This is a genomic window from Nonomuraea bangladeshensis (assembly GCF_039529455.1).
Taxonomy (GTDB): domain Bacteria; phylum Actinomycetota; class Actinomycetes; order Streptosporangiales; family Streptosporangiaceae; genus Nonomuraea; species Nonomuraea bangladeshensis.
This window is the reverse complement of the sequence record NZ_BAAAMV010000016.1, coordinates 106995-160018: the sequence shown is the minus strand read 5'-3', so window position 1 is coordinate 160018 and position 53024 is coordinate 106995. Positions and strand designations below refer to the sequence as shown.

The window sequence follows — 53024 nt, the reverse complement described above, 5'->3', positions numbered from 1 at the left end:
CGCCGGCGGCGCGGCGTACATCGCCACGCACATGAAGGCACTGACCGACAAGAACACGATCGCCGTGGCCCAGGGCGACCTCATCGGCGCCTCGCCGCTGCTGTCGGCGGCCTACCACGACGAGCCGTCCGTCGAGTTCCTGGGCAAGCTCGGGCTCAAGGTGGCCGCGGTCGGCAACCACGAGTTCGACGAGGGCTACACCGAGCTGCGCCGCATCATGAAGGGCGGCTGCCACCCGGTCGACGGCTGTTCGCCGGCCGGCAAGTGGAAGGGCGCCTCGTTCGACTACGTGGGCGCGAACGTGCTGTTCAAGAACCCGAACGAGCGCACCGACGCGCTCGCCGCGCTCGGCGCCCAGCAGGCGCAGGCGAAGAAGCTCATGGCCGACTGGGGCGTGCCCGCCCTGCCGCCGGTCAGCGTCAAGTGGGTCAACGGCGTGCCGATCGGCTTCATCGGCCTGGTCACCCAGACCACCCCGAACATCGTCACCGCCGAGGGCATCAAGAACCTCAAGTTCATCGACGAGGTCAAGGCCGCGAACGTGGCCTCGAAGATCCTCAAGCTCGTCGGCGTCAGGGCGCAGGTCGTGCTGGTGCACGAGGGCGACCAGGTCAACGCGGGGCAGTCGCCGGACGCCTGCTCGGCCGTCGCGGGCGCGGGCGCGCGCATCGCCACGCAGGTGGACCCGGAGATCGACGTCGTGCTCACCGGGCACTCGCACCAGGCGTACCTCTGCAAGATCAAGGACCCGGCGGGCAACGACCGGCTCTACTCGCAGGGCGGCTCGTTCGGGCGGGTCATCACGCAGGTGGACCTCAAGGTCAACCTGAAGAACCTGGACATCGACCGCTCCTCGGTCGTCGCGGACAACCACGTCGTGACCCGGACGGTCGACCCCGATCCGGAGATCTCCACCTTCGTCCAGACGTGGAAGGACCGGGTGGCCCCGGTCGCGAACAAGGCGATCGGCTCCATCACGGCCGAGCTCAGCAACACCGCCGGCCCCTCCGGTGAGTCCCCGCTCGGCGACGTCATCGCCGACGCCCAGCTCGCCGCCACCCGGACCGGCGGCAACGCGCAGATCGCGCTCATGAACCCGGGCGGCGTGCGGACCTCGCTCAACTACCCCTCCTCCCCGGCCGGCGAGGGCGACGGGGTCGTGACCTACGGCGAGGCGTTCACCGTGCAGCCGTTCAACAACCTCATGCAGGTCGTGACGCTGACCGGCGCCCAGCTCAAGACAGTGCTGGAGCAGCAGTTCACCGGCGGGCCCAACAACCAGGCGTTCACCAAGATCCTCCAGCCCTCCGCGAACTTCACCTACACCTACAGCACCAGCGCCCCCTGGGGCTCCAAGGTGTCGGACATGAAGATCGACGGCGTGCCGGTGACGGACACCCAGACCATCCGGGTCGCCGCGAACAACTTCCTGGTCGGCGGCGGCGACGCCTTCGCCGCCTTCACCGAGGGCACCGACCTGTGGAGCGGGCCGCTGGACATCGACGCCTTCGTCGACTACCTCGGCGCGAACAGCCCGATCACCCCGCCGGCCACGAACCGCATCACCGTGACCGGCTGAGCTCGACCAACGGGCCTGCCGCACGGCGGGCCCGTGAAAATCAGTTGCCAGGGGCCCGGCCCGGTGGCCATCGTCGGGCGGATGCGCATCGAGTTCACGAGGTTCGCGGCGGCCGACGCCGCCGCCCTGGCCGACTTCCTGACCGGCGAGGAGTGGCCCTACCACGCCGGCGTCCAGGAGCGGGAGGCCGTCCTGCGGCGGGCCGCCGAGGGCGGCTACGACGACGACGGCAACCGCACGTTCTGGATCGTGACCGGCGGCGAGCGCGTGGGGCTGGTCAGGCTCCAGGACCTCGACGACGACACGCCGATGTTCGACCTGCGCGTACGGGCCGCCTGGCGCGGCAAGGGCCTCGGCACGGCGGCCGTCGCCTGGCTGACCCGCTACCTGTTCACGGAGTTCCCGGGAATCGAGCGGATCGAGGGCAACACCCGCCAGGACAACCGCGCCATGCGCGCGGCCTTCCGCCGCAACGGCTACGCCAAGGAGGCGCACTACCGGCGGGCCTGGCCCGCCCCCGACGGGACGCGCCACGACACGATCGGCTACGGCATCCTGCGCGCCGACTGGGAGTCGGGCGAGGTCACCCCGCCCGACTGGGGCGACGAGCTCACCTGAGCTCGGAGCTGAGCAGCCCCATCATGAGGAAGTCGTGCCGCTTGCCCCGCGTGCGGAAAGCCTCCCGCCTGCGGCCCTCCTCCACGAACCCGACCTTCGTGTACGCCTGCACCGCCGCCGCGTTGTCGGCCACCACCCACAACGTGATGCGGTGCAGGCCCATCTCCTCGAAGGCGTAGCGGCAGACGACCCGCAGGGCGTCGGTGGCGTAGCCGCCGCCCCAGCGGTCGCGGTCGCCGATGGCGATGCTCTGCAGCTCGGCCTCGCCGTGCCGGAAGTCGGTGTCGCCGAGGGCGACGTAGCCGATGAGCTTGCCGTCGTCGAGCGCCTCGATGCCGAGGACCATCTGCTCGAAGGTGTTGCGTGGGCGGTTCTGGCCCTTCTCGATGTTCTGGGCGAGGGAGATGGGCGGGGTGCCGTCCATCCACCGGCCCACCTCGGGGTCGTGGTACCAGCGCCACAGCTGCTCGCTGTCGGCGGGTTCGAGGGCTCTCAGTCGTACGCGTCGTCCGGTCAGCACGCCGGCCAGATCTACCAGGCCGGCGCTCGCGCCCGCAAAGGGATTTCCGGGGTCAGGCGTACAGGAAGTAGAAGTTGTACTGGGACTCGCAGTGCCAGAAGCCCCACCAGCCCTGGCTGTAGCCGTACTGGCCTATCCGCTGGCACTCGGAGTAGTCGTAGTAGACGCCTCGCAGGCTCTCGGCGTGCGCCGGGGCGGCGGTGAACGTCGTCAGCGCGCCCCCCACCAGCAGAGCCGAGACGAGCAGAGCACGTGCTTTGCGCATCGATACCTCCCGCGGAACGGTTCCTGCCGGGATTGTCAGGGAAAAAGGCGCTCAACCCTCGCTCGGACAGCGGGTAAAGCGCAATGGAAGGGCCTGATCAGGAGAAACAGGGCATAAGGCCACTGAAAGTTTCACCCGCGCTCATGGCGGTTTCAAGCGCGACCACGCCGGGTAAGGCCGTCGGTAATTTCTGCGCTACCTGTTGTTCAGGAGCCACAAATGTCCGCTGTCACGCTCACTCCCGCGGCTCGTGAAGCTCTGCGTGACGACGAAGTGGTGTTCTTCGACTGGCACGTCACCGGCCTCTGCTGCGCGGACGCCGGCGAGTTCTCCGTCCGGCCGCTGCGCCGCTCCCGCCTGCCGAAGCGGGCGCGCGGCCTGCTGCCCGGCGTCGTGTACGCGCACCCCACCGCCTGGGTGCACCTGGCCGGGGCCCCGGTCGCGATCGACTGCCGCCCGCTGTGGCGCTGGCGGCGCTTCACCACCGATCTGCCGCCGGACGCCGGCCTCCGCTGCTGCCTGGGGCGTCCGCTGTATGGCTCTTCCCATGGGAGGTAACCGGTGAAGCTGCGTTCCGTCATCATCTGGACGGCGGTCGCCGTCGTGGGCGCCACCGGCTGGGCGGTGCTCGCCCTGTCCCGGGGCGAGAACGTCAACGCGGTCTGGCTGCTGTGCGCCGCGCTCGGCTCGTACGCCATCGCCTACCGGTTCTACGCCCGCTTCATCGTGCGCAGGGTGCTGCGGGCCGACGACCGCCGGGCCACCCCGGCCGAGCGGCTCGACAACGGCATCGACTACCAGCCGACGGACCGGCGCATCCTGTTCGGCCACCACTTCGCGGCCATCGCCGGCGCCGGGCCGCTGGTCGGGCCGGTGCTGGCCGCCCAGATGGGTTACCTGCCCGGCACCATCTGGATCATCGCGGGCGTCATCTTCGCCGGGGCCGTCCAGGACATGGTGGTGCTGTTCTTCTCCATGCGCCGCAACGGCCGCAGCCTCGGCCAGATGGCCCGCGAGGAGATCGGCCCGGTCGGCGGGGTGGCCGCGCTCGTCGCCGTGTTCGCCATCATGATCATCCTGCTCGCGGTGCTGGCGCTGGTCGTGGTCAACGCGCTCGCGCGCTCGCCGTGGGGTGTCTTCTCGATCGCGATGACCATCCCGATCGCCCTGTTCATGGGCTTCTACCTGCGGGTGCTGCGGCCGGGCCGGGTCGTCGAGACGACCGTGATCGGGGTCGCGCTGCTGGTCCTCGCCATCGTGGCGGGCGGCTGGGTGCAGGGGTCGAGCTGGGCGCCGTTCTTCACGCTGAGCCCGTCGGCGCTCGCGCTCTGGCTCATCGCGTACGGGTTCGTCGCCGCGGTGCTGCCGGTGTGGATGCTGCTCGCGCCGCGCGACTACCTCTCGACGTTCATGAAGATCGGCACCATCGTGCTGATCGCGATCGGCATCGCGGTCACCATGCCGCCGCTGCGCACCACCGCCTTCACCGACTTCGCCTTCAACGGCAAGGGGCCGGTCTTCGCGGGCTCGCTGTTCCCGTTCGTGTTCATCATCATCGCCTGCGGGGCGCTGTCCGGGTTCCACGCGCTGATCTCCTCCGGCACCACGCCGAAGCTGATCCAGAAGGAGACCCAGGTCCGGATGATCGGCTACGGCTCCATGCTCATGGAGTCGTTCGTGGCGGTCATGGCCATCACGGCGGCCTGCGTGCTGTCGCCCGGCCTCTACTTCGCGATGAACGCCCCGGCCGGCGTGCTCGGCGCCACCGTGCAGTCGGCCTCCGAGGCCGTCGCGAACATGGGCTTCACGATCACGCCGGAGCAGCTCCAGGCCGCGGCGGCGGCCGTGCAGGAGGAGACGCTGATCGCCCGCACCGGCGGGGCGCCGACGCTGGCCGTCGGCATCTCGCAGATCTTCTCCGGCTTCCTCGGCGGGGCCGCGCTCCAGGCGTTCTGGTACCACTTCGCGATCATGTTCGAGGCGCTGTTCATCCTCACGACCGTGGACGCCGGCACCCGGGTGGGCCGGTTCATGCTCCAGGACACCCTCGGCAACCTGTGGAAGCCGATGGCGCGGGTGAGCTGGTGGCCGGGCCTCGTGGGATCGAGCGCGGTGGTCGTGGCGGCCTGGGGCTACTTCCTCTACCAGGGCGTCAACGACCCGCTCGGCGGGATCAACCAGCTCTTCCCGCTGTTCGGCATCGCCAACCAGCTCCTCGCGGCGGTGGCGCTCACCGTCGCCACCACGCTGCTGATCAAGAGCGGGCGGCTCAAGTGGGCCTGGGTGACGGGCGTGCCGCTGGCCTGGGACGCCGCGGTCACCCTGACCGCGAGCTACCAGAAGGTCTTCTCCGCCGACCCGACCCTCGGCTTCTTCGCCCAGCGCGACCGCTACCAGAGCGCGATCGACCAGGGGCAGGTGCTCGCGCCCGCCAAGTCGATGGACGCGATGCGGCAGATCGTCATCAACTCCACCGTGGACGGCGTGCTGGCCGCGCTGTTCGCCGTCATGATCATCATCGTGATCCTCGACGCGGTCCGCGTGTGGGTGACGGCGATCCGGGCGCGCGAGCCGCTGCCGACCACGGAGGAGCCGTTCGAGGAGTCGAAGCTGCTCGCGCCGTCCGGCCTCATCGCCACCCGCGAGGAGAAGGAGGCGATGGCCGCCCGCGGCCCCGCCGGCCCCTAGCGGAGCCAGCGGTCCGTGGGCCAGCCCTCGCGCCGCCAGGCGCTGTCCCAGAACATCCACTCGTACGCCGCCGCCGTCAGGTAGGCCTGCTCCATCGCCGCCCGCGTGCCGGCGTCCGCGCCTTCGGCGAGCCGGTCGGCGATGGCCTTGGCCCGGGTCACCGACGCCGCGAACTCCGGGTCGGAGTAGGTGGAGATCCACTTGCCGTACGGGTGGCCGCCGAGGTCGCCCGCGCGGCCCAGCAGCGCCGTGCCCACGTCCTGGTAGATCCAGAAGCACGGCAGCACCGCCGCCACCAGCACCGGGTACGGCGCCGCCAGCGCCGTCGCCTGGAGGTAGGACGCGTACGCCAGGCACGTCGGCGACGTGGCGATCCCGGCCGCGTCCGCGCCCAGCTCGGCCACGTAACCGGCGTGCAGCAGGCGCTCGGCGGCCAGCGCCGTGTGCGCGCTGCTCGCGAAGAACGCCGCCTCCTCCAGGTCGGTGGCCCGCGCCGAGGCGGTGGCGAGCGCCTTGGAGAACGCCTCCAGGTAGCGGGCGTCCTGCACGATGTAGAACGCGAACCGGTCGGCGTCGAGGGTGCCGTCGCCGAGCGCGACGTTGAACGGGTGGCCGTGGATCGCGGTCATCAGGTCGGCCGTGCGCAGCCACATGTCATCGCAGAACATGACGTCCCTTCGCTAGTGCGAGCTAGATCAGGTTCGACGGGTGTGATCTCAGCCCGGATCGCCGGGCACCCCGCGTCAGTCGATCACTGTAACAGGTGTTCGGATATCGTGGACGGGGTGACCGGCGAGGAGACCCGCGAGGGCGTGACGCTGACCAATCTCGACCAGCCGTTGTTCGACGGGGCTGAGGCCACCAAACGCGACCTGGTCGACTATCTCGACGCGGTCGCGGACCGCCTGGTGCCGGTGCTGCGCGACCGGGCGCTCTCGGTCGTCCGGGTGCGCCCCGGGCAGGAGCCCTTCATGCAGAAGAACCTGCCGAAGTACGCCCCTCCGTGGATCGAGCGCGTCTCGGTGTGGGCGGACTCCTCGCGGCGGCAGGTGACGTACGCGCTGGGCAACGACCGGCGGACGCTGATCTGGTTCGGCAACCAGCGGGCGGTGGAGTACCACCCGGCGCTGATCGCCGGCGACCACTTCACCCACCTGGTGCTGGACCTCGATCCGCCGGAGGGCGCGGAGTCGTTCGGGCTGGCCGTGCGGGCGGCGTTCCTGGTGCGGCAGGCGCTGGCGGACGCGGGGCTGGCGGGCGCGGTGAAGACCAGCGGGGCCAAGGGCGTGCACGTCTTCGTGCCGGTCGAGCCGGGCGTCCCGATGGAGGACCTGGCCGCCGCCACCCGCGCGATCGGGGCCCGCGCCGAGCGGCTGGACCCGGGGCTCGCGACGACGGCGTTCATCAGGGAGGACCGCGCGGGCAAGGTCTTCATCGACTCCACGCGGGCGGGCGGCGCGACGGTCGTGGCCGCCTACAGCCCGCGGATCCGGCCCGGCGTGCCGGTGTCGTTCCCCGTGCCGTGGCCGGACCTCGACCGGGTCACGCCGCGCGACTTCACCATCAGGACGGCGGCGGCGCTGGTCGACAAGAGCGATCCGTGGGCGGGGGAGATGCCCGGGCCGCAGCGCCTGCCCGCCGACCTGGTGGAAGAGGGGCACACGATCCCGGTGGCGCGGGTGCAGGCGATGCACGAGGGGAAGCGGCGTGCCCGTGCCCGCCGCGAGGCGACCTGAGACGGCGTGAATCCGCCGCGACAGTGGGTCTTCTCAGCGGCCCGGTGGCGGGTTACGTTCGCGTTCGGCGCGGCTCGGGGGGACTGCGCGCGCCGTAACCGATCCCGGCACAGGGAGATCCGTCGCATGCGTATGCGTAGAATCGCCGTCGCGCTCGGCCTGCTCCTCACCACGGTCCCCGCCGCGGTCCTCGCCGCGCCACCCGCGCAGGCGCGGACCGGCGGCCTCGACGACGTCTTCGCCAAACTGCTCGTCCAGCAGGTCAAGGGCACGAACGTGGCCAAGCACCTCAAGGCGTTCCAGGCCATCGCCGACGCGAACGGCGGCACCCGCGCCGTCGGCACCCCCGGCTACCGGGCCTCCCGGGACTACGTGGCCGGCAAGCTGCGCAGGGCCGGCTACAAGGTCACCCTGCAGCCGGTCACGTTCGTAAAGAGCTGGAGCGAGAACGCCCCGCCGACGCTCGCCGTGCAGGGCGGCGCGACGTACGCGCCGAACGAGGACTTCTTCACCTTCGCGCCGTCACCGTCCGGCGACGTGACCGCGCAGGTCCAGGGCGTGGACCTGACCCTGCCGCCCGCGCCGTCGCCCTCCTCGACCAGCGGCTGCGAGGCGGCCGACTTCGCCGGGTTCGTCGCCGGCCGGATCGCGCTCGTCCAGCGCGGCACCTGCCCGTTCGTCACCAAGGTCGAGAACGCGCTCGCCGCCGGCGCGAGCGCGATCATCATCTTCAACGAGGGCCAGCCGGGACGGACCGACGCCTACCCGCTGGACATCGGCGGCCTGCAGGGCCTGCCGATGGTGTTCGCCGACTTCGCGGTCGGCCAGGCGCTGGCCGCCACGCCCGGCGCGACCGTGCACCTCAAGGTCGACGCCAACCTGGTGCTCGGCACCGAGGACAACGTCATCGCCGAGTCCCGGCTCGGCGACCCGCGCCAGGTCGTCATGGTCGGCGCGCACCTCGACAGCGTGACCGAGGGCCCCGGCATCAACGACAACGGCTCGGGCAGCGCCGCCATCCTGGAGGTCGCCGAGCAGATGGCGCTCTACCCGGTCAAGCACAAGGTCCGTTTCGCGTTCTGGGCCGCGGAGGAGATCGGGCTGCTCGGCTCCACGCAGTACGTCGCCTCCCTGTCGCAGCAGCAGCGCGACCGCGTCCGGCTCTACCTGAACTTCGACATGATCGCCTCCCCGAACTACGCGTACAAGCTGTACGACGGTGACGACTCCGACGCCACCGGCTCCCCGGCAGGACCGCCCGGATCGGCCCAGATCGAGCAGCGGCTCGCCACGTTCTTCGGCTCGCGCGGCCTGGCCACGGTCGGCACCGACTTCGACGGCCGCTCCGACTACGGGCCGTTCATCGCGGTCGGCATCCCGTCCGGCGGCATCTTCACCGGCGCCGAGGGCGTCAAGACCCCCGAGGAGGCCGCGCTGTTCGGCGGCACGGCGGGGGCCGCGTACGACGGCTGCTACCACCAGGCGTGCGACACGCTCGCCAACGTGAACGCGACGGCGCTGGACGTCGACTCGGACGCCATCGCGGACTCCGTCGCCCGCTACGCCTTCGACCTGCGCCCCATCCCGCCGAGAACGGCCACCGCCGCCCGCGCCGCCCTCAGCGCGGCGGCCGGCTGAGTCCATCCGGCAGGGGGTCAGAGGTCGCCCATCAGGTCGAGGAAGGCGGTGGCGGCGGGGGAGGGGCGCTCGGCCCAGATCAGGTGCTCGACGCGGGCCGGGGCGTCGCGGAGGCGGATGACGCGCAGGTCGCGGAGCCGGGGCGCGTACGCGGCGGGGAGCAGGCCCACGCCGAGCCCGTGACGGACGAGGTCGGCCATGAACTCGGCGGACGACACCTCGAAGGCGACGTCCCTGAGCACGCCCGCGGCGGCGAACGCCTCGTCGGACTGGGCGCGGCCGGCGTGCCCGGCGCGGAAGTCGACGAACGGCTCGTCGGCGAGGCCCGCCAGGTCCGTCTCCTCGTCCGTCAGGTGGTGGTCGGGCGCGACCACGGCGACCAGCTCGTCCCTGGCCAGCGCGCGGCCGCGCACGCCCCTCGGCTCGGCGCGCGTGGTCAGGCCGAGGAAGGCCACGTCCACGTCGGCCCGCCGGACCCGCTCGATCAGGTCCTCGCTGCCGGCAGCCGCGAGCGTGACGCGCACCCGCGGATGCCGGCGGCGGAACTCCTTCAGCAGGGCCGGCAGGTCCACCGCCGCGACCGTGGTGATCGCGCCGATGGCCAGCCGCCCGCGCAGCTCGCCGCTCGCCGCGGCCACCTCGGCCCTGGCCCGGTCGGCGGCCTCCAGGCACTCGCGGGCCGCAGGCAGGAACGCCTCCCCGGCCGGCGTCAGGCGGACGCGCCGGCTGGTGCGCTCGAACAGGCGGGCGCCGAGCTCGCGCTCCAGGGCGGCGATCTGGTGGCTGAGCGCCGACTGCACGACCCGGCAGTGTTCGGCGGCCCGGGTGAAGTTGCTGGTCTCGGCGACCGCGACGACGTACCGCAGTTGTTGCAGCTCCATGACATCAATCGTGCAGCACGATCGAACTCGATGAAAACTATGTGTTGGACTCATTGATCGGTGGGGGCCCACTCTTGGATGTATGACTGTGCATGGAGATCGCCCGCTGTCAGCCACGCGGGCCTGGCTGGGGGTCGCCGCGATCACGGCGAGCCTGTTCGTCTTTCTCACCACCGAGCTGATGCCGGTTGGCCTGCTCACCCCCTTGAGCGAGAGCCTGGGGGTGTCGGTGGGCGCCGCCGGGCTCATGGTCACGCTCCAGGGCGTCTCCGCCGGGCTGGGGGTGCCGTTCATCGTGGCCTGGACCAGGCGGGTCAACCGGCGGGCGCTGCTGTCCGCGCTGCTCGCCGTGCTGGCCCTCGGCAACCTGGTGACCGCCCTGTCGCCGAGCTACGCGCTGATCCTGACCACGCGGCTGTTCATGGGGTTCGCCAGCGGGGTGTTCTGGGCCATCGGCGTGGGCATGGCGATGCGCCTGGTGCCCGAGCGGCAGGCGAACAGGGCGTCGGCGACGGTGATGTCCGGCATCTCGATCGCCACGGTGGCGGGCATACCGCTGGGGACGTTCCTGGAGAGCCGTACGGACTGGCGGACCACGTTCCTCATCTGGGCCGGGCTCAGCGTGCTGGTGTTCGTCGCGGTCACGGCGCTGATCCCGTCGCTGCCGTCGCGCAACGCCGTGCCGGTCAGGGAGGTCTTCGGGCTGCCGGTCAGCAACGTGCCGCTGCGGCTCGTGCTGGTCACCGTCGTGCTGTTCGTGCTCGGGCACTTCGGGGCGTACACGTTCGTCCGGCCGATCCTGGAGGGCCACACGGGCGCGACGCCCGCCTTCGTCACCGTCGTGCTCATGGTCTTCGGCGCCGCGGGGGCCGTCGGGAACTTCGTCGCCGGGCACACGGTGAGCAGGAGCCTGCGGGGGACGTTCGCCGTCGGCTGCGCGGGGCTCGTGCTGTCGTTGCTGGCGCTGCTCGCGATCGGCGGCGGGGAGGCGGGCGCGGTGGCCGCGCTGGTGGTGTGGGGGCTCTCCTTCGGGGCCGTGCAGCTGTGCCAGGTCAACCTGACGCTGGCCGCCGCGCCCGACACCTTCGAGGCCGCGATGTCGCTCAACACGATGGCGTACAACACCTCCATCGCGCTCGGCGCGCTCTTCGGCGGGCTGTTCGCCGACCACCTCGGGGTGACCAGCGTGATCTGGTTCGGGGTGGCGCTGACCGCCGGCTCGCTGGTGGTCAACCTCGCCACCGGACGGAGGGCGGCGCGCGGGCGGGACGCCGTGGCGACGAGCGCGTCCTGAGCCGGAACAAGTCGGCATGGCGTTGAACCGGGGGTCGCCGCGGGGCGTACCACGTGGCGGACGACGGCGTCTGACCTGCGCTGATCACCTGTGACGGGGATGCGATGGCGATGGACTTCCACGGATGGAGCGGCGGCCTCGCGCTGCAGCCGCGTGACTACCTCGCGAGCGGCCGGCCGCTCCTCGACGTCGTACGGGCCGCCGGCCCCTTCCGGGGCGAGACGCTCCACGAGCTCGCGCTCGGCACCGCCGCCACCATGGCCAGGCTGCACCTGGCCGGCATCGCGGGGCTGCGGCTCGGCCCGGACAACGTGCTGATCGGCCGGTACGGGCAGGCGCTCTTCGCCCCCGGGCCGCGCGACAGCGAGTTCCCTTCGAGCGACGTGCGGGCGTGGGCCGAAGTGATGATCTTCGCGGCCACCGGGGCGGAGGCGGGGCAGGGCGGGGAGGCCGGCCTCGACCGGCTGCCGCCGGCGCTGCGCACGCTGATCGACGAGTGCCGCAGGTCCGACCCGGACTCCCGGCCCACGGCGGCCGAACTGGTCGCCGTGCTGCTCGGCCGGCCCGTCCCTGGTGGCCGCGCCCAGGTCGAGCGGCTGCTGCGCGAGGCGGAGAGCCGGACCGTCCCGTACCGGCCGCCCGCGTACGAGGAGACGCTGATCAGCACGCCGCTCTGGCGGCGGCCCGCCTTCCTCGCGGGCGTCGCGCTCGGCCTGGCCGTCGTCGCGCTGCTCGCGGGCGCGGTCGTGCTGGTCTCCTCGCTGGCCGCGGGAGGCGTGTGATGAGGGATCTCGGGCTCGGCGTGCTCGTCGGCATCCTGATCGGCACCGTGGTGGCGTCGCTGGCGCTCGCGCTGTCCGACCTGCCGTCGGCCCGCGCGGCGGGGACGACCCGATCGGCGGGGAGTGTGGGTTTCACGGCCGCGATCTCGGCTCCGGAGGCCGGCCAGCTTAACCTGATTTATCAATTGAATCTGGCTTTCGGGCGAATAGGGCGAAGCGCCTGACCGGGCTCTCGCCCCTGGCTAAAGTGATAAATCCCATATCAGCGCGGTATGCATTGATATCGCGTAGTGCGCGAGGAGCCCGCCCCCCAGTGAGGAATCGCCGCGTAACCGAAGACGCCATGGTCCGAGCCCTTTACCGCGAATACGGCACCCCCCTGTTGGCCTTCGCGGTCCGGCTGACGGGCGGCGACCGGCGCTGGGCCGAGGACGTCGTCCAGGAGACCCTGGTCCGCGCCTGGCGCAACCTCCCCGACCTGCGTACGGACTCCGGCTCGCTCATGCCGTGGCTCGCCACCGTCGCCCGCCGCGTCGTCATCGACGACCGCCGCCGCTCCGGCACCCGCCCCCTGGACACCGTCGAGCAGATCCCCGAACGCGCCCAGCCCACCCCCGCCGACGACGACCGGCTGCTGCGCGAGATCGTCGTGACGGACGCCATGCTCTCGCTCTCCCCCGCGCACCGCCAGGTGCTCACCGAGACCTTCCTGCTCGACCGCTCGCTGGCCGAGGCGGCCGAGACGATCGGCGTGCCGATCGGAACGATCAAGTCCCGCGTGTACTACGCCATGCGGGCCTTGCGCGTCGCATTGGAAGAAAGGGGGGTGATGCTGCCATGAAAGCGCCGGCGCGTCACAGTATGGAGTGGGGGTGGTGACACCATGACCGAGGTTCAACACGAGGACGTGGCGGCGTACGCGCTGGGCCTGCTCGACGAGGGGGAGCGGGCGGCGTTCGAACGCCACCTGGCGGGCTGCCCGAGCTGCGCCGCCGAGGTCGGCATGTTCGCCGAGATGGGCGAGCTGATCAAGGGCGTGCATCCCGACGACCTGCTGCCCAGCCCGCCCGACCCGCAGGTCGAGTCGCTGCTGGTGCGGCGGGCCGCGGCCGAGCGCCGCCGCCGGGGGCTGCACCGTACGCTGACGGCCGCCGCCGCGTGCGTGCTGATCGCGACCGGTGTGCTGCTGGCCGTCCGGTCGTTCGCCGCGGGGCCCAACCCGGACAGCGTCCACAGCCCGGCCGCGGCGCTGCTGATGACCGGGAAGACCTACAGCGAGACCGACCCGGCCAGCGGCGTCACCGCCGTCGTCGGCCTGGAGGACAAGGGCTGGGGCACCCACGTCGCGCTGCAGCTCAAGGGCGTGAAGGGGCCGCTCCAGTGCCGGCTGCTCGCGGTGGGCGACGACGGCCGCTCCGAGGTCGTGGCGAGCTGGGGCGTCCCCGGCAAGGGCTACGGCGTGCCGGGCGCTCCCGACGCGCTGTTGCTGCACGGCGGCACGAGCCTCACCCAGGACCAGCTCAACCACTTCACGGTCGAGACCTTCGACGGCCGTACGCTCGCCTCGATCGCAGTATGATCCAGCCCTCATGCGCATCGACCTGCACAGCCACAGCAACGCCTCCGACGGCACGCAGCCGCCGGCCGACGTCGTGCGCCGGGCCCGCGAACGCGGCCTCGACGTGCTGGCGCTGACCGACCACGACACCGTCGCCGGGCACGGGGAGGCGGCCGCCGCGCTGCCCGGCGGGCTGACGCTGGTGCCCGGCATGGAGCTGTCCTGCCGCCGCGGCGAGCAGGGCATCCACCTGCTCGCCTACCTCTTCGACCCGGCCGAGCCCGAGCTGCGCGCCGAGTGCGTACGCCTCAGGGAGGCCCGCGAGACCCGCGCCCGGCTCACCGTCGAGCGGCTGGCCGAGCTGGGCGTGCCGGTGACCTGGGCCCAGGTGACCGAGCTGGCGGCGGGCGGCCCGGTCGGCCGGCCGCACATCGCCCGCGCCATGGTCGCCGCCGGGGCGATCGCCGCGCCCGACCTGGCGTTCACGCCGGAGTGGATCGGCACGGGCGGACGCGCGAACGTCAACCGCTACGCGCTCGACCCCGGGCAGGCGGTCCGGCTCGTCCGCGCCGCGGGCGGCGTCCCGGTGCTCGCGCATCCCAAGGCCGCCAGGCGCGGCCCCGCCGTGCCCGACGAGTGGATCGCCGAGCTGGCCGCCGACGGGCTGTTCGGGGTGGAGGCCGACCATCTCGACCACGACGAGCCCGCCCGCGCCCGGCTGCGCGGCCTGGCCGGCGAGCTGGGCCTGGCCGTGACCGGCTCCAGCGACGACCACGGCGAGCTGACCGGCCACCGGCTCGGCTGCGAGACCACCGACCCCGAGGTCTACGAACGCCTCGTCGCCGAGGCCACCGGCGCCGCCCCGATCAGCGCACGCTAGATGGGTGCCCGGCCCGTGCGCGGGGCCGCGAAGTGCGTGACGAACCAGCCGCGGGCCAGGTCCGCCACGGCGTCCAGAGCGCCGGGCTCCTCGAACAGGTGTGTGGCGCCGGGCACGATCGTGAGCCGGCACTCGCACGGCAGCCGCTGCTGGGCCTCCTGGTTCAGCTCGATCACGACCGGGTCCCTGCCGCCGACCACGAGCAGCGTGGGCGCGCGGACCGCCGCCAGGCGCGGCCCGGCCAGGTCGGGCCGGCCGCCCCGCGAGACGACGGCCGCGATGTCGTTGCCCGGCTGGGCCGCCGCCCAGAGCGCGGCCGCCGCGCCGGTGCTGGCCCCGAAGTAGCCGATCGGCAGGCCGGCCGAGTCCGGGTGCTCCCGCGCCTCGCGGGTGCGCTCCAGCAGGCGTTCGGCCAGCAGGCCGATGTCGAACACGTTCGCCCGGTCGGCCTCCTCCTCGGGCGTCAGCAGGTCGAACAGCAGCGTCGCCAGCCCGGCCTCGTTGAGCGCGCCGGCCACGTACCGGTTGCGCGGGCTGTGCCGGCTGCTGCCGCTGCCGTGCGCGAACAGCACCAGCCCCCGAGCGGCGTCAGGGACGACCAGATCACCCTCCCCGGACACACGCAACACCTCCCCCCGCCAGGCCCGCTACCCCGGCAGGCTCCCTCTATCCACCGGCCCCCGCCTGCTCCACGCTGGTGCCATGTCTGAGACTCCCGCCCCGCACTGCCTGCTGCATCCCGCCGTCGAGGTCCGGCCCTCGCCGATCGCCGGCGAGGGCCTGTTCGCCATGACCCCGCTGCCCGCGGGGACCGTCGTCTCCCGCCTCGGCGGCCGGCTGGTGACCTGGGACGCGCTGCGGGAGCTGCTCGCCGACCCCGCCGTCCCGTACGTCGACACGGTGGCCGTCGGCGACGACCTGCACCTGGTCCTGCCGCCGGGCAGCCCGAACGGCAAGGGCAACCACGGCTGTGACCCCAACCTGTGGTGGAGCGGCCCCTACGCCCTCGTCGCCCGCCGCGACGTGCGACGAGGGGAGGAGCTGACGCTGGACTACGCGACCTGCACGAAGGCGCCCGGATTCGTGCTGGAGTGCCGGTGCGGAGCCCCGCTGTGCCGGGGACGGGTGACGGGGGAGGACTGGAGACAGGCCGACCTGCGCGAGCGCTACGGCGACCACTGGTCGTTCCCGCTGCCCGTGGGGTGACCCGCCCCCGGTCAGCGCAGCAGCAGCAGCGCCGTCACGAACTGGAGGAGGTGCCAGGCCCCATACGCCCCCGCCGCCCAGAACGCCCACTCCTTGCCCCGCCGGATCCGGGACACCCAGCGCAGCTCCTCCACCGGGTCCCTGCGGGCGCGCAGGGTCCTGGTCACCAGGCAGGCGGCGTTCAGCCAGGCGAACCCGGAGACCAGGAGCAGCGCGACCGAGAGCCCGAGCAGCGGCTCGGCCCCGCCGGGCACCTCCCACGGCAGCTGTCTCACCCAGGCGGCGGCCACGCCCGCGAGCAGCGCGAGGGCGATCCGCCGGTCCGTACGGGCCTGCCGTTTCAGCCACTTCAGGTCGCCACGCCGGGTCCGGTTCTGCCGGAGCATCAGGATCACCTCCGCTGGTTCGGTCGAAGCCACCAGCGAACACGAGGCCCCCGTCGAAGATCTGCGACCTCAGCCCCCGGATTTCCCTACTTTCATCGGCGATTCACGGCAGATACCGAAGTTCTTCCGCCACCCGGCCGGCCTCCTGCACGTCCCCGACCTCCTCCAGCGTGCGTGCCGCCTCCGTCAGGCACGCGACGGCCGCGTCCCGGTCGCCGAGCCGCGCCGAGACCAGCCCGAGCGCCCGCAGCGCGCAGCCGAGGTCCCGCCGCGTGCCGCACTCCTGGTGCACGTCCCTGGCCTGCCTGGCCAGCTCCAGGGCCTCCCCGGGCCGGTCCAGGTCGAGCAGGACCAGCGCCAGGGCGGTGAGCGCCGCCGCCCACCGGTCGCGGCTGCCGGCCGCCCGCTGCAGCTCGACGGCCTCCGTCGCCGGGCCGAGCGCCTCCGCCGCCCGGCCGGCCGCGTGCCTGGCCTGCGCGACCGACAGCAGCGCGCTGGCCCGGTTGTCGCCCAGCTCCTCCCTGATCGCCAGCGCCGCCCGCAGCGCGGAGGCGTGCCGGCCGAGCGACAGGTACGTGTACGCCAGCGTCTCCTGCACGTCCGCCTCGGCCCGCCGGTTGCCGGTGCCCTGCACGATGTCCAGGGCCTCCAGCGCGTACACGAAGGCCACCTGCGGCTGCCCCTGCCGCCTGCGCACCCGGGCCAGCCGGTTGAGCGTGCGGGCCTCTCCCGGCGCGTCGTGGATCACCCGGCTGATCGCCAGCGCCTGGTTGAGGTAGTCGTCGGCGCGCAGGTAGTCGGCCAGCCGCCAGTACACGAGCCCGATGTCGGCCAGCGTCTCGGCCTTGCCCTGCTCGTGGTGGAGCTCCACCTGCACCGTGAGCGCCTGCTCGTAGCAGGCCAGGGCCTCGTCGTAGCGGGCGCCGTTGCGGGCGACGCGGCCGAGCGCGCACAGGGCCCGGCCGCTGCCGTGGTGGTCGCCGGCGGCGGTGTAGCCGGCCAGCGCGCGTTCGGCGTCTCGCTGGGCGTCGTGCGGCAGGCGCAGCAGGTCGTAGATCTCGGCCAGGCAGAGCAGGGTCTCGGCCTCGGCCTGCTCGTCGCCCAGCTCCTGGCAGATCGACAGCGCCTCCAGGCCCTCCGACAGCGCCGCCTCCGGCTCGCCGAGGTCGCGCTGGACGCGGGCCAGCAGGATCAGGCTCTGCGCGGTGCCGCGCCGGTCGCCCAGCTCCGTGCGCACGGCGAGGGCCTGGCGGGCGTACGTGAGCGCCGGCTCGTAGCGCTCCTGCGACAGGTGCAGCCGGGACAGCGTGTGCAGGCAGCTCGCCACGCCGGTCCGGTCGCCGATCTCGCCGTACAGGTCCAGGGCCTCGCCGGCGCGGCGGAGGGCGTCCTCGACCTTGCCCGCGATGCCGTACACCTCGGCCAGGTCGATGAGCGCGCGGGCCCGGCCGACGTCGTCGCCGAGCGAGGTGTGGTCGGCGAGCGCCTCGCCGATGAAGCGGGCGGCCAGCGTGGACGGACCGATGTCGCGGTGGATGGAGCCGAGGTTGCCGCGCATGAGCGCGATCGCCCGCCGGTTGCCGACCTGGAGCGCGGAGGACAGGCCGGCCTGCTGGACCTCCAGGTTGTTCTCGTAGAAGCGGAGCCGCCTGAACGGCGCGAACACCGCCTCGGCCAGCCGCCACGCCATCCCGTACGCGCCGCTCTCCTCGGCCAGCCGCACGGCCGACACCAGCGAGCGCCGCTCGGCCTCGAACCACTCGCGCGGCGTCGCCGGATCGCCGGCGACCGCCAGGTAGTGGTCGAGCAGCCGCGCCCGCGCCTCGCGCACGCCCGCCTCGGCGTGCCGGCCCAGCTCCCTGGCCAGCCGCTTGACCAGGTCGTGCACCCGGTAACGCGGCCCCGGCAGCGGCTCCACCAGGTAGGCCCGGTGCAGCCCCTCGACCGCCGCGACGGCCTCGGCCACCGGCACGCCCAGCGCGGCGGCCAGCACCTGCGGGGTGAAGTCGCGCCCCGGCAGCAGCCCGACGTGCCGGAAGGCCCGCCGCCGCGCCGGGGTCAGCGACTCGTACGCGAGGTCCAGCGCCGACCGGAACGCCTCCTCGGGATCGCCCACCAGCACCCGGCCGGGCCGGCGCAGCTCCTGGATCCGCTCCCCGACGCTCATGCCGGGGTTCTCGGCCAGCTTGGCGGCCGAGATGCGCAGCGCGAACGGATGGTAGGAGCACACCCGGGCCAGCTCGGCCAGCGCGTCCCGGTCGGCCGCCCGCGGCGAGCCCTTCCCGAGCACCCCGACCAGCAGCGCGACCGCGTTGCCCGGGTCGAGCACGGGCAGGTCCATGAGGTCGGCGTGGCCGGTCGCGCGCAGCGGCGCCATGCGGGTGCGGCTGGTCACCAGCACCACGCAGTCCTTGCCGCCCGGCAGCAGCGGGCGCACCTGGGCGGCGTCGGCGGCGTTGTCGAGGATGAGCAGCAGCCTGCGCCCGGCCGTCCTGCTGCGGTAGAGCAGCATCAGCTCGGCCTCGTCGGCGGCGGGCTCGCCGACGCCGAGCGAGCGCAGGATCTGGCCGAGCGCCTCGACCGCGCTCATCGGCGGCTGGCTGGGCGACTGCCCGCGCAGGTCGATGACGATCTGGCCGTCGGGGAAGCGGCCGGCGTGCAGGTGCCCCCAGTGCGTCACGAGCGCGGTCTTGCCGACGCCGGGCAGGCCCTGCACCACCATGGTGCCGGTGCGGCGGGGCCGGTCCAGCCAGGCGGTGAGCAGGTCGAGGCTCTGCTGGCGGCCGGTGAAGTCGGGCACGTCGGCGGGGAGCTGGCGGGGCTTCGGCAGCTCGCCGACCGGCAGCGGCTCCGCCGGCGCGCCCGGCCGGGTCAGGAACGGGGTCACGCGGCCGGTGAAGGGCGCCGACAGGTGCTCCCAGTCGCCGGCGGCGGCTCGCAGCGCGGGCGGGTCCGTCACGCGCAGCCGCCGGTAGCCGGGGCGGACCAGCCAGCCGCGCCGCGTCCACTGCTGGAGCCGGCGCTGCACCACGTCGGGGGAGCTGCCGACCAGGTCGGCCAGGGTCTCCATCGACAGCGGCGGCGCCGACTCGGAGGCGAGCCCGTAGCGCTCGTCGAGGTGCAGCAGCCACACCGCGAGCCGGGCGGCGACCGGGGCGCGGGACAGGGCCTCGTGCCTGCGGGCGGCGACGTTCCTGGCGAACAGCTCCTGCACCAGCGCCGTGGCCACGCCGGGGCTGGCGGCGGCGTGCTCGCGCAGCCGCCGCAGGTCGATCGGCCAGGCCCGCAGCTCGGTCAGCGCGTCCACCCTGACCCGCTCGGCGGGGCTCCAGAAGGCCAGCTCGCCGATCAGGTCGCCGTCGCCGCGGAGGTCGTGGAGGCATTCGCGGTCGCCGCCAGGGGTGTATTCGCGGGCGTAGCCGTAGTCGATGACGTAAACGTGATGAGGGGCGCGTAACGGGGAGCAGATGGTCTCGTTACGCCGGAACACGCGCGGCCGGGCGCCCTCGTCCACCAGTGACCTGAACGACTGCACCCCGACACCACCCATCGTCGGACGGCGGTGTCCTCGGCCTGACACTTGCTGAACGGATTGACCACCAATGTGTCACATCGGGCGGTCCCATTGTCAATGCCCGGCTGTCAGTGCCGGGCTGTCCATGCCGTTCAGACGGTCGCGGTGTCGGCCCGGTCGGGGACGAAACGGTAGCCGACGTTGCGGACCGTGCCGATCAGGGATTCGTACTCGGTGCCGAGCTTGGCGCGCAGCCGCCGGACGTGCACGTCCACCGTGCGGGTGCCGCCGAAGTAGTCGTAGCCCCAGACCTCCTGGAGGAGCTGGGCGCGGGTGAAGACCCTGCCCGGGTGCTGCGCGAGGTATTTCAGCAGCTCGAACTCCTTGAAGGTGAGGTCGAGCACCCGGCCGCGCAGCCGGGCGGTGTAGGTGGCCTCGTCGATGGACAGGTCGCCGCTGCGGATCTCGTCGGGCACGTCCTCGGCGGCGGCCTGGCTGATGCGGCCGGTCGCCATGCGCAGCCGCGCCTCGACCTCGGCCGGGCCCGCGCTGTCGAGGAGGACGTCGTCGACGCCCCATTCCGCGGTCATGGCGGCCAGGCCGCCCTCGGTGACGATCACCAGCAGCGGGCAGTCGATGCCCGTGGTGCGGATCAGCCGGCACAGGCTCTTGGCCTGCACGAGCTCCCTGCGCGCGTCGACGATGACGGCGTCGGCGGGCGGTGTGTCGATGAGCGCGGACGCCTCGGCGGGCGCCACGCGGACCGAGTGGAGCAGCAACCCCAGCGCCGGGAGCACCTCGGATGACGGCTCGAGGGCGTTGGTCAGCAGGAGCAGATTGCTCATTACGGCCTCCTCAAACACGCAAGGACCCGGGGGCTACGTCGCCCAGGTCCTGTGAGTGAGGATATCCCACGAGTAAGACCCGTCCATTGCGGGTCCACCAGGTGAACAGCGCGTCTCGTGAAACAACCTTGTTAAGGAAGACGCACAATGGTTCGGCAAGGATTGTGAGGATCAAATGGCCACAGGCAAAATACGGTATTGGGCGGCGGCCAAGGAAGCGGCTGGTGTCGCCGAGGAGTCGTTCGACGCGGTCACGCTGAGTGAGTTGATGACGAAAATCACAGCAGACCGGGCCGAGCTGGCGCGCGTCGTGCGGCGCTGCTCGTTCCTGGTCGACGGCGCGCCCGTGGGAAAGCGCCCGCACGACGAGGTCACGCTCGGCGACGGCGTCACCGTCGAGGTGCTGCCGCCTTTCGCCGGTGGGTGATCAACGGCTTCGCGGGGGAATGAGAGGTCTCGATCGATAGGCTCGTACCCCCGCCTGCACAGGGAGCCCCATGCGCAAGCTGATCGTTTTTCTGATCGTGCTGGTCATTCTCCTTGTCGCCGTCGACCGCGTCGCGGCCGCCGGGGTCGAACGCGACCTCGCCAACCGCATCGCGGCCGCCGCCGACCTCTCCGGCACGCCCACGGTCACCATTGAGGGCATCCCCTTTCTCACCCAGGCCGTCAGCGGGCATTATCCGGAGGTCCGGTTCGACCTCGGCACCCTCACCTACGGCGGCGTGCCGGTGAAGAACCTGCGGGGCGCCGCCTACGACGTGACCGCGCCGCTCGCCGACATCCTGCAGAACAGAGCCGACATCCGGGCCGGCCGCATGACCGTCAGCGGCACCCTCACCAGGGCCACGATCGACAAGTACGCCCCCCGCGGCGTCAAGATCGGCGGCAACGGGTCGCGGCTCACCGCGTCGGGCGAGCTGACGGTGGGGGCGAACAAGGTGAAGTTCGACGCCGAGCTGCGGGTCTCGGTGGTCGACGGGCAGATCAGGCTGCAGGCCGAGAAGATCGAGGGCGTGCCCGCGGCGCTCGCGCAGTTCGTCTCGATCCCGATCCCGTTCAAGGCCGACCTGCCCTTCGACGTCAAGGTCACCCGGGTCAGGAGCGTGGCCGACGGACTGGAGTTCACCGCCGAGGCGACCGACGTGCCGCTCCGTGGATAAGCCTCGTGGATGAGCCTGAACCGATCGGCGCCGCTGTACGTGATGAGGGCGTGAGCGCAGCCGGGACCGCCGACGAGGAACTCGTGAAGACCCTCTTCGACGAGCACGCGGGGCCGCTCTACGGCTACGTGCTGCGACTGACCGGCGACTCGGGAAGGGCGGAGGACGTGGTGCAGGAGACGCTGCTGCGGGCCTGGCGGCATCCCGACGCGCTCACCGACCGGCCGATCAGGGCGTGGCTGTTCACGGTGGCCCGTAACCTCGTGGTGGACCAGCACCGCGCCAGGAAGGCCAGGCCGCCCGAGATCAGCGACGAGGCGCTCACCGTCGTGCCGGCCGAGGACGAGCTGGAGCGCGCCGTCGAGTCGTGGGCGGTGGCCGAGGCACTGGCCGCGCTGCGGCCCGAGCACCGCGAGGTGCTGATGGAGGTCTACTACCGGGGGCGATCGGTGAAGGAGGCGTCGGACACGCTGGGCATTCCACCGGGGACGGTCAAGTCGCGCACCTACTACGCGTTGCGCGCGCTCAAGCTCGCGCTGGAGGAGCGGGGGCTGGCGCCGTGATGACCTGCGAGGAGGTCCGGATGTCCTTGGGGGTGCGGGCGCTCGGCGCGCTCGACCCCGAGGAGGCGCAGGAGGTCGACCGTCACCTGGCCGGCTGCGAGGCGTGCGCCGCCGAGCTGCTGGAGCTGGAGGACGTCACCTCGTTCCTGGGCAAGGTGTCGGAGCGGGACGTCGAGCTGGTCGCCAGCCCGCCGCGCCAGGTGCTGGACCGGCTGCTCGACGACCGCGCCCGGCGCACCAGGCGCGGCCGGATGCTGCTGCTGTCGGCGGCGTCCGTCGCGGCGCTGGTGGTGGGCGGCGCGGTCTGGACGGCCGTGACCGGCGGCGGGCCGGCCATGACCGCGGCGAGCGCGCCGGAGCGGGCGGCCTCCTCCGCCGCGTCCTCGTCGGGTGCGGCCGACTCGGCCGCCACCGCCGCCGAGCAGCCCGTGCCGCTCGCCGACCAGAACAGCGAGCTGCGCGCGACCGGCGACCCGCTCCCCAGCCCGTCCGCCATGCCCACGAAGCAGAAGAAGCAGGCGGTGGCGGGCCCCGAGTTCACCGGCGAGAACGCCGCCGACGGCTACCACGCCACGATCCTGGCCTGGCCCGCGGACGACGGCGCCGAGCTGGCCGTACGGCTGCGCGGCGTGCCGGCCGGCACCCCCTGCCGGGTCCGCGTCGTCGGCGAGGGCGGGCGGCGGGACGTCACCGACGGCTGGGTCGCCGGAGGCGCCGGCTTCGAGGAGCGCGACGCGTTCAAGACCACGACCGGGCTGCCGCTCGCCGACATCGTCCGCTTCGAGGTGATCGACGAGCGCACGGGCAAGGTGCTGGTCCGGGTCAAGGTGCCCGGCAGGTAGGCCGGGGGCGGGAAGCAATCGCCGGTCGCGCCGGTTGCATCCGACGTGACTTCGTTGTCCGAGGGGGACCTCGGCGCCGCCCTCGGTGAGCGGGCGACGCTGGTGCAGTTCTCCACCGCGTTCTGCCAGCCGTGCCGGGCGACCAGGCGGGTGCTCGCCGACGTGAGCGCGCTCGTGCCGGGCGTGCGGCACGTCGAGGTGGACGCGGAGTCCCGGCTCGACCTGGTGCGCAGGCTGGAGGTCACCGGCACGCCGACGGTGTTCGTGCTCGACGGCGCGGGACGCGTCGTCAAGCGGGCCGCCGGGCAGCCGCGCAAGGCCGACGTCCTGGTGGCGCTCGCAGGGGCGTTGAACCAGGAATCGTCTCATCAACCGGACGAGATGTGACAGATGGCGAGACGCCGAGTAGTGTCTTGGCTATGACCCCTTCGACAGAGCTGCTCACGAAGCGGCGCGCGGTTGATTTCTGCCGCGTGGCCACCGCGCTCTGTCGCGCTGCCTGAGGACGATCTAGCGCGGATCCTCGGATGATCCGCCCCAATCGACCCTTCAGGAGCATCCCGCGATGCGTGCCGACCTTCCATTGTCGCGCCTCCGCGCGCCGATCACGACCCTGACCACCGCCCTCGTCACTTCGACGGGGCGCTTCCGGGCGCCTGCGGCCGCGCGCATCCCGCCGGAGCTCCTCACGAAGATCCTCACCGCAGCCTCGGGATCCATCCTCGGCTGCGCCACGTACCCGCATATTCGCCGTCTACTGCCCGCCGCCAACATGGAGGTTTCCCAATGAGCCGCTCCGCCGCACTGGTGGACGCCGACTGGGTCGAGGCCAACCTCGACACGCCCGGAGTCGTCATCGTCGAGGTCGACGAGGACGTCAGCGCCTACGACAGCGGCCACATCCGTGGCGCTGTGAAGATCGACTGGCGGACGGACCTGCAGGACCCGGTCCGCCGCGACTTCGTGGACAAGACCGGCTTCGAGGCCCTGCTGTCCGACCGAGGCATCTCCAACGACGACACCGTGGTGCTGTACGGCGGCAACAACAACTGGTTCGCCGCCTACGCCTACTGGTACTTCAAGCTCTACGGCCACGACAACGTCAAGCTGCTCGACGGCGGGCGCAAGAAGTGGGAGCTCGACTCGCGCGAGCTGGTCAAGGACGTCACCGAGCGCCCCAAGACCCAGTACACCGCGCAGGAGCAGGACACCTCCATCCGCGCCTTCCGCGACGACGTGGTGAGCGCCATCGGCAAGCTCAACCTGGTCGACGTGCGCTCGCCCGACGAGTTCACCGGCAAGCTGCTGGCCCCGGCCCACCTTCCGCAGGAGGCGGCGCAGCGCGGCGGCCACGTGCCGACCGCCCGTAACATCCCGTGGTCCAAGGCGGCCAACGACGACGGCACCTTCAAGTCCGACGACGAGCTGCGCACCCTCTACCAGGACGCGGGCGTCGACTTCGGCAAGGACACCATCGCCTACTGCCGCATCGGCGAGCGGTCGGCGCACAGCTGGTTCGTGCTGCACGAGATCCTCGGGCAGGCGAACGTGAAGAACTACGACGGTTCGTGGACCGAGTACGGCTCGCTCGTGGGCGTGCCGATCGAGCTGGGGGAGGCCCGCTGATGACGGCACAGGGTTGCGGAGCGCCGGAGCAGACCGTGGCGCTGCCCGCAGGGATCGATCTGTCCAACCAGGCCGTGATCCAGGGCGTGGTGACCGGCACGGGCACCGCCTACGCCCGCCTGCTCGACCGCACCGGTGAGTTCACCGGCGAGGTCGTGGTGTCCGACGACGGCGTCTTCCGCTTCTTCGCCGCCCCCGGCGACTGGACCGTCCGCATCATCGCGGGCGGCGGCGTCACCAGGGACGTGCAGGTGGAGGCCAAGCTGGGCGAGGTCGCCCAGCTCGCGGTCGCCGTCTGACCTCTTCGTTGAAGGGCCCGCGCCGGTCTCCGGCGCGGGCCTTTTCGTGTGTCAGGGCTTGACCGGGTAGCGCATGAGCAGCGTGGCCCGGACGAGGTCGGGGCCGTGCGCGCGGTAGCCGTGGAGCACGTCGGAGCGCCAGGAGATGTGGTCGCCGGGGCCGGCGGTCAGCGGCTCCTTGATGGGCCCGGCGCTCAGCGTGCCGGTGAAGACCGTCACGTGCTCGGTGACGCCTTCGTGGTGGGCGGGGCTGGTCTGGGTGAGTCCGGGCGGGACGCGCACCCGGTAGAGCTCGTAGATGACGCGGTCGTCCTCGAAGACCTCCAGCAGTTCGGCCTCCATGGCCGTGCCGCGCATGATCCGCGGCTCGGGCGGCGGGTCGAGTATGGCCCCGATGGGCACGCCGAGCTGGGCGGTGATGGCCCAGAGCGTCGCGAGCGTCGGGCTGTGGGCGCCGGTCTCGACGCCCGCGAGCGCGTCCTTGCCGATGCCGGCCCGGCCGGCCAACTCGGAGAGCGAGACGCCGCGCTCCTGACGCAGCCGCCGCAGTCGATCCCCCACCGCGCGAGGGTCGGTGTCGAACGCGGGGAGCGGTTCCATGCGCTCATGCTCCCCCCGTGCCGCCGGGGTTCCTACGGGGGACTAGCGACTTGTCACCCCGGCCGCGTTTCCGAGGTTGCTGCTGCGACACCAGGGACAGGCCGCTACGATTCCACAGATGTCCGGTTCGACAGGCGTGATGGCACCACCCGCGTCCGGGCCTGCACCGGCTCGGCGGATGCCCTCGCCGTACTCACTGCCCCTGCACGCGCTGCGGCTGGCGGGGAAGTGCGCGCTGCCCCTGATCCTCTGGTTCGCCGCCGGCGAGGCGGCCCGCTACGCGCTCCTCTACGGGGCCAGCGAGGTCGCCTACGGCGAATGGCGCCAGGTCCGTCTGGTGCTGGTCATGACGCTGCTCACGTTCATCGTCCTCGCCGCGATGGTCGTCACGACCGGGATGCTGCACGCGCTGCGCGGCGCGCTCTGGGAGATGCGCGCGAGGGCCGGGGAGGGCGTGGCGGACGAGCCGTTCTTCCGCACCCTCGACCGGGTCGCGCCGGCCTTCGCCGTCCTCTACCTCGCCTGGGGCTTCCAGACCGAGGACGCCAGGGACGTCTACCAGATGGACATGTTCCATCATCTCGACGAGCAGATGACGGCCTCGTTCTTCGGCGAGAGCAGCGACGTCGGCCGCGGTCTGACCGACCTCGACTGGCGGGTCTCGCTCGGCGCGATGGTCGTCACCTTCGCGCTGAAGACGCTCTTCGCCAAGGCGCTGGAGAAGGGCAAAGGCGGCTTCTTCGGGTTCTTGGCCGCCTTCTCCGAGTTCGCGTTCGTCTTCTACGGGCTGAACGCCACCGTGGCCTTCGCCGACGCCCGCTCCGAGTGGGTGGAGCACCGCAGCGTCGTCGCGGGCACCGAGGAGGTGGTGACCGCGGCGAAGGAGAACCTCCCGGTGTGGGACGCGATCACCGGCGACTACTGGCCGCTGTTCATCGACGCCGTCGCCGTGCCGCTGGCCTGGCTCACCGTGGCGATGCTGGTCTTCGGCGCCTACTCCGACGAGACCCGCGTCCTGGTCAAGGGGACCAGGCTGGAGAAGGGCGTGGACCGGCTGGAGAGCAGCCACGACCTCACCCAGAAGTCGTTCGACCGGCTCACCGGCGGCTTCAGGGATCGCTGGCTGCCGCTCGCGAACTCGCTGCGGCTGGTGTTCAGGAGCGGCTTCCCGCTGTTCGGCATGATGTGCCTGTGCTACGTGGCCCTCTCGGTAGGCGGCGCCTACGCGCAGCGCGCCGTGGTGGCGCTCGTCGGCTCCCGCGAGGAATGGGTGTGGGTCTACCAGGGCGTGCCGCTGGTCTACCTGCGCGAGATGGTCGTGACCGTGCTGACCATGGCGCTGCTGGCGGCGACGTACGATCTGGCCGCCACCCGGGCGCGGCTGCGCGGCCGGCCGCTCAACGACGTCTGAACCGCAGCACGTACACGTCCAGGCCCAGCGCCTTCACCTTCTCGTGGTCGAACAGGTCCTCCGTCGGGGTGTCCGAGCGGTAGTTGCTCGGCTCGAACGACAGCTCGACCTCCTCCGCCACGGGTGTCGGGACGATCGCCATGCCCTGGATCCGGTAGTCCTTGCCCACCTCCATGCGTTCCAGCGGGCGGTCGCCGACGACCTCGAAGGGGACCGTCCACTCGCGGCCGGCCCGGTCGCGGAGCTTCATGTCGCCGGGATCGCCGATCATGGTGGCGGAGGCCGCGTCCACGACCCTCCTCGTGATGTCGATCTTCAGCCAGGTCACCTCGGGGCCGTGCTTGTTGCCCTCCGGGGGCTTCATCGGGGCGACGGCGACCCGCCACTCGGTGTTGTAGACCTTGCCCGGCTGCCCGGCGGGGACGACGGTCTCGATGTGGTTCAGGCCGCGGGTGACCTGCTGCTCGTAGAAGTCGTGGTGGTCGTAGAGGTTCACCGCGACGGTGAGCAGCGAGACCGCGACGGCGGCGACGGCGACGAGCAGGCGGCGGCGGGGCTTTCCCGTCCGCGCGGCGGCCTGCCCGGCGTCCGCGGGCCGTGGCGGGAGGCCCTGGGGCGGCCACGGCCGGGAGGGCGGGGCTCCGGGGACGGCCGGGATGGGCTGCGTCGAGCTGCCCTGCTGCCGGCGGCCGACGGGCGGCCACACCTGCTGGTCCGGATGCGGGACCCTGGGCCGCCGGGCGTCGTACGGCTGCGGCCTGGCGGGGCGGCGGGGCGGCGCGGCGGGCCCCGGACGGGCGGGCTGCCCGGTGTAGCCCTCGGGGGCCGGCGTCCAGCCCTGCTGGGGTTGCCGCTGCTCCGGAGAGAACCAGTCACGCTCGTTCGTGCTCATGTGCCGATCACTTCTTGACGGTCGGGTAGACGTCCTGGGCCGAGGCCACGAGCTTGCGCGCGCCCTCGTCGTCCAGACCGAGATCGATCTCCACCTCCGGCTGGTACGGCTCCACCATCACGCCCTGCTGCGGCAGGCTGAACCGCACGCTCGCCTCCGGCAGCGCCGACGCCGGCACCTCGAAGTAGAACCGCCCGCTCACCCAGATGTCCGGCTGCACGAAGGTGTTGGACAGCGTGACGGATCTGTCCACCCGGTCGGTGGCCTCGAACCGCTTGCCGTCGGCGGTGACGAGGACGGGCGTCGCCAGGTGGTACGGCTTGAGACTCGACTTGGCGGAGGCCCCGACGACGAGGAAGACGTTGTCCGTGGCGAGGGTCTCGGACGAGCCCTGGAGGGCCTTGGCGGCGGTGATCGAGTCGAGCCGGAGGGTGAACCTGCGGGCGTCGACGTTCTCGCCCTTGGCGCCCGTGTAGACGATCGGGTCGCTGACCTCGGTCTCCTCGAGCTTGAGCGTCTGCAGTCCCATCGCGCCCGCGATCAGGAGCACTCCGGCCGCCACGGCGAGCAGCCGCGCGCCGAGGCCGGGCCGGCGACCGGCCGGCGGCCCGCCGGGCGAGGGGAGCGCGGCGGCGCGGGGCGCGGTGGCGGTCATGCGCCGGCCTCCTGCTTGACGGGCAGCGTCACCCGCGCCTTGATCTCGGGGACGAACTTCTCGCCCACCTGCTCGGACACCATCTTCCACCGGAGCTCCGTGCTGCCGAAGCCGGTCCCCTCCTCGAAGGAGCCGACGTCGATGGTGATCTGGGCCGGTGGCCGCTCGCCCTCCTTGAGCCGGTAGCGGACGATGACCTGCGTCGGGACGTCCGGCTGGAGCTGCTGCGACTCATCGCCCTTGATCAGCGCGAAGGTGAACGGCCCCGACTCCTTGGAGAAGGCGGGGCTGATCTTCAGGAGCGAGCCCGCGAAGCTGGTCAGCGTGAACGCCTGCGAGGGCTGCTCGGGCGGCATCCCGACCCTGGCGGTCTCGTCGGTCTTGTTGGTGACGTCGAAGACGAGCTCGACGAAGCGGTTGTCCTCGTCGAAGGAGAGCTCGCCCTTCTCCACCTTCACCCGTGACTCCACGAACCTGGTGGAGTACATGCCCTGGTCCAGCACCGCGCCCTGACCGAGCGGCTTCGGGACGTCGGGAGCCTCGTCGAGCCCGCCCAGCAGAGCGGTGATGCCGAGGGCGGTGAGCGCCACCAGGGCGACGGCGGGCACCACCACCGGGCGTCTCGGCCTCTCGTCGCTGCCGCCGGCGGGTTCCGTCATGGCTATGGATGGTAATAGGTATCGCTTGTACCATCTGCCGCATTGCTCCCAACGCTTCGGCCGAATTGCCGAGAAACTCTGCCGTTCCGGGGGTTGAAGCTCTTACGCTGTCACGAGGCGGGAAAGGGCGACCCGACATTGGGAGAACGATCGCGGCCGGAGGGTCACGTGGCAGACGTGCATCCCGAGCATGCCCAGCTTCAGGCTGACCGCATCTACCTGGGCTGGCAGTACCTCCTGCTGCACCCCGACCCCGGCCCCCCGCCCAAACGGCCCTCGCCGGCCTCGTCGGGCGAGGAGCCCGCGGCCGGGCCCGATCCGGTCCTGGCCGAGCTGGGCCGCCGCGAGCAGATGCAGGAGGACATGCTCAACCGGCCGGTCCGGCTGTTCCGCGTGTTCGCGCTCGTGCTGAGCGTGCTGATCCTGGCCGTCGCCGTCGCGGGCTACCTCGACTGGTCGTTCGCGATCGTCGGGCTGGTGGCGGCCGGCGGCGTGGCGGCCATCTGCACCTTCGCCCTCATGCAGGGCGACAAGGCGGTCCGCTACCGCGCGCTGGAGCAGCAGGCGCGGGACCAGCGGCGACGTCAGGAACGCGACAAGGAGCTCTTCCAGGCCCAGGAGGAGCACGCCAGGCGCTACCGCGAGTGGCAGGAGTCCAAGGACCGCCACGACCGCCAGCTCAGCTGGTACGCCGTCGCCGTCCCCGACGAGATCGACCGCATCGACGTGGCCGGCGGCACCCTGCCCGGCTGGTCCGCGCTGATCACGCTGCTCGGCGCCACCCGCCTCTACAGCGGCGGCCATCTCACCGTGCTCGACCTGTCCGAGGGCGCCATCGCCAAGGACCTCATCGAGCTGGCCCGCAAGGGCGGCGACGACCCCCTCGTGTGGGTGCTGCCGGTCGACCTGCCCAAGCTCGACCTCGGCGCGACGCTCAAGCCGGAGGCGTTCGCGGACGTCCTCGCCCACGTGGTCAGCGTCAGCGAGGAGCACCGCACCACCCGCGACCTCAGCTTCGACAACGCCATCCTGGAGCGGGTGCTGGAGGTCCTCGGCGAGAACGCCACCATCAGCCAGGTCACGGCCGCCCTGCGGGCGCTCGCGCAGGTCGGCGACCCGCGCGACGACCTGCGCTTCGGGCTGCTCACCGCCACCCAGCTCGAACGCATCGGCACGCTCTTCGGCCGCGGCGTCAGCGACCGCGTGGTGATCGAGCGGGCCTGGGCCCTCGAATCGCAGCTCCGCAAGCTGGAGACGCTCGGCACCGAGGCCGTACGGCTGCCGCCGGCCCGGCTGCGGGTGGTGAGCATGGACCGGCAGGCGGGGGTGTTCGGCAACCGGGTGCTCGGCACGTACGTGGCCACCGCACTCACCCACATCCTGCGCCAGTCGCCCGCCTCCGACCGGCCCTGGTACCACACGATCATCGTGGCGGGCGCGGACAAGCTCAGGGGCGACGTGCTCGACCGGCTCATGGACGCCTGCGAGACCTCCCGCACCGGGCTCGTCCTGACCTACCGCTCGCTCACCCCCACCGTGCGCGAACGGCTCGGCAGGGGGCACGCGGCGGTGGCGTTCATGCGGCTCGGCAACGCCGAGGACGCCCGCGTCGCGAGCGAGCACATCGGCACCGAGCACCGCCTGGAGCTGGCCCAGCTCACCGAGACCATCAGCGCGTCGCTGCCGGGGCTCAACGGCGGCTACACCTCCACGGTCTCCCAGGTGGACGACGAGCGCGAGCTGCGCGACGAGAGCGAGGCCGACCTCGCCGAGGACATCACCGAGTCCACCGAGTGGGGCCGCACCGCCGACAAGATCTCCGAGAAGGAGCGCGTGCTCCAGCGCTCACGCGAGTTCCTGGTCGAGCCGCACGAGCTCCAGCAGCTCCCCACGACCTCCGTCATCGTCACCGACGCCACGGCCACCGGCCGGCGGGTCCGCCTCGCCGACGCCAACCCCGCCATCCTCACCTTCCCCAAGACCACGCTCGGCCAGCTGGAGGACGTACGCGAGGCCGTGCTGGCGCTCGACCCCCAGGCCGCCGACGGGGAGGAGCCGCCGCCCAACCTCGGACCGCCACCGCCACGGCTCGACTGGCGAAAGGGCCGGGCATGACCGGGTAATGACATGGTCAATGTCAAGGTGACGAGCTGGCGGTTGCTGGAATTTGGCGAAGAACCGTCTCTGGGGGATTGATGATGCAGCCGAGCGTCTCGCTGAGCGGGCCCTGGTATCGAATCCAGTCGATCGCCGCGCCCTCGCGAAGCTCGTCGGCGGAATGGGACTTCGTCACCGTGCTGCCCGCCGTGTTGTCGGCGGCGCAGCGCGACCGGCCGTTCGTCATCGGCTGGCTGTCACGGGGATCCGGCGCGCCGCTCGAACTCATCACCAACGCGGGCCCGCTGTCGCCGCCGCGTCAGCCGCGCCGCGCCACCGACGTGCCCGACCGGCCGAGGGGGCCGCAGCCGCTGCTGTTCCCCGGCGGGGCGCGCGGGGTCCAGCTCTCCGACGAGTACCTCGCCGACCTGGCCGACCTCGTGTGGGCGCCCTGCCCCGGGCGGCAGGCCCCGCCGCTGGGCGGGCGCGAACGCCACGCCGACCACGACGAGCTGACCCGGCCCACGCTGTTCGAGGCGACCCTGGTCACGTTGATGTCGCGGCCGTTCGCCTGGCTCGTCGTAGCTGAGCCGACCGACCTGCTGGACGCCGAGGTGGCTCACCTGCGCACCCAGCTCAACGTGCTGCGCCAGTACGGCGACGCCTCCGAGCGCTCCCGGTTCGACGCCGAGCGGGCCGAGCGGCGCATGCAGGAGCTCGACGCCTTCCGCGAGGCGGGGCTGTGGAACGTGCGGGTGCTGGCCGGCGCCGCCACCGCCGACGAGTTGCGGCAGCTCGCGCCCGTGCTGGTCGGGTCGGTCGAGATGAGCCATCACCCGTACCGGCTGCGGAGCTCGCACGGGGCCGCGTATTCGCTGGCGGAGTCGCTGGCCGTCACCGTGCAGGACCCGGCCGACGGGGCCGCCGCGCCGTTCGCCGCGACCGCGGGAGCGCTCGCCGCGCTGGCCGGGCTGCCCCGGCGCGAGGTGCCCGGCGTCCGCGTGCTCGACTCGGGCTTCTTCGACGTGACGTCCGAGGCCGACGGGGGCGAGCTGGAGCTCGGCGAGATCCTCGACGGGCAGGACCGCGCCGTCGGCACGTTCCGGGTGCCGCTCGCCACGCTCAACCGGCACGCCTTCGTCACCGGGGCGACCGGCTCGGGCAAGTCGCAGACCGTACGGCACCTGCTGGAGCAGCTCAGCCGGGCCCGCATCCCGTGGCTGGCGATCGAGCCGGCCAAGTCCGAGTACGCCGCCATGGCCGGCCGCGTGGACGAGCCGATCACCGTGATCAACCCGTCCGCGCCCGAGGGCGTGCCGTTCAGCGTCAACCCGCTCGAACCCGAGCCCGGCTACCCCGTACAGGCCCACATCGACATGATCAGGGCGCTGTTCATGGCCGCCTTCGACGCCGAGGAGCCGTTCCCGCAGATCATGTCGCTGGCGCTGCAGCGCGTCTACGAGGCCACCGGCTGGGACGTCGTCACCGGCGGCGCGGTCCCCGGCTCCAGCGTCCCGCCCAGCGTCCCCACCCTCGAACAGCTCCAGCAGCACGCCATGGACGTCATCAAGGAGATCGGCTACGGCCGCGAGGTCCAGGCCGACGTCGAGGGCTTCATCTCGCTGCGGCTGCGCTCGCTGCGCGTCGGCTCGGCCGGGCGCTTCTTCGAGGGCGGTCACCCCGCCGACGTCGGCGGCCTGCTGGAGCGCAACGTCGTGCTCGCCATCGAGGACGTCGCCAACGACGAGGACAAGGCGTTCCTCATGGGCACGCTGATCATCCGGATCGTCGAGCACCTGCGGATGCGGGCGCGCAAGGAGAAGGTCCACGACCTGCGGCACGTCATCGTCATCGAGGAGGCGCACCGGCTGCTGCGCGACCGCGGGCACGGGCGGGCCTCCACGCACGCGGTCGAGCTGCTGGCGGGGCTGCTGGCCGAGATCAGGGCGTACGGCGAGGGCATCGTCGTCGCCGAGCAGATCCCGTCCAAGCTCGTCTCCGACGTGGTCAAGAACACCGCGCTCAAGGTCGTGCACCGGCTGCCCGCCGAGGACGACAGGAAGCTCGTCGGCGCGGCCATGAACCTCAGCGAGGAGCAGTCCAGGCACGTCGTGTCGCTGCAGCCCGGCTCGGCCGCGGTCTTCGCCGACGGCATGGACCGGCCGCTGCGGGTCCGCGTGCCGCTCGGCGAGTCGAGGGAGAAGCTGCTGCCGGGGCCGCCGCCGCCCATCCGGGGCCGCCGCTCGGCCGCCTGCGGCGCCCAGTGCCGGGGCGGGCAGGCGTGCACGCTGGTCGAGCTGCGCGAGGCGGACGTGCTCGCCGACGCGCCGGAATGGGCGTGGCTGCGCATCTGGTGTGACACGGTCGTGCTCGCCTTCGTCAGCAACCGGCCGCTGCCGGGCGTGCCGCGCGTCCTCGCCGCGTCCTGGGGCGAGCTGCCCGCGCGGCGGCGCGAATGCCTGCTCGCCACCCTCGTCGAACGGTCGGTGCAGCGGCGCGCCTGGTCGCTGCGGAGCTGGTTCGACCCCACGCTGCTGACCGAGAAGGCGGCGGAGAAGGCCACGCGGCTGCTCGCGGGGCTGGAGGGCGGCGGCGAGCGGCCGGGGGCGTCGTGGGTGATCCCGCAGGTGCGGTGGCTGCACGAGGTGGACCGGCTCTTCCCGCACGGGCAGTCCGCCCCCAACCTGCGCAGCCCGGCCCCGCCGATGGAGTACGCCCTGTTCCGCCCGCCCCACGCCGGCCCCGCCGTGAACGGGTCTTCTGACCGCGTGCACACCGAGCTACTCGGTCACCGCGCCAAGGCGCTGCGCCACCACCCGCTGTCCATGGAGGTGGACCGCAACCGGGCGCTGGCCTGGCGGGTCATCCTGGGCGACGACGAGAACGAGTCCGTGCAGCGCGACATCACGACCGTCGCCATCGGCATCGAGGCCTCGGCCAGGATCCGGCACGTGGGGCAGACGATGGGGGCGGGCTGGCTGGAAGGCGTGCTGTCCTGGCCCCGGCGCTTCGTCCTGCCCTTCGACCACGGCGGCACGCCTGAGCTCAGCTTCCCCGCCCCGGCTCCCGCCCTCTGACCGAGGGTGGATCGGCACGTTTTCGTGTGCGTAACGAGAGTACGGCCCAATCCCGACTAGGATTCATGCACATGACCCAGCTTCCTCTGCGGGCCCAGCTCGCCAGCGCCCTGGGCCGCAGTGCCGCCACGCTGTCCAGGATGACCGGGCGCGGCGACGGCTCTGTGATCGGGGGCCGGATCGGCCTGATGCTGGAGCCCGATCTCCTGCGCAAGCTGGCCCGCGACCGAAAGCTGGCCCTGGTCAGCGCCACGAACGGCAAGACCACCACCACGCGCCTGATCGTCAACGCCCTGCTCGACCTCGGCGAGGTCGCGACCAACGCCTTCGGCGCCAACATGCCGGCCGGTCACGTCTCGGCGCTGTCGCAGCACAAGCACGCCCCCTACGGCGTGCTGGAGGTGGACGAGAAATACCTGCCGGAGGTGCTCGACACCACCGGCGCGAGCGTGGTCTGCCTGATGAACCTCAGCCGCGACCAGATGGACCGCGCGGCCGAGATCTGGCTGCTGGCGCAGAAGTGGCGGCGCGCGCTGGCGGGCAAGCCCACGCACGTCATCGCCAACTGCGACGACCCGCTGGTCACCTGGGGCGCCTCGACGGCCGCCTCGGTCACCTGGGTCGCCGGCGGCCAGCGCTGGAAGGAGGACTCCTGGTGCTGCCCCGAGTGCGGCGGCCCGCTCGACCGCAAGGACTCCTTCTGGGCCTGCCGTGAGTGCACCTTCCACCGTCCCGAGCCGCACTGGGTGCTCGACGACGACATGGCGATCGACCCGCGCGGGCAGCGCTGGACGCTCGACATCCAGCTGCCCGGCTCGGCCAACCGCTCCAACGCGGTGATGGCGCTCGCGGTGGCGGAGACGTTCGGGGTGCCCGTGGACCGGGCGCTGCCGCGGCTGCGCGAGGTCACCTCGGTGGCCGGCCGCTACACGATGGTCGAGCGCGACGGCCGGCACGCCCGGCTGCTGCTGGCGAAGAACCCGGCGGGCTGGCTGGAGGCGTTCGACGTCGCCGACGCGCAACTGCCGATCATCCTGTCGGTCAACGCCCAGGGCCCCGACGGGCGCGACACGTCGTGGCTGTGGGACGTCGACTACCGCATCCTGCGCGGCCGGCCGGTGTTCGTGACCGGTGAGCGCCGGCTCGACCTCGCGCTCCGGCTCGACGTGGCGGACGTGCCGTTCACGCTGTGCAGCTCGTTCAACGAGGCGCTGGCCATGCAGCCGCCCGGCCGGGTCGACGTCATCGCCAACTACACCGCCTTCCAGCAGATCCGATCGGAGTTCGGTCGTGCCGTCTGACAGCGTCCTGCGCATCGTCTGGATCTACCCCGACCTGCTGAGCACCTACGGCGACCAGGGCAACGTCCTGGTGCTGGAGCAGCGCGCGCGGCGGCGGGGGATCGACACCGAGACGGTCCACGTGCGCTCGTCCGACCCGGTGCCGGAGAGCGGCGACGTCTACCTCATCGGCGGCGGCGAGGACCGCCCGCAGATCCTGGCCGCCCAGCGCCTGCGCAAGGACGGCGGCCTGCACCGCGCCATCGCCGGCGGGGCGTCCATGCTGGCGGTGTGCGCCGGCTACCAGATCATGGGCAGCACGTTCGGCGGCGAGGAGGGGCAGCCGGTCGACGGCATCGGCCTGCTCGACATCGCGAGCACGCGCGGCCCGGCCCGCGCCGTGGGCGAGCTGGTGGCCGAGGTGGACGCGGCGCTCGGCCTGCCCACGCTGACCGGGTTCGAGAACCACATGGGCGTCACCCGCCTCGGCCCCGGCGTCCGGCCGCTGTCGCGCACCGTCAAGGGCACCGGCAACGGCGACGGCTACGAAGGCTGCTACGCGGGCCACGTGGTCGGCACCTACCTGCACGGCCCGGCGCTGGCCCGCAACCCGGCGCTCGCGGACCTGCTGCTGGCCTGGCGGGTGGGGCAGCTCGCCCCGCTCGACGACTCCCGCTACGAGGCGCTGCGCCAGGAACGCCTGGCCACGGTCCTGGCCGACTGATTCCCTGATCAATCCGGGCGAACCAGGGTAGTCGGTTCGTCGTGGGTTCAACGGTGACGGTCCCCCAGACCCGGACGATGAGCGGCGAGGAGCTGTCCGCCGACGACGCCTGGGCGACCATGCGCAGCTACGGCGGCTGGCAGCTCGTACGCGACTCGCTGGTGAGGTTCCGCTACGGCGACGGCATGAGCCACGCTCGCGCGCTGGCCTTCCAGCTCTGCCTGGCCATCATCCCCGGCACGATCGCGCTGGTCGGGCTGAGCGAGGTGACCGACCACGGCCAGCTCGGCCGGGTGCTGGGGCTCACGCTGCGCGGCCTGGCGCCCGGCGGTGGGGCCGAGGCGGTCAAGGAGGCCCTGGAGGGCGGCAACCACCTCTCCGGCACGCTCGCCCTCCTGCTCGGCCTCGGCACCACGCTGGTGGCGCTGGCGACCGCGATGGCGCAGTTCGAGCGCGGCGCCAACCGCATCTACGGCGTCGAACGCGACCGGCCCTTCCCCCGCAAGTACGCGCGGGCGGCCGCGCTGGCCCTGACCGCCGGCGTCCTCATGATCACCGGGTTCACGGTCCTCGTGGGCGGCGGCGCGCTCGGCCACGCGCTCACCGAGGTCTACGGCTGGGGTGACGGGATGCGGCAGGCGTTCTCGCTGATCCGCTGGCCGCTCGGCTTCCTGCTGGCGATGGTGAGCACGGTCACGCTGTTCCGGGCCTCGCCCCGGCGGCGGCAGCCCGGCCACACCTGGCTGGCCGTGGGCGCGCTGGTGGCGCTCGCCCTGTGGACGGTCTTCACGCTGGCGCTCGCGCTCTACACCGACAACAACAGCTCGTTCGGCGAGACGTACGGGCCGCTGACCGCCGTCATGGCGCTGCTGCTGTGGTCGTTCCTCAGTTCGATCGCGCTCTTCCTGGGGATGGCGTTCGCGGCGCAGCTGGAGGCGTGCCGGGCCGGCTGCGCCGCGCCCGCCCACCCCGACCCGCTGCCGGACGGCACGGGCGCCCAGTAGACCGCCCAGTAGACCGCTCAGTAGACGAGCGCCTGCACGCCCTCCGCGGTCGCCTCCTCGACGAACGTCGGCGCGCCGGCGATGCGTACGCCGTCGATGACGTCGTCCACGGTGATCCCGCGGCGGGCGGCGCACTGCGTGCAGAGCGTCACCCGGCCCGCGGCGAGCACGGCCGCGAGCAGGTCGGCGAGCGGCGCGGCGTGCGGGAGCTCGAACTCCGCGGCCCGCCCCGGCAGCGCGAACCACGACGACTCGCCGGTCAGCCACAGGGAGACGGGGACACCGCTCGCCAGCGCGGCGGCCGCGACGTTGAACGCCTGGTTGCAGCGCTCGGGGGCGTCGGCCCCGGCGGTAACCTTGATCACCAGAGATCGTGCCATGCCCGCCACCCTAGCCCCGGCCACTAGGCTTGGGGACCATGGAAGAACCTGAGGTGCACCCCGCCCTGGAGCCGATCGCGTTCCTGCTCGGCCGGTGGGAGGGCGCGGGCGTCGGCGGCTACCCGACGATCGAGAGCTTCAACTTCGGGCAGGAGATCGAGTTCGGCCACAACGGCAAGCCGTTCCTGACCTACGTCAGCCGCACCTGGCTGCTCGACGAGGACGGCAACCGGGTCCGGCCGCTGGCCACCGAGTCCGGCTACTGGCGGGCCCTGCCCGACCGGCAGCTCGAAGTGGTGCTCTCGCACCCGACCGGCATCGTCGAGATCTACATCGGCGAGGTCGTCTTCCACAAGATCGAGCTGCGCACCGACGTGGTGGCCCGCACCGCGAGCGCGAAGGAATACACCGCGGGCTACCGCCTCTACGGGCTGGTCAACGGCAACCTCATGTGGGCCTACGAGATGGCCGCGATGGGGCAGCCGCTGTCGGACCACATGTCGGCCGAGCTGAAGAAGGTCGCGTGAGCACGCCGTTCACCCCCGACGCGGTCGAGGCGATCAAGCGCCACATGAACGACGACCACGCCTGCGACTCGCTGCTCATCGTCCGGGCCCTCGCCAGCCGGCCGTCCGCCACCACGGCGGTGACCAGCGACGTGGACGCCGAGGCGATCGAGTTCACGATCGACGGGGGCGAGCGCGTACGCGTGCCGTGGGGCGAGACGCTGACCGAGCGGGCGCAGGTGCGCAAGGCCGTCGTGACCCTCTACCGGCGCGCCTGCGCCGACCTCGGCGTCACGCCGCGCGGCGAGCACTGACCGGCGAGCACTGACCGGCGAGCACTGACCGGCGGGCCGACCGGTTAGCTGGGGCCGTAGCGCGCGGCGAGGTCCTGCGAGGACGCCCAGCCGCTGTAGGTCGGTCGCTGCGGCCAGCCCTCCGGGGAGTCCTGCCACTCCTCCTGCCGCCCGTACGGCAGCAGGTCGATCAGCGCGAAGGTGTGGGTGAGCTGCTCGGTGCCGCGTCCGTCGGTGTGCCAGGTGCGGTAGACGGTGTCGTCGCCGTCGCGCAGGAACACGTTGACGGCGAAGCCGCCGCCGGGCGGGGCGCCGACGTCGGCCCCGAACGGGCTGTTCGCGGTGGAGTACCACGTCATGGCGTTGCCGACGCGCCGCTTGTAGGCGAGCGCCTCGTCGATCGGGCCCTGGGTGACGACGACGAACCTGGCGTCGTAGTCGTGGAGGAACTCCAGGCGGGTGAACTGCGCGGTGAAGCCCGTGCAGCCCGGGCACTGCCACTCCTTGCCCGGGAACCACATGTGGTGGTAGACGATCAGCTGCCGCGCGCCCTCGAAGACGTCCGCCAGCCGGACGGGGCCGTGCTCGCCGTCGAGGACGTAGTCGGACAGCCGCACCATGGGCAGGCGGCGGCGCTGAGCGGCGATGGCGTCGAGCTCGCGGGTGGCGGCCTTCTCGCGGGCGCGCAGCGCGTCGAGCTCACGCCGCCAGGTCGCGGCGTCGACGACGGGCGGCAAAGGGTTGGCGCTCATGGTCCCTCTCTCCACGGATGTGCGGGTACACATCTGTGGACCGGAACCGGGCGCGGAACTCATCGGGGGTGCCGGGAAATGAAGAAGGGCCCCGGACAACACTCCGCCCGCTCGTGCGGACGGGCCGGATGGACCACGGACGGGATGCGTTCGCTCCCGCCCTCCGGCTGTCAGGGGCCCCGGTGGTTGCCTCGTATTCGCGTCACGTCACGAGACCGAGACAGGCGTCCGCGACGTCAGCGGACAACCACCTCGCTAGCCCGACTATGACTCACCATTATTCGGACCACCTCCTTTCCGCGTACTCATGAAGTTATGTGCTCGTTCGCGTGGGAGGCAAATGAATATCACTGGGCCGTAGACTCGGGAGCATGACCGACACGCAGTGGCACGAGGAACTCCGCGCGAAGGGCTACCGGGTCACGCCGCAGCGCCAGCTCGTCCTCGAAGCGGTCAAGGATCTGGAGCACGCCACACCCGAGGAGATCTGCGTCAAGGTGCGCGAGACGGCGCGCGGGGTCAACATCTCGACCGTCTACCGCACGCTGGAGCTGCTGGAGGAGCTGGGGCTGGTCACCCACACGCATCTCGGGCACGGCGCGCCGACCTACCACCTGGCGGCCGAGGCCGACCACGTCCACCTGGTGTGCCGGGGCTGTGACCAGGTGTTCGAGGTGCGGCCGGAGCTGGCCGAGGGGATGGTGAAGGCGCTGGACGACGAGATGGGGTTCGTCGCCGACGTCCACCACCTGACCGTCTTCGGACGTTGCCGCGACTGCCGATAGCCTGGAGGGCATGCGTAGCCCTCTGCTCGACCTTCCCGGCGCGGTCGCCGCTGACGCCCCGGACTCCGACGTAGCCGCCCACTACGGCGACCTGTTCGCCGAGCAGCGCGCGCTGGCCAAGGGCGAGGCGGTCGTCGATCGCAGCAACCGCGAGGTGGTCCGGATCTCCGGCGCCGACCGGCTGAAATGGCTCAACGACCTGACCTCGCAGAAGCTCGACACGCTCAAACCGGGCGAGTGGACGCAGACGCTCGACCTCGACCTGCAGGGCCGCGTGCTGCACCACCTGACCCTGGTCGACGACGGCGAGAGCGTGCTGGCCCACGTCGAGCCGGGCACCGCGCAGAGCCTGATCGACTATCTCGACCGCATGCGGTTCATGCTGCGGGTCGAGGTGTCGCGGGCCGACGACCTCGCCGTGCTCTCCACGGCCGACGCCGACGTCCTGGTGCCGCGCGCCGAGCTGCCCGAGCACCTGGGCAGGCCGCTGGCGGGGCTGTGGGCGTACGAGGCGCTGCGCATCGAGGCGCACCGGCCGCGGCTGGGCTTCGAGACCGACCACAAGACGATCCCGCACGAGGTGGGCTGGATCGGCGCGGCCGTCCACCTGACCAAGGGCTGCTACCGCGGCCAGGAGACCGTGGCGCGGGTGCACAACCTCGGGCACCCGCCGCGCCGCCTGGTGTTCCTGCACCTCGACGGCAGCGTGGACACGCTGCCCGTGCACGGCGACCCGGTGATCTTCGAGAGCCAGGAGGTCGGCGTGGTCGGCTCGGCGGCCCGTCACCACGAGCTGGGCCCGATCGCGCTGGCCGTGGTCAAGCGCACGGTGCCGGTCGACGCGCCGCTGCTGGCGGGCGGCGTCGCGGCCAGCCAGGAGGTCGTGGTGCCGCCGGACGCGGGGCGCAACGTCTCCATCGACCCGTCGCTGCGCCGCCGGATCAGGTAAGCCGGGGCTCAGAACTCCAGGACGAGGGTGATCGGGCCGTCGTTGACGAGCGAGACCTTCATGTCCGCGCCGAACACGCCCGTCTCCACGCGGGCGCCGAGCGCGCGCAGCTCCTCGACGACGGCGTCCACCAGGGGCTCGGCGACGGGCCCCGGGGCGGCGGCCTGCCAGGTGGGCCGCCGGCCCTTGCGCGCGTCGCCGTAGAGGGTGAACTGGCTGATCACCAGGAGCGGGGCGGCGACGTCGGAGCACGACTTCTCGCCGTGCAGGATCCGCAGGCCCCACAGCTTGGCGGCGAGCTTGGCCGCCTCGGCCCTCGTGTCGGTGTGGGTGACCCCGACCAGGACGAGCAGGCCGGGCTCGGCGATCTCGCCGACCGTGCGGCCCTCGACCTCCACGGACGCTGAACTCACTCGCTGCACCACTGCTCGCATGACATCTCATTCTGGACCAGGAAAGACCCTCCGTAGACTCGTCCCGAAAGGGGTTCGGATATGTCGTTGCTCGTGGAAGTCGTGCGATCCGGGTTCGTGGAGTCCACGCATCAGGCCCGCATGCTGACCGTGGACGCCGAAGGCCGCCTGGTCGAGACGCGGGGCGCGGTGCACGTGCCCGCCTCGCCGCGCTCGTCGATGAAGCCGCTCCAGGCGCTCGGCATGCTGCGCAGCGGGCTGGCGCTGGAGGGCGAGCTGCTGGCGCTGGCCTGCGCCTCGCACTCGGGCGAGCCGTTCCACGTGGAGGGGGTACGCAAGATCCTCGCGGGCGCCGGGCTGGAGGAGTCGGCGCTGCAGTGCCCCGAGGACCACCCGTCCGACCGGCGCTCGACCGAGTACGGCCGGATCTACATGAACTGCTCCGGCAAGCACGCCGCCATGCTGGCCACCTGCGTGGTCAACGACTGGCCGCTGACCACCTACCTGGAGCCGTCTCATCCGCTGCAGCGGGCGATCAGGCAGACCGTCGAGGAGCTCACCGGCGAGCGGGTGGCGGCCTCGGGCGTGGACGGCTGCGGGGCGCCGCTGTTCTTCGTGTCGATGCTGGGGGTGACCAAGGCGTTCCGGGCGTTCCCGAGGTCGTCGGAGGACTCGTACGAACGCAGGATCTTCGACGCGATGCGCGCCCACCCCGAGTGGACGTCCGGCACCGACCGGCCCGAGGCGAAGCTCATGCGCGCGCTGCCCGGCCTGATGCTGAAGGCGGGCGCCGAGGGGTTCGACGCGTTCGCCTTCGAGGACGGCAGGGCGGGCGCCGTCAAGATCGAGGACGGCTCGGCGCGGGCCCGCGGGCCGGTCACGGTGGCGGCGCTGCGCTCGCTCGGCCTCGACGCCCCTGAGCTGGCCGAGCTGGCCGCCCCGCAGGTGCTCGGCGGGGGACGGCCGGTCGGCGAGATACGGATCCGCTAGCCGTTCACAGGCTGCGGAACTGGCGGGTGGCGGAGATGGCGCCCGAGGTCGTCGTGCAGAACGTACGCATCGAGCCGGCGAACTTCGACAGGTCCCACTCCGCGGGCCCGTGATACCAGTAGAGGTTGTCGGCCTGGTGGCCGTTGCCGGTGACGGAGGCCACCACCCGCGACCAGTGCTCCACGCCGTCGAAGATCACCGCGTACGGCAGGTAGCGCGAGAACAGCTCCACCCGGTGCTGCTCGGGCACGTGGCCCAGCTCCCCGGAGAACAGATACTCGCGGAAGCCCAGGGTGTGGGCCAGCGCCGCCGAGCCCTTGGCGGTCTTGGCCGGCATGTACTGTCCGCCGACGGCGAGCGCGGCCCCCGCGATGATGACGGCGAGGCCGAGCAGACCGTACGTGGTGAACCAGGCGAGCCCCGCCGTGGCGAGCACGCCGGCCACGATGAGGACGACGCCCACCGTCGTCCAGCGGGTGCGCTCGGTGTCGGGCCGCCGGGCGAACCAGCCCTGCTTGACCACGTCGGCGTAGAGCGCGTCACGCACCTTGCCCAGGTGCGCGGCGAACGTCCCCGACAGTTGCGACAGCAGCACCGCGTCCCGGCCGTCGAAGATGGCGTCGTGGAGCGCCTTCTCGTAGGGCAGCAGGGCGTCGACCGGCGCGGTGGGGAGGCGTACGAGCAGCCAGTCGGGCGCGTCGTAGGTCTGGCGGGGCTGCTCGTCGATGCGCAGGTAGCCGCGGACGGCGAGGTCCACGATGGTGGCGGTGACGTCCACGACGTCGGCCTGCTCGTCCACGAGCGTGCCGATCTGGCCGGGCCGGACCCCGTCCGGCGGGGAGAAGTGCCCGTTCTGTACGGGGTTGACCGCCCCCTGGTCGCCGCCCGCCACGCGGGCGTCGCGGCCCCGCGTCCAGTAGAGCAGGCCCACGCCGCCGAGCAGCAGCACCAGCAGGCCGGCCAGGGCGCCGCCGGTGACGGTGTTCAGCGTGAACGCCGAGGCCAGCGAGAAGCGCCGCTCCAGGATCGGCGTGCCCTTGCTGGAGCCCGCCGGATAGCCGATGACGACGGTCAGGGCCTCGCCGGTCGCCAGGTTCTCCTGCTCGAAGTCGGCCTGCGTGCCGGTGTGGTCCATGGAGGCGGCGGTGCAGCCGACGGCGGAGCTGAGCTCGCCGGCGAAGCAGGACAGGTTCTGCACCTGGCCGGGGCCCTGCACCTTGACGGTGGCCTTGGCGACCTGCTGGTTCCAGCCGCTCACCGCGAACCAGCGCAGCTCCTCGACGCCGCCCGACGACATCACCGCGCCCTTGACGTCGTACTCGACGGTGCCGCTCGTCACGGTGAGCACGTCGCCGTCGAAGGTGCCGCCCTTGACGTTCGAGATCTGGTAGAGGCGGTCGTTGCCGTCGTCGTACCGGGTGCGGGTGACGAAGGTGCGCTTCAGACCGCTCGACCCGCCGCTGATCTTCTCGACCACGTGCAGGGTGCCGTCCTTGCCGAGGGTCATCGTGACGTCGTCCGTGATCCCGGCCGTCCCGGCGAGGGCGGCGGGAGCGGCGGTCAGCGTCAGAGCGGTGGCCCCCAGCGCGGCCAGCGTGAGTCTGAAACCGGTCATGGCGGCAAATCGTAGCGGTTTGTCCCGTCAATCGAGCGTGATGGCGTTCGCCGCCCGTTCGATGCTCTCCGGGGTCGCGCCCTGGCCGGGATTCTCGGTGGCGAGCGCCTGGTTGGCGGCCACGAACGGGCGCATCCGCCGCTCGTAACGGTCGAAGGCGCCGTCCGGGGCCGCGCCGAGCTCCTGCGCCAGCACGTACGCCCCCACCATCGCGAGGCTGGTGCCCTGCCCGGACAGCGGCGAGGCGCAGTAGCCGGCGTCGCCCACCAGCGTCACCCGCCCGGCCGACCAGCGGTCCATCACGACCTGCGCCATCGCGTCGAAGTAGAAGTCGTCCGCCTTCCCCATCGCGTCGAGCAGCCGGGGCACCTCCCAGCCGAGGCCGGCGCAGCGCTCGTGGACGAGCCGCTTCTGGGCGTCGAGGTCGCGGTGGTCGTAGGCGATCGGGCCGTCCTCGAAGCCCAGGTTGACCCGCATCGTGGTGGCGTCGCGGTCGCTGTAGACGACGCCGCCCACCTGGCCCTCGCGGAACCAGGTCTGCCAGTGGTCGAGGCCGAGGAAGTTGGGGGCGGTGAAGATGGAGACGTACGCGCCGAGGTGGCGGACGTAGCGCTCCTCGGGGCCGAAGGCGAGGCGGCGCACGTTGGAGTGCAGCCCGTCCGCGCCGACCACGTGGTCGTAGCGCTCGCGCCGGCCGCTGTCGAACGTGACGTCCACGCCGTCCGCGTCCTGGTCGAGGGCGGCGATCGAGTCGCCGTAGACGATGGCCGGGTCGGCGGCGGCGAGGACCAGCGCGGTCAGGTCGTCGCGCATGATCTCGACGTCGGGGCTGTCGAACGCGCCGCCGCTCAGCGTGCCCTCGGTGCTGCGCATGAGCTCGGTGCCGGAGCCGTCCACCATCGACATGCCGCGCATCCGGGTGCGCAGGGCCCTGGCCCGCTCCAGGACGCCCATCCGGTCGGCGACCGTGAGCGCCGCGCCCCGGACGTCGATGGCCTGCCCGCCGGTGCGGGGGGCCGGGGCCCGCTCGACGATCTCCGCCTCGATCCCGTGCCGCCCCAGCCAGTAGGCCAGGACGGGACCGCCGACGCTCGCGCCCGAGATGAGCACCTTCATGTTCCGCTCCTTGGTTTGTACGTTGTACGCGGAACTGAATGTACGGCGTACATACAACAGGCCACAAGGCTATGATGAGAGGATCTGTACTAGAACAGGGGATGAGATGGACACTCCGCCCTACGCCCGCATCGCCGGCGACATCAAGCGGCGCATCGCCGACGGCAGGCTGCGCCCCGGCGACCGCGTGCCCTCCACCCGCCAGCTCGCCCGCGACTGGGACGTCGCCCTGGCCACCGCCGCCAAGGCCCTCGCGCTGCTGGCCCAGGAGGGAGTGGTGGTCGCCGAGCCGCGGGTCGGCACGGTGGTCGCCGAGCTCCGCGGGCCTGGTCGTTCGACCGGCCGTTCCACTGGCCGCCGCGGCTCAGGACAGGCGGCCCGCGAGCCGGGCGGCGCCCGCGAGCGCGTCGTGCGGGCCGCCGTCGAGCTCGCCGACGCCGACGGGCTCGACGAGCTGACCATGCGCGCGCTCGCCGACCGGCTGGGGATGGCCACCATGTCCCTCTACCGCCACGTCAGCGGCAAGGACGAGCTGGTCCTGCTCATGGTCGACGCGGTGCTCGACGACCACCCGCTGCCCGGGGAGCGGCCCGCCGGCTGGCGCGAGGCGCTGGAGACGAGCGCCCGGCTGCAGTGGGCCGCCTACCGGGCGCACCCCTGGATGGCGGGGGTCACCTCGCTGTACCGCCCGCTGCCCTCCGCCGCCCTGCTGAAGCACTCGGAGTGGGTGATGAGCGCCCTGGCCGGCACCCGGCTCGACGCGACGGCCAAGATGAACGTGCACATCCTGCTCTACAGCTTCGTGCAGGGCCTGGCCGCCAACTTCGAGCAGGAGCGGCGGGCCCGCGCCGCCACCGGCCTGTCGGACGAGGAGTGGATGAGCGCGCAGGAGGAGCGCATGCGGGCGGTCAGCGAGTCGCCGGGATACGCGGCCTTCGCCGCGTTCCTGGGCGAGCTGGGGGAGTTCGACCTCGATCTCGACCGGCTCTTCGAGTTCGGGCTGCGGCCGCTGCTCGACGGCCTGGCCCGGCAGATCGACCAGCCGGGCTGAGGCCGCTCACTCGGTCGTCGCGACCGCCTCTCCCGGCTCCGGCAGACGCTTGAGCCAGCCGTGAGCACGGGCCAGGACGGCGATCCGCGTCAGGTGCGTCAGATCCAGCTTGCTGGGATAGGAGCCGAGCGTGACGTTCGCGACCGCCTTCTCGGAGATCTTGGTGTAGGTGGGCAGCGCCGCGCGGGCTTGCTCCGGGTCTGCGGCGACCAGGCGTTGCGCCTTGCCCAGCGCGCGCTGGAAGGCCGCCAGCGTGCGCGGGTTGTGCCGGATCCAGTCCTCGGTGGCCGCCATGCCCGAGGTCTGCACGTTCGCGAGGTCCCCGCTCGTCAGGTCCCCGACGACCCGCACCTGCCCGCTCTCGCGTCCGACCGTGATGAAGGGCTCGGCCAGCAGCGCGGCGGCGTACCGTCCCCGCTCCAGCCCGCCGAGCATCTCGGGATAGGAGGTCTCGACGAGCATGACGTCCTCCGACGTCAGCCCGGCCCGCTTCAGCGCGGCGGTCAGAGCCAGCGTCGGGAGCCCGCGGAGTCCGGGGACGGCGATCTCCTTGCGCTTGAGGCCGGCGACCGTCCGCACCTTCGAGGTGACGTTCACCACGAGGGCCAGCGTTCCCGGCGCGGACTGATGGAAGGCCGTCACGAGCTTGAAATCCTTGCCGGACGCGTTCGCCATGAAAAGCGTCGCGTAGTCGAGCTGGGCCAGATCCAGCCGCTTCAGGTCGAGCAGGGGCACCCCGACCGCCGACGACTGCAGGAACACCGGCCGCACGCTCAGCCCCTCCTCCCGGAAATAGCCCATTCTCTGGGCCACGTGCAGGACCGCGGACTCCACTGTCGGCACCACGCCGACGCTGATGCTCGACCGCTCCAGCGGGATGACCGCGGGGCGCGGTTCCGCGAGCAACGTCCGCGTCCCGATCGTGGCGGCGAGCAGGGTGACCACGACCGTCGCGGCGGCGGCGAACGCCACCAGGGTGCGCCTCCTGCGCTGATGGCGCTCCAACACCGCCGCGCCCAGGTCGCGCTGCGGCATCTCGTCGGCGATGCGGCCGAGCTCATCTCCGAGCCAGGTCATCGGCGTGCCCCCTCGTTCCAGGCCGGGTCGTCGTTCAGTGCGGGCAGATGGGACGCCAGCTCGGGCGCGAGCGCGCGCAGCCGGGCCAGCGCGTGGTGCGCCTGGCTCTTGACCGTGCCGACCGAGCAGCCCATGAGGGCGGCCACCTCGCGTTCGGTCCGGTCCTCGTAGAAGCGCAGCACCAGCACGGCGCGCTGCTTGGGCGTCAGCCGCATGAGCGCCTGACGCAGCACGATCCGCAGGACGGCGGAGTCCTCGCTCGAATGGGCGCGCTCGGGCAGCTCGGCGCTCAGCACCTCGCCCGAGCGGCGGCGCCGTCGCCACGAGATGTACTGGTTCACCAGCGCCTTACGGGCGTAGGCGTCCAGATTGTCGATATGACGCAGCTTCGGCCACCGTCCGAGCATGCGGACCAGCACGCTCTGCAGGAGGTCCTCCGCGAGATGGACCTCCCCGGTGAGCAGATAGCACAGGCGCAGCAACGGGCGTTGGTGGGCATCCAGGAACGCCGTGAACGCGGCATCGCGATCCAACGTCTCTCCTCATGTCGGCACTGCCCCTTGAACGCCGTGGCCGCGGAGAAAGGTTGGCATCGCTGCGCCGTTCGCATCACGGTCGACCGTGTGCTAGGCTGACGGAAGTTGCAGTTGTGGTACCCATAATGAACTTGTGTGCGCCTGACGGTATGTAGCGTCAGGTGCATTTTTTGTTTGCCGGTCTTCTCCGGGTGTGGGCCTATCTGGCGACGCGAGATCCGTACCGTGCGGATTTCGGCTTTTGCACCGACCAAGAGGAGATCATCATGGCTTCCGGCACCGTCAAGTGGTTCAACTCGGAAAAGGGCTTCGGCTTCATCGAGCAGGACGGCGGCGGCGCCGACGTCTTCGCCCACTACTCCAACATCGTCTCCCAGGGCGGCTACCGCGAGCTGCACGAGGGCCAGAAGGTGTCCTTCGACATCACCCAGGGCCAGAAGGGCCCGCAGGCCGAGAACATCGTGGCCGCCTGACGCGACAGCGCCACACCAAGACCCGGTCGGCTTACGCCGCCGGGTCTTTTTGCGTCACGGGGTGCTACTGTCCGGCCGGCTGGTCGCGCGCGTCGTTCACGCGCAGCGCCTCGGCGAGCTGATCTTCGAGGACGATGATCCGGCAGGCCGCTTCGACGGGTGTGCCCTGATCGACGAGTTCGCGGGCGCGCGCGGCCAGCCGCAGCTGCCGGCGGGAGTAGCGGCGGTGCCCGCCGCCGGAGCGTTTCGGCTCGATCAGTCGCGCGGCGCCCAGAGCCCGCAGGAAAGCCGGGCTGACCCCGAGCATCTCCGCGGCGGCGCCCATGCTGTAGGCGGGGTAGTCCTCATCGTCGAACCGGTCTTCGGCGCCGGCTCCAGTCGTGGCTCCGGCGGTGTCCGCGATCCTGCCTCGCGGGAGCGTGTCACCGTCGGCAGCCGAGCGAGGTTGATCCATGCATTCCTTTCCTCACGCGCACAGGGGGCCCCGGCGCCTGTAGCGCCGGGGCCCCGAAGAGTTCAACACCATCTACCGGCCGTCCGGCCGGCTCACTGTTTTCCGCATTCGCCGTGCTGAACGGCGGTGCTGCGGGGATCGCGGATGCGTGACCGTAGACCACCTTCCTATCTGTGGAACTGCGGTACCCGAGCGGCGAGACTCAGCCGGCAACGGGCGATCCCGATGGCGTTCAACACTCCCTTCATCTCTGACTTCCGGACCACTGTCCGACTTCACCTGCGGCAGCGCGTCCACGATCTGGGCCCCTGACAACTGCGCTGGCCCTTCACGTCCGACCTTCTGCCGTTCATCGTGCTCCGGGCAGTTCGTCGTGTTGCCAATACTTCCGCTGCCCGGTCAAACCGTTCCTTGCGATACGAGAAACACTAGCCCCAGCGGCCACAAATGTCTACTGCGGCGAAGACAGATTTTCGGTGACCGGCGCGGAAGATCCTCGGCCGGTGGCGCGGCGGAAGGCCGCCCGGTAGTCCTGCGGACGTCGCCCCGTGTGCCTGGCGAACAGGGCGGCGAAGGTGCCGGGGTCCCGGTAGCCGACGGCCGCGGCGATGCCGGCCACCGTGCGGTCGGTCGTCTCCAGGAGATGGCGGGCGCGGCGGACGCGCGAGGACTGGAGATAGGCGAGCGGGCTCTGGCCGGTCTCGCCGGCGAAGCGCCGCAGCAGCGTGCGGGTGCTGACGTCGAACGTCCTCGACAGCGCGGCGAGGTCGTACCGCTCGGCGAGGTTCTGGTCGAGCCGGCGCATGACCCGGCGGGAGAACTCGTGCCCGGGTTGCGGCAGGAGCCGGGTGTCGACGTACGGGGTCTGGGACGAACGGGCGTCGTCCACGAGCGCCACCCGCGCCGTCGTACGCGCCACGCGGGCGCCGCTGTGCTCGCGGATCAACGCCAGCGCGAAGTCGTACATCGCGCTGAAGGCCGCCGTCGTCGTCACCCCTCCGTCGGTGACGACCAGGTGCTCGGGCCGGACCTCGGCGTCCGGGCAGCGCCGGGCCAGCTCGTCGGCGAGGAGCCAGGCCGTCGTGGCCCTGCGCCGGTGGAGCAGCCCCGCCTCGGCGACCAGGAAGGCGCCGGCGCAGATGGCGACCACGGCGTTGCCCGCGGCCGCATGCGAGCGGATCACGGCGAGCTCAGGGCCGAGGGGCGCCAGCTTCGCGGCGACGTCGAGGCCGGGTCCGAGCTCGAATCCCGGCACCACGAGGACGTCCACTTCGCGTACCGGGCGGACTCCCAGCGTCGTGCCGCCCGAGGCGGCGACCCGGCTCCGCGGCGACATGACCGCCACCTCGTACCTCACGAGGCCGGGACCGCCCAGGTGGGTGGCCATCGTGAGCAGATCGGGGACGCCGAACACCTCGGAGGCGAAACACCCCGGATAAGCCAGGACGCCCACACGCAGCTCGCTCACGCTCGTCCCCTTCGGCACGCCTGTGGCGAGATTACCCCTGGACCTGGCGATCCGGCCGATCGCCCCGGCCTGCCCGATCAGTACAGGCTGCCCTCATGAGCCTTGACGATCCCATCACCGATTTCCGCCGCCGCAGCGTGGACGTGGAGGGGGTGGTGAAGACGGTGTACGTCGCGGGATCCGGGCCCGCGGTGGTGCTGATGCCGGAGATGCCGGGCATCAGCCCTGACGTCCTCCGCCTGGCGCGGTGGATCCGCGACGCCGGCTTCACCGTCCATGTTCCGTCGCTCTTCGGCAGGGACGGCGCCTATCCCACCGTGGAGGACGGCGAGAAGGTCGTCCGCCGCGCGTGCGTGAGCGAGGAGTTCCGGGCGTTCGCCGGAGGCGGCACCAGCCCGGTCACGGCATGGCTGCGCGGGCTCGCGCGGCAGGCCCACGCCGAGTGCGGAGGTCCGGGCGTCGGCGCGATCGGGCTGTGCTTCACCGGCAACTTCGCCCTCACCATGGCGCTGGAGCCGGCCGTCGTCGCGCCGGTGGTCAACCACCCGTCACTGCCGCTGGACGACCCCGCCGGGCTGGAGCTCAGCGAGGCCGACGCGCTCGCGGTGCGCGAGCGCGTGAGGCGCGACGGGCTCAAGGTGCTCGGCTACCGCTTCGAGGGCGACCGCTGGTGCACCGGCCGGCGCTTCGCCGCCTATCGGGCGCTCCTGGGGGACGCCTTCGACGGCCGGGTCCTACCGGGCGGCGTCGCCCGCGAGGACCCGCCGCCGTTCTTCCGCGACGTGGTGGGCACCCCGCACAGCGTGGTCACCGCCCACCTCGTGGACGAAGAGGGACATCCCACGCTCGCGGCCAGGGACGAGATCCTCGCCTTCCTGGCCGGCGCGCTCGGAGTGGGTCACCAGGGCCCGTAGGGGCCGTTGTTGCCGCCCCGGCCCATGCCCTTCACGGCGGGCTTGACGTCCACGATGTAGACGGCCGCGGCGATGACGGCCAGGATCGAGAAGATCCCGAGCCCGATGCCCATGAACTGGCTGCTGCCGAGGAAGAGGAAGGTGATGAGGTATTCGTAGGCGTTCGCGGCGGAGAACAGCGTGGCGAGCACCAGGATGAGCAGCCAGAGCGGCTTCTGGAGCTTGCCCGCCGCGAGGAACGCGTTGGCCGGCACCCGCAGCGCGTGCACGAGCGCGTAGACCGACATGCCGAAGATGACGGCGGCGAGCACCAGGAAGAGGAGGTTGAAGACTCCGTTGATCAGACTCATGTGTCGGCTCCGCCCAACGCCCGTGATGAAAAACCGTTCCCCAGCCTAATAGCCGGGACCGACAGCCGGGCACCCCAGAACAGAAAGGCCCGCCTCCGCGGTGCGGAGACGGGCCGTGCGCGACCGGCGCGGATCAGCGGATCAGCGGATCAGCCGGGTCGACGGGTCAGGCCTTGGCGGCCTTGGTGGCGGCGGTGCGAGGGCGGGCGGCCGGCTTCTTCGGCTCGACGGGCTTGGCGACGGGCGGCTCGGCGGCCTCCGACACCTCCTCCAGCTCAAGGGCGGCCGTGCCGCTGGCCTGGCTGACGACCTTGCGGCCGCGCGTGGCGAGGTCCTCGTAGACCTCGGTGGCGCGGTTGGTCAGCTGGTCGGCGTACTCGCGGGCCTTGTCGGGGAACTCGCGGGCGACGGCCTCGACCTTGTCGGCGTAGGCGCGGGTGCGCTCGGGCAGCTCGCGGGTGAGCTCGGAGCGGCGCGACTGGAGCTTCTGGAGCTGCTCGGGCAGCTCGCGCAGCTTCTCGACGGCGTAGTCGCCGACACCGGCGACGACGTAGAACGGCTTGGAATCGGTGAGCTTCTTGACCTCGGTCGCGAGCGTCATGGGTTAACCTTCCTTGGTTTCCTGGTTGACGTTGCCGTTGCGTGAGGTCGCCGCGTAGGGCTCAAGCGCGGCGAGAAACTCCTCGGGCAGCGGCTCGTCGTCCTGCTCGGATCCGGAGTGGGGGCGAGCGTTCTGGGAGGTCTGCTCGCCCTCCTCCGGGTTCTCCTTGCGGAACGACTCGTAGATGTCGATCAGCACCTGGCGTTGCCGCTCGGTGAGACGCGGATCGGCCCGGATCGCCGTGATCACGTCGCTCGGCGGCTCCCGGTCCTCGATCAGGCCGGCTTGCACGTAGAGCGCCTGTGAGGAGATCCGCAGACCTTTGGCGATCTGGTTGAGGATCTCCGCGCTCGGCTTGCGCAGCCCCCGTTCGATCTGGCTGAGGTAGGGGTTGGAGACCCCGGCAGCCGCCGCGAGCTGGCGCAGGGAGATCTTCGCCTGCTGCCGCTGCTCGCGGATGTATTCACCGATCGAACCGACCTTGGGTAGTGCCATACCCATAGTCTGCCTCCCGCTGCTTGCAATTGCAAACGCGGAAGTTAACACCAGCAAGCATCAGAGCTGGTAGACCCACAGGGTGGGAGCGGCGGTGAGCAATGTCACAGCGAGCGTGAGATAACCGTAACGCACCGTCGCCGCGAGCTCGGGACCGGGCTTGACCAGGCGGTTCACCCGCGCCATGACGTTGTGGGCGTGCACGCCGAGCATGCCGTGGGGCGTCGGCATGGCCCCCGCCGAGCCGAACCTGAGCAGCGCCGTGGCGAGCCGCCGCGGCGAGCAGTAGCGCCGGGCCCGGTCGTCGGCGGCCATCTCGATGAGCAGCTCGACCTGCGCCTGCGCGTCGGCCACGACCTTCGACCACGGCAGCGCCCTGCGCAGCGCCGCGAAGGGGAGCAGCACCAGGTCGTGACGCTCGCGTACGTGCGCCGCCTCGTGCGCCAGCACGGCCGCGAGCTCGTCCTGCGACAGAAGCCTGCGCGCGCCCTCGCTGACCACGACCTGCGAGCGCAGCCCGGGGA

At 72.0% G+C, this 53024-nt stretch carries 61 protein-coding genes and 1 riboswitch (2 of these 62 cut by a window edge); of the genes, 36 read left to right on the top strand and 25 right to left on the bottom strand.

Translation table 11 applies throughout. The annotated features are described in order from the left end of the window. Both ABD292_RS42935 and ABD292_RS42930 read left to right on the top strand, forming a co-directional pair. On the top strand, window positions 1-1579 hold the 3' portion of the coding sequence (locus tag ABD292_RS42935) for a bifunctional metallophosphatase/5'-nucleotidase (RefSeq protein ID WP_344218058.1). Its footprint begins 221 nt before the window's first position; the window shows 1579 of its 1800 coding nt (coding positions 222-1800); the start codon falls outside the window, past its left edge; its stop codon occupies window positions 1577-1579. 81 nt (window positions 1580-1660) lie between these two features. After that, window positions 1661-2197 carry a GNAT family N-acetyltransferase gene (locus tag ABD292_RS42930; protein WP_344218056.1) on the top strand — a complete coding sequence of 179 codons (537 nt, stop codon included), beginning with the start codon at window positions 1661-1663 and terminating at the stop codon, window positions 2195-2197. Here ABD292_RS42930 and ABD292_RS42925 read toward each other — a convergent pair. Together ABD292_RS42925 and ABD292_RS42920 are read right to left on the bottom strand one after the other, a co-directional pair. After that, on the bottom strand, window positions 2190-2717 hold the full coding sequence (locus tag ABD292_RS42925; protein WP_344218054.1) for a GNAT family N-acetyltransferase: 528 nt from the start codon (window positions 2715-2717) through the stop codon (window positions 2190-2192). The two genes, ABD292_RS42930 and ABD292_RS42925, sit on opposite strands and share 8 nt — an antisense overlap. A 52-nt stretch (window positions 2718-2769) precedes the next feature. After that, entirely contained in the window at window positions 2770-2982 is a 213-nt protein-coding gene (locus ABD292_RS42920) for a hypothetical protein (protein WP_344218052.1), read from the bottom strand. Window positions 2983-3201: 219 nt separating this feature from the next. On the opposite strand from ABD292_RS42920, the gene ABD292_RS42915 reads away from it, so the two are divergent. Together ABD292_RS42915 and ABD292_RS42910 are read left to right on the top strand one after the other, a co-directional pair. After that, on the top strand, window positions 3202-3540 hold the full coding sequence (locus ABD292_RS42915) for a hypothetical protein (RefSeq protein WP_344218050.1): 339 nt from the start codon (window positions 3202-3204) through the stop codon (window positions 3538-3540). A 3-nt stretch (window positions 3541-3543) separates the two neighbouring features. Next, entirely contained in the window at window positions 3544-5670 is a 2127-nt protein-coding gene (locus tag ABD292_RS42910) for a carbon starvation CstA family protein (protein WP_344218048.1), read from the top strand. On the opposite strand, the gene ABD292_RS42905 is transcribed toward ABD292_RS42910, so the two are convergent. Beyond that, complete coding sequence (locus ABD292_RS42905) at window positions 5667-6338, bottom strand: TenA family protein (RefSeq protein WP_344218046.1); 672 nt, start codon at window positions 6336-6338, stop codon at window positions 5667-5669. The genes ABD292_RS42910 and ABD292_RS42905 overlap by 4 nt on opposite strands. Beyond that, a riboswitch (TPP riboswitch) is annotated at window positions 6326-6421 on the bottom strand. (Overlaps the previous gene by 13 nt.) Before the next feature lie 25 nt (window positions 6422-6446). Between ABD292_RS42905 and ABD292_RS42900 the strand changes: the two genes are divergently transcribed. Next, on the top strand, window positions 6447-7406 hold the full coding sequence (locus tag ABD292_RS42900; protein ID WP_344218044.1) for a DNA polymerase domain-containing protein: 960 nt from the start codon (window positions 6447-6449) through the stop codon (window positions 7404-7406). A gap of 126 nt (window positions 7407-7532) precedes the next feature. Further along, entirely contained in the window at window positions 7533-9044 is a 1512-nt protein-coding gene (locus ABD292_RS42895; protein WP_344218042.1) for a M28 family metallopeptidase, read from the top strand. A 17-nt stretch (window positions 9045-9061) separates the two neighbouring features. On the opposite strand, the gene ABD292_RS42890 is transcribed toward ABD292_RS42895, so the two are convergent. After that, the gene (locus ABD292_RS42890) at window positions 9062-9925 is read right to left on the bottom strand and encodes a LysR family transcriptional regulator (protein WP_344218040.1); all 864 of its coding nucleotides are present in this window, start codon (window positions 9923-9925) and stop codon (window positions 9062-9064) included. Window positions 9926-10007: 82 nt separating this feature from the next. Between ABD292_RS42890 and ABD292_RS42885 the strand changes: the two genes are divergently transcribed. From ABD292_RS42885 to ABD292_RS42860, 6 genes are all read left to right on the top strand, one after another. Next, entirely contained in the window at window positions 10008-11219 is a 1212-nt protein-coding gene (locus tag ABD292_RS42885; protein WP_344218038.1) for an MFS transporter, read from the top strand. Between the two features lie 110 nt (window positions 11220-11329). Further along, window positions 11330-12001: a hypothetical protein gene (locus tag ABD292_RS42880; protein WP_344218036.1), complete on the top strand. Its 672-nt coding sequence runs from the start codon at window positions 11330-11332 to the stop codon at window positions 11999-12001. Beyond that, a complete protein-coding gene (locus ABD292_RS42875; protein WP_344218034.1) occupies window positions 12001-12225 on the top strand; it encodes a hypothetical protein in 225 nt (74 codons plus the stop codon). The genes ABD292_RS42880 and ABD292_RS42875 overlap by 1 nt, the downstream gene beginning before the upstream one ends. 119 nt (window positions 12226-12344) lie before the next feature. Next, window positions 12345-12842, top strand: coding sequence for a sigma-70 family RNA polymerase sigma factor (locus ABD292_RS42870; RefSeq protein WP_344218032.1), 498 nt, complete (start codon window positions 12345-12347; stop codon window positions 12840-12842). Between the two features lie 42 nt (window positions 12843-12884). Further along, window positions 12885-13580: a zf-HC2 domain-containing protein gene (locus ABD292_RS42865; protein WP_329585949.1), complete on the top strand. Its 696-nt coding sequence runs from the start codon at window positions 12885-12887 to the stop codon at window positions 13578-13580. Between the two features lie 10 nt (window positions 13581-13590). Then, complete coding sequence (locus tag ABD292_RS42860) at window positions 13591-14439, top strand: PHP domain-containing protein (protein ID WP_344218030.1); 849 nt, start codon at window positions 13591-13593, stop codon at window positions 14437-14439. Here ABD292_RS42860 and ABD292_RS42855 read toward each other — a convergent pair. Next, entirely contained in the window at window positions 14436-15059 is a 624-nt protein-coding gene (locus tag ABD292_RS42855; protein WP_344218028.1) for a dienelactone hydrolase family protein, read from the bottom strand. The genes ABD292_RS42860 and ABD292_RS42855 overlap by 4 nt on opposite strands. 82 nt (window positions 15060-15141) lie before the next feature. Here ABD292_RS42855 and ABD292_RS42850 point away from each other — a divergent pair, with 82 nt between their 5' ends. Continuing rightward, window positions 15142-15645 carry an SET domain-containing protein gene (locus ABD292_RS42850; protein WP_344218026.1) on the top strand — a complete coding sequence of 168 codons (504 nt, stop codon included), beginning with the start codon at window positions 15142-15144 and terminating at the stop codon, window positions 15643-15645. 11 nt (window positions 15646-15656) lie between these two features. Here the strand turns inward: ABD292_RS42850 and ABD292_RS42845 are convergent, their stop codons facing one another. From ABD292_RS42845 to ABD292_RS42835, 3 genes are all read right to left on the bottom strand, one after another. Further along, the gene (locus ABD292_RS42845) at window positions 15657-16031 is read right to left on the bottom strand and encodes a hypothetical protein (protein ID WP_344218024.1); all 375 of its coding nucleotides are present in this window, start codon (window positions 16029-16031) and stop codon (window positions 15657-15659) included. Window positions 16032-16134: 103 nt separating this feature from the next. After that, window positions 16135-19581 (bottom strand): tetratricopeptide repeat protein, encoded by a 3447-nt coding sequence (locus ABD292_RS42840; protein ID WP_344218022.1) that lies wholly within the window; start codon window positions 19579-19581, stop codon window positions 16135-16137. Between the two features lie 116 nt (window positions 19582-19697). Further along, on the bottom strand, window positions 19698-20390 hold the full coding sequence (locus ABD292_RS42835) for a response regulator transcription factor (protein ID WP_344218020.1): 693 nt from the start codon (window positions 20388-20390) through the stop codon (window positions 19698-19700). Window positions 20391-20565: 175 nt separating this feature from the next. Between ABD292_RS42835 and ABD292_RS42830 the strand changes: the two genes are divergently transcribed. From ABD292_RS42830 to ABD292_RS42795, 9 genes are all read left to right on the top strand, one after another. Next, window positions 20566-20817 carry a MoaD/ThiS family protein gene (locus ABD292_RS42830; RefSeq protein ID WP_344218018.1) on the top strand — a complete coding sequence of 84 codons (252 nt, stop codon included), beginning with the start codon at window positions 20566-20568 and terminating at the stop codon, window positions 20815-20817. Between the two features lie 70 nt (window positions 20818-20887). Continuing rightward, window positions 20888-21553 (top strand): LmeA family phospholipid-binding protein, encoded by a 666-nt coding sequence (locus ABD292_RS42825; protein ID WP_344218016.1) that lies wholly within the window; start codon window positions 20888-20890, stop codon window positions 21551-21553. A gap of 50 nt (window positions 21554-21603) precedes the next feature. Continuing rightward, on the top strand, window positions 21604-22116 hold the full coding sequence (locus tag ABD292_RS42820; RefSeq protein WP_329592680.1) for a sigma-70 family RNA polymerase sigma factor: 513 nt from the start codon (window positions 21604-21606) through the stop codon (window positions 22114-22116). Beyond that, window positions 22116-22958 (top strand): anti-sigma factor family protein, encoded by an 843-nt coding sequence (locus tag ABD292_RS42815; RefSeq protein WP_344218096.1) that lies wholly within the window; start codon window positions 22116-22118, stop codon window positions 22956-22958. The genes ABD292_RS42820 and ABD292_RS42815 overlap by 1 nt, the downstream gene beginning before the upstream one ends. Before the next feature lie 54 nt (window positions 22959-23012). Further along, window positions 23013-23345 (top strand): TlpA family protein disulfide reductase, encoded by a 333-nt coding sequence (locus ABD292_RS42810; protein WP_344218014.1) that lies wholly within the window; start codon window positions 23013-23015, stop codon window positions 23343-23345. A 32-nt stretch (window positions 23346-23377) separates the two neighbouring features. After that, window positions 23378-23461 (top strand): putative leader peptide, encoded by an 84-nt coding sequence (locus ABD292_RS49125; protein ID WP_350773254.1) that lies wholly within the window; start codon window positions 23378-23380, stop codon window positions 23459-23461. A 62-nt stretch (window positions 23462-23523) separates the two neighbouring features. Then, window positions 23524-23748, top strand: a complete 225-nt coding sequence (locus ABD292_RS42805; protein ID WP_344218013.1) for a hypothetical protein — start codon at window positions 23524-23526, stop codon at window positions 23746-23748. Continuing rightward, window positions 23745-24584, top strand: coding sequence for a sulfurtransferase (locus ABD292_RS42800; RefSeq protein WP_344218011.1), 840 nt, complete (start codon window positions 23745-23747; stop codon window positions 24582-24584). Before ABD292_RS42805 ends, ABD292_RS42800 begins: the two co-directional genes overlap by 4 nt. Then, complete coding sequence (locus tag ABD292_RS42795) at window positions 24584-24883, top strand: DUF1416 domain-containing protein (RefSeq protein ID WP_344218009.1); 300 nt, start codon at window positions 24584-24586, stop codon at window positions 24881-24883. Before ABD292_RS42800 ends, ABD292_RS42795 begins: the two co-directional genes overlap by 1 nt. Window positions 24884-24934: 51 nt before the next feature. Here the strand turns inward: ABD292_RS42795 and ABD292_RS42790 are convergent, their stop codons facing one another. Continuing rightward, complete coding sequence (locus tag ABD292_RS42790) at window positions 24935-25483, bottom strand: helix-turn-helix domain-containing protein (protein ID WP_344218007.1); 549 nt, start codon at window positions 25481-25483, stop codon at window positions 24935-24937. Between the two features lie 118 nt (window positions 25484-25601). On the opposite strand from ABD292_RS42790, the gene ABD292_RS42785 reads away from it, so the two are divergent. Further along, window positions 25602-26894, top strand: coding sequence for a hypothetical protein (locus ABD292_RS42785; protein ID WP_344218005.1), 1293 nt, complete (start codon window positions 25602-25604; stop codon window positions 26892-26894). Here the strand turns inward: ABD292_RS42785 and ABD292_RS42780 are convergent. From ABD292_RS42780 to ABD292_RS42770, 3 genes are read right to left on the bottom strand one after another with little or no spacing between them, the layout of a single operon-like run. Continuing rightward, window positions 26881-27786, bottom strand: coding sequence for a hypothetical protein (locus ABD292_RS42780; protein ID WP_344218003.1), 906 nt, complete (start codon window positions 27784-27786; stop codon window positions 26881-26883). The genes ABD292_RS42785 and ABD292_RS42780 overlap by 14 nt on opposite strands. 7 nt (window positions 27787-27793) lie before the next feature. Next, window positions 27794-28441 carry a hypothetical protein gene (locus ABD292_RS42775; protein WP_344218001.1) on the bottom strand — a complete coding sequence of 216 codons (648 nt, stop codon included), beginning with the start codon at window positions 28439-28441 and terminating at the stop codon, window positions 27794-27796. Further along, window positions 28438-29100 carry a hypothetical protein gene (locus ABD292_RS42770; protein WP_344217999.1) on the bottom strand — a complete coding sequence of 221 codons (663 nt, stop codon included), beginning with the start codon at window positions 29098-29100 and terminating at the stop codon, window positions 28438-28440. The genes ABD292_RS42775 and ABD292_RS42770 overlap by 4 nt, the downstream gene beginning before the upstream one ends. A gap of 168 nt (window positions 29101-29268) precedes the next feature. On the opposite strand from ABD292_RS42770, the gene ABD292_RS42765 reads away from it, so the two are divergent. The 5 genes from ABD292_RS42765 (at window position 29269) to ABD292_RS42745 (ending at window position 37282) form a co-directional block, all read left to right on the top strand. Further along, complete coding sequence (locus ABD292_RS42765) at window positions 29269-31215, top strand: hypothetical protein (RefSeq protein ID WP_344217997.1); 1947 nt, start codon at window positions 29269-29271, stop codon at window positions 31213-31215. An 80-nt stretch (window positions 31216-31295) separates the two neighbouring features. Continuing rightward, window positions 31296-34274, top strand: coding sequence for an ATP-binding protein (locus ABD292_RS42760; RefSeq protein ID WP_344217995.1), 2979 nt, complete (start codon window positions 31296-31298; stop codon window positions 34272-34274). A 71-nt stretch (window positions 34275-34345) separates the two neighbouring features. Beyond that, window positions 34346-35575 carry a Mur ligase family protein gene (locus tag ABD292_RS42755; protein WP_344217993.1) on the top strand — a complete coding sequence of 410 codons (1230 nt, stop codon included), beginning with the start codon at window positions 34346-34348 and terminating at the stop codon, window positions 35573-35575. Next, window positions 35565-36278, top strand: coding sequence for a type 1 glutamine amidotransferase (locus ABD292_RS42750; RefSeq protein ID WP_344217991.1), 714 nt, complete (start codon window positions 35565-35567; stop codon window positions 36276-36278). Before ABD292_RS42755 ends, ABD292_RS42750 begins: the two co-directional genes overlap by 11 nt. Before the next feature lie 53 nt (window positions 36279-36331). After that, window positions 36332-37282: a YihY/virulence factor BrkB family protein gene (locus ABD292_RS42745; protein WP_344217989.1), complete on the top strand. Its 951-nt coding sequence runs from the start codon at window positions 36332-36334 to the stop codon at window positions 37280-37282. Between the two features lie 17 nt (window positions 37283-37299). Here the strand turns inward: ABD292_RS42745 and ABD292_RS42740 are convergent, their stop codons facing one another. Then, the gene (locus ABD292_RS42740) at window positions 37300-37662 is read right to left on the bottom strand and encodes a DsrE family protein (RefSeq protein ID WP_344217987.1); all 363 of its coding nucleotides are present in this window, start codon (window positions 37660-37662) and stop codon (window positions 37300-37302) included. A 38-nt stretch (window positions 37663-37700) separates the two neighbouring features. On the opposite strand from ABD292_RS42740, the gene ABD292_RS42735 reads away from it, so the two are divergent. Together ABD292_RS42735 and ABD292_RS42730 are read left to right on the top strand one after the other, a co-directional pair. Then, window positions 37701-38189 carry a heme-binding beta-barrel domain-containing protein gene (locus tag ABD292_RS42735; RefSeq protein WP_344217985.1) on the top strand — a complete coding sequence of 163 codons (489 nt, stop codon included), beginning with the start codon at window positions 37701-37703 and terminating at the stop codon, window positions 38187-38189. Beyond that, the gene (locus tag ABD292_RS42730) at window positions 38186-38482 is read left to right on the top strand and encodes a DUF2470 domain-containing protein (protein ID WP_344217983.1); all 297 of its coding nucleotides are present in this window, start codon (window positions 38186-38188) and stop codon (window positions 38480-38482) included. The genes ABD292_RS42735 and ABD292_RS42730 overlap by 4 nt, the downstream gene beginning before the upstream one ends. A gap of 44 nt (window positions 38483-38526) precedes the next feature. Here ABD292_RS42730 and ABD292_RS42725 read toward each other — a convergent pair whose 3' ends face one another. Beyond that, window positions 38527-39213 (bottom strand): DUF899 domain-containing protein, encoded by a 687-nt coding sequence (locus ABD292_RS42725; protein ID WP_344217981.1) that lies wholly within the window; start codon window positions 39211-39213, stop codon window positions 38527-38529. 371 nt (window positions 39214-39584) lie between these two features. Between ABD292_RS42725 and ABD292_RS42720 the strand changes: the two genes are divergently transcribed. Continuing rightward, complete coding sequence (locus ABD292_RS42720) at window positions 39585-39998, top strand: Fur family transcriptional regulator (protein ID WP_344217979.1); 414 nt, start codon at window positions 39585-39587, stop codon at window positions 39996-39998. Window positions 39999-40008: 10 nt separating this feature from the next. Next, the gene (ygfZ, locus tag ABD292_RS42715; protein WP_329585872.1) at window positions 40009-40947 is read left to right on the top strand and encodes a CAF17-like 4Fe-4S cluster assembly/insertion protein YgfZ; all 939 of its coding nucleotides are present in this window, start codon (window positions 40009-40011) and stop codon (window positions 40945-40947) included. Between the two features lie 8 nt (window positions 40948-40955). Here ygfZ and dtd read toward each other — a convergent pair whose 3' ends face one another. Further along, on the bottom strand, window positions 40956-41381 hold the full coding sequence (gene dtd, locus ABD292_RS42710; protein ID WP_344217976.1) for a D-aminoacyl-tRNA deacylase: 426 nt from the start codon (window positions 41379-41381) through the stop codon (window positions 40956-40958). A gap of 72 nt (window positions 41382-41453) precedes the next feature. On the opposite strand from dtd, the gene ABD292_RS42705 reads away from it, so the two are divergent. Further along, window positions 41454-42350 (top strand): asparaginase, encoded by an 897-nt coding sequence (locus ABD292_RS42705; RefSeq protein ID WP_344217974.1) that lies wholly within the window; start codon window positions 41454-41456, stop codon window positions 42348-42350. A 4-nt stretch (window positions 42351-42354) separates the two neighbouring features. Here ABD292_RS42705 and ABD292_RS42700 read toward each other — a convergent pair whose 3' ends face one another. Next, the gene (locus tag ABD292_RS42700) at window positions 42355-43965 is read right to left on the bottom strand and encodes a DUF2207 domain-containing protein (protein ID WP_344217972.1); all 1611 of its coding nucleotides are present in this window, start codon (window positions 43963-43965) and stop codon (window positions 42355-42357) included. Between the two features lie 27 nt (window positions 43966-43992). Further along, a complete protein-coding gene (locus tag ABD292_RS42695; RefSeq protein ID WP_344217970.1) occupies window positions 43993-45081 on the bottom strand; it encodes an FAD-dependent monooxygenase in 1089 nt (362 codons plus the stop codon). 106 nt (window positions 45082-45187) lie between these two features. On the opposite strand from ABD292_RS42695, the gene ABD292_RS42690 reads away from it, so the two are divergent. Continuing rightward, on the top strand, window positions 45188-46132 hold the full coding sequence (locus ABD292_RS42690; RefSeq protein ID WP_344217968.1) for a TetR/AcrR family transcriptional regulator: 945 nt from the start codon (window positions 45188-45190) through the stop codon (window positions 46130-46132). Window positions 46133-46138: 6 nt separating this feature from the next. Here the strand turns inward: ABD292_RS42690 and ABD292_RS42685 are convergent, their stop codons facing one another. Further along, a complete protein-coding gene (locus ABD292_RS42685; protein WP_344217966.1) occupies window positions 46139-47209 on the bottom strand; it encodes an ABC transporter substrate-binding protein in 1071 nt (356 codons plus the stop codon). Continuing rightward, on the bottom strand, window positions 47206-47742 hold the full coding sequence (locus ABD292_RS42680) for a SigE family RNA polymerase sigma factor (RefSeq protein WP_344217964.1): 537 nt from the start codon (window positions 47740-47742) through the stop codon (window positions 47206-47208). Before ABD292_RS42680 ends, ABD292_RS42685 begins: the two co-directional genes overlap by 4 nt. A 269-nt stretch (window positions 47743-48011) precedes the next feature. Here ABD292_RS42680 and ABD292_RS42675 point away from each other — a divergent pair, with 269 nt between their 5' ends. Continuing rightward, complete coding sequence (locus ABD292_RS42675; RefSeq protein WP_344217962.1) at window positions 48012-48218, top strand: cold-shock protein; 207 nt, start codon at window positions 48012-48014, stop codon at window positions 48216-48218. 64 nt (window positions 48219-48282) lie between these two features. On the opposite strand, the gene ABD292_RS42670 is transcribed toward ABD292_RS42675, so the two are convergent. Both ABD292_RS42670 and ABD292_RS42665 read right to left on the bottom strand, forming a co-directional pair. Further along, window positions 48283-48543, bottom strand: a complete 261-nt coding sequence (locus tag ABD292_RS42670) for a helix-turn-helix domain-containing protein (RefSeq protein ID WP_344218094.1) — start codon at window positions 48541-48543, stop codon at window positions 48283-48285. 580 nt (window positions 48544-49123) lie between these two features. Further along, on the bottom strand, window positions 49124-50140 hold the full coding sequence (locus ABD292_RS42665) for a GlxA family transcriptional regulator (RefSeq protein ID WP_344217960.1): 1017 nt from the start codon (window positions 50138-50140) through the stop codon (window positions 49124-49126). 95 nt (window positions 50141-50235) lie between these two features. On the opposite strand from ABD292_RS42665, the gene ABD292_RS42660 reads away from it, so the two are divergent. Next, window positions 50236-51054 carry a dienelactone hydrolase family protein gene (locus ABD292_RS42660; RefSeq protein WP_344217958.1) on the top strand — a complete coding sequence of 273 codons (819 nt, stop codon included), beginning with the start codon at window positions 50236-50238 and terminating at the stop codon, window positions 51052-51054. Here the strand turns inward: ABD292_RS42660 and ABD292_RS42655 are convergent. The 4 genes from ABD292_RS42655 to ABD292_RS42640 all read right to left on the bottom strand — a co-directional run. Beyond that, window positions 51039-51404, bottom strand: a complete 366-nt coding sequence (locus ABD292_RS42655) for a DUF2516 family protein (RefSeq protein ID WP_020544674.1) — start codon at window positions 51402-51404, stop codon at window positions 51039-51041. The two genes, ABD292_RS42660 and ABD292_RS42655, sit on opposite strands and share 16 nt — an antisense overlap. A 166-nt stretch (window positions 51405-51570) precedes the next feature. Further along, window positions 51571-52005 (bottom strand): hypothetical protein, encoded by a 435-nt coding sequence (locus ABD292_RS42650; protein ID WP_344217956.1) that lies wholly within the window; start codon window positions 52003-52005, stop codon window positions 51571-51573. Window positions 52006-52008: 3 nt separating this feature from the next. Further along, entirely contained in the window at window positions 52009-52500 is a 492-nt protein-coding gene (locus tag ABD292_RS42645) for a helix-turn-helix domain-containing protein (protein WP_344217954.1), read from the bottom strand. Window positions 52501-52560: 60 nt separating this feature from the next. After that, a protein-coding gene (locus ABD292_RS42640) for a M56 family metallopeptidase (protein ID WP_344217952.1) crosses the window boundary here: on the bottom strand, window positions 52561-53024 show its 3' portion. 442 nt of this gene lie beyond the right edge of the window; only the last 464 of its 906 coding nucleotides appear in the window; the start codon falls outside the window, past its right edge; its stop codon occupies window positions 52561-52563.

Bases quoted from the DNA above. Each gene is read 5' to 3' on its own strand.
- ABD292_RS42930 (WP_344218056.1), top strand. From the start codon at position 1,661: ATGCGCATCGAGTTCACGAGGTTCGCGGCGGCCGACGCCGCCGCCCTG.
- ABD292_RS42920 (WP_344218052.1), bottom strand. From the start codon at position 2,982: ATGCGCAAAGCACGTGCTCTGCTCGTCTCGGCTCTGCTGGTGGGGGGC.
- ABD292_RS42915 (WP_344218050.1), top strand. From the start codon at position 3,202: ATGTCCGCTGTCACGCTCACTCCCGCGGCTCGTGAAGCTCTGCGTGAC.
- ABD292_RS42905 (WP_344218046.1), bottom strand. From the start codon at position 6,338: ATGTTCTGCGATGACATGTGGCTGCGCACGGCCGACCTGATGACCGCG.
- ABD292_RS42895 (WP_344218042.1), top strand. From the start codon at position 7,533: ATGCGTATGCGTAGAATCGCCGTCGCGCTCGGCCTGCTCCTCACCACG.
- ABD292_RS42890 (WP_344218040.1), bottom strand. From the start codon at position 9,925: ATGGAGCTGCAACAACTGCGGTACGTCGTCGCGGTCGCCGAGACCAGC.
- ABD292_RS42885 (WP_344218038.1), top strand. From the start codon at position 10,008: ATGACTGTGCATGGAGATCGCCCGCTGTCAGCCACGCGGGCCTGGCTG.
- ABD292_RS42880 (WP_344218036.1), top strand. From the start codon at position 11,330: ATGGACTTCCACGGATGGAGCGGCGGCCTCGCGCTGCAGCCGCGTGAC.
- ABD292_RS42875 (WP_344218034.1), top strand. From the start codon at position 12,001: ATGAGGGATCTCGGGCTCGGCGTGCTCGTCGGCATCCTGATCGGCACC.
- ABD292_RS42870 (WP_344218032.1), top strand. From the start codon at position 12,345: ATGGTCCGAGCCCTTTACCGCGAATACGGCACCCCCCTGTTGGCCTTC.
- ABD292_RS42865 (WP_329585949.1), top strand. From the start codon at position 12,885: ATGACCGAGGTTCAACACGAGGACGTGGCGGCGTACGCGCTGGGCCTG.
- ABD292_RS42860 (WP_344218030.1), top strand. From the start codon at position 13,591: ATGCGCATCGACCTGCACAGCCACAGCAACGCCTCCGACGGCACGCAG.
- ABD292_RS42850 (WP_344218026.1), top strand. From the start codon at position 15,142: ATGTCTGAGACTCCCGCCCCGCACTGCCTGCTGCATCCCGCCGTCGAG.
- ABD292_RS42845 (WP_344218024.1), bottom strand. From the start codon at position 16,031: ATGCTCCGGCAGAACCGGACCCGGCGTGGCGACCTGAAGTGGCTGAAA.
- ABD292_RS42840 (WP_344218022.1), bottom strand. From the start codon at position 19,581: ATGGGTGGTGTCGGGGTGCAGTCGTTCAGGTCACTGGTGGACGAGGGC.
- ABD292_RS42835 (WP_344218020.1), bottom strand. From the start codon at position 20,390: ATGAGCAATCTGCTCCTGCTGACCAACGCCCTCGAGCCGTCATCCGAG.
- ABD292_RS42830 (WP_344218018.1), top strand. From the start codon at position 20,566: ATGGCCACAGGCAAAATACGGTATTGGGCGGCGGCCAAGGAAGCGGCT.
- ABD292_RS42825 (WP_344218016.1), top strand. From the start codon at position 20,888: ATGCGCAAGCTGATCGTTTTTCTGATCGTGCTGGTCATTCTCCTTGTC.
- ABD292_RS42815 (WP_344218096.1), top strand. From the start codon at position 22,116: ATGACCTGCGAGGAGGTCCGGATGTCCTTGGGGGTGCGGGCGCTCGGC.
- ABD292_RS49125 (WP_350773254.1), top strand. From the start codon at position 23,378: ATGACCCCTTCGACAGAGCTGCTCACGAAGCGGCGCGCGGTTGATTTC.
- ABD292_RS42805 (WP_344218013.1), top strand. From the start codon at position 23,524: ATGCGTGCCGACCTTCCATTGTCGCGCCTCCGCGCGCCGATCACGACC.
- ABD292_RS42800 (WP_344218011.1), top strand. From the start codon at position 23,745: ATGAGCCGCTCCGCCGCACTGGTGGACGCCGACTGGGTCGAGGCCAAC.
- ABD292_RS42795 (WP_344218009.1), top strand. From the start codon at position 24,584: ATGACGGCACAGGGTTGCGGAGCGCCGGAGCAGACCGTGGCGCTGCCC.
- ABD292_RS42790 (WP_344218007.1), bottom strand. From the start codon at position 25,483: ATGGAACCGCTCCCCGCGTTCGACACCGACCCTCGCGCGGTGGGGGAT.
- ABD292_RS42785 (WP_344218005.1), top strand. From the start codon at position 25,602: ATGTCCGGTTCGACAGGCGTGATGGCACCACCCGCGTCCGGGCCTGCA.
- ABD292_RS42780 (WP_344218003.1), bottom strand. From the start codon at position 27,786: ATGAGCACGAACGAGCGTGACTGGTTCTCTCCGGAGCAGCGGCAACCC.
- ABD292_RS42775 (WP_344218001.1), bottom strand. From the start codon at position 28,441: ATGACCGCCACCGCGCCCCGCGCCGCCGCGCTCCCCTCGCCCGGCGGG.
- ABD292_RS42770 (WP_344217999.1), bottom strand. From the start codon at position 29,100: ATGACGGAACCCGCCGGCGGCAGCGACGAGAGGCCGAGACGCCCGGTG.
- ABD292_RS42760 (WP_344217995.1), top strand. From the start codon at position 31,296: ATGATGCAGCCGAGCGTCTCGCTGAGCGGGCCCTGGTATCGAATCCAG.
- ABD292_RS42755 (WP_344217993.1), top strand. From the start codon at position 34,346: ATGACCCAGCTTCCTCTGCGGGCCCAGCTCGCCAGCGCCCTGGGCCGC.
- ABD292_RS42740 (WP_344217987.1), bottom strand. From the start codon at position 37,662: ATGGCACGATCTCTGGTGATCAAGGTTACCGCCGGGGCCGACGCCCCC.
- ABD292_RS42735 (WP_344217985.1), top strand. From the start codon at position 37,701: ATGGAAGAACCTGAGGTGCACCCCGCCCTGGAGCCGATCGCGTTCCTG.
- ABD292_RS42725 (WP_344217981.1), bottom strand. From the start codon at position 39,213: ATGAGCGCCAACCCTTTGCCGCCCGTCGTCGACGCCGCGACCTGGCGG.
- ABD292_RS42720 (WP_344217979.1), top strand. From the start codon at position 39,585: ATGACCGACACGCAGTGGCACGAGGAACTCCGCGCGAAGGGCTACCGG.
- ygfZ (WP_329585872.1), top strand. From the start codon at position 40,009: ATGCGTAGCCCTCTGCTCGACCTTCCCGGCGCGGTCGCCGCTGACGCC.
- dtd (WP_344217976.1), bottom strand. From the start codon at position 41,381: ATGCGAGCAGTGGTGCAGCGAGTGAGTTCAGCGTCCGTGGAGGTCGAG.
- ABD292_RS42700 (WP_344217972.1), bottom strand. From the start codon at position 43,965: ATGACCGGTTTCAGACTCACGCTGGCCGCGCTGGGGGCCACCGCTCTG.
- ABD292_RS42695 (WP_344217970.1), bottom strand. From the start codon at position 45,081: ATGAAGGTGCTCATCTCGGGCGCGAGCGTCGGCGGTCCCGTCCTGGCC.
- ABD292_RS42690 (WP_344217968.1), top strand. From the start codon at position 45,188: ATGGACACTCCGCCCTACGCCCGCATCGCCGGCGACATCAAGCGGCGC.
- ABD292_RS42685 (WP_344217966.1), bottom strand. From the start codon at position 47,209: ATGACCTGGCTCGGAGATGAGCTCGGCCGCATCGCCGACGAGATGCCG.
- ABD292_RS42675 (WP_344217962.1), top strand. From the start codon at position 48,012: ATGGCTTCCGGCACCGTCAAGTGGTTCAACTCGGAAAAGGGCTTCGGC.
- ABD292_RS42670 (WP_344218094.1), bottom strand. From the start codon at position 48,543: ATGGGCGCCGCCGCGGAGATGCTCGGGGTCAGCCCGGCTTTCCTGCGG.
- ABD292_RS42660 (WP_344217958.1), top strand. From the start codon at position 50,236: ATGAGCCTTGACGATCCCATCACCGATTTCCGCCGCCGCAGCGTGGAC.
- ABD292_RS42655 (WP_020544674.1), bottom strand. From the start codon at position 51,404: ATGAGTCTGATCAACGGAGTCTTCAACCTCCTCTTCCTGGTGCTCGCC.
- ABD292_RS42650 (WP_344217956.1), bottom strand. From the start codon at position 52,005: ATGACGCTCGCGACCGAGGTCAAGAAGCTCACCGATTCCAAGCCGTTC.
- ABD292_RS42645 (WP_344217954.1), bottom strand. From the start codon at position 52,500: ATGGCACTACCCAAGGTCGGTTCGATCGGTGAATACATCCGCGAGCAG.